65 protein-coding genes and 1 tRNA gene (2 of these 66 cut by a window edge) are annotated in these 54187 nt (G+C 54.6%); 51 read left to right on the top strand and 15 right to left on the bottom strand.

Features of this window, described 5'->3' with window-relative positions:
• Together AURMO_RS08665 and AURMO_RS08660 are read left to right on the top strand one after the other, a co-directional pair.
• Positions 1–450: the 3' portion of a 2Fe-2S iron-sulfur cluster-binding protein gene (locus AURMO_RS08665; RefSeq protein WP_110234778.1), read on the top strand. 1086 nt of this gene lie to the left of the window's left edge; only the last 450 of its 1536 coding nucleotides appear in the window; its start codon lies off the left edge, out of view; its stop codon occupies positions 448–450.
• Between the two features lie 48 nt (positions 451–498).
• A tRNA-Leu gene (locus tag AURMO_RS08660) sits at positions 499–581 on the top strand.
• Positions 582–659: 78 nt separating this feature from the next.
• Here AURMO_RS08660 and AURMO_RS08655 read toward each other — a convergent pair.
• The 3 genes from AURMO_RS08655 to AURMO_RS08645 form a co-directional block, all read right to left on the bottom strand.
• The gene (locus AURMO_RS08655) at positions 660–935 is read right to left on the bottom strand and encodes a hypothetical protein (RefSeq protein ID WP_110234777.1); all 276 of its coding nucleotides are present in this window, start codon (positions 933–935) and stop codon (positions 660–662) included.
• Between the two features lies 1 nt (position 936).
• The gene (locus AURMO_RS08650; protein ID WP_110234776.1) at positions 937–1311 is read right to left on the bottom strand and encodes an EndoU domain-containing protein; all 375 of its coding nucleotides are present in this window, start codon (positions 1309–1311) and stop codon (positions 937–939) included.
• A 122-nt stretch (positions 1312–1433) separates the two neighbouring features.
• The gene (locus tag AURMO_RS08645; RefSeq protein WP_110234775.1) at positions 1434–1727 is read right to left on the bottom strand and encodes a helix-turn-helix domain-containing protein; all 294 of its coding nucleotides are present in this window, start codon (positions 1725–1727) and stop codon (positions 1434–1436) included.
• Between the two features lie 111 nt (positions 1728–1838).
• On the opposite strand from AURMO_RS08645, the gene AURMO_RS08640 reads away from it, so the two are divergent.
• From AURMO_RS08640 to AURMO_RS08620, 5 genes are all read left to right on the top strand, one after another.
• The gene (locus tag AURMO_RS08640; protein WP_110234774.1) at positions 1839–3005 is read left to right on the top strand and encodes an adenine-specific methyltransferase EcoRI family protein; all 1167 of its coding nucleotides are present in this window, start codon (positions 1839–1841) and stop codon (positions 3003–3005) included.
• A complete protein-coding gene (locus tag AURMO_RS08635) occupies positions 3002–4168 on the top strand; it encodes an HNH endonuclease family protein (protein ID WP_110234773.1) in 1167 nt (388 codons plus the stop codon). The genes AURMO_RS08640 and AURMO_RS08635 overlap by 4 nt, the downstream gene beginning before the upstream one ends.
• Positions 4169–4580: 412 nt before the next feature.
• Positions 4581–5096, top strand: coding sequence for a hypothetical protein (locus tag AURMO_RS08630; RefSeq protein WP_162532717.1), 516 nt, complete (start codon positions 4581–4583; stop codon positions 5094–5096).
• A 196-nt stretch (positions 5097–5292) separates the two neighbouring features.
• On the top strand, positions 5293–5697 hold the full coding sequence (locus AURMO_RS08625; protein WP_110234771.1) for a hypothetical protein: 405 nt from the start codon (positions 5293–5295) through the stop codon (positions 5695–5697).
• Positions 5698–5889: 192 nt separating this feature from the next.
• The gene (locus AURMO_RS08620) at positions 5890–6306 is read left to right on the top strand and encodes a hypothetical protein (RefSeq protein ID WP_110234770.1); all 417 of its coding nucleotides are present in this window, start codon (positions 5890–5892) and stop codon (positions 6304–6306) included.
• Positions 6307–6388: 82 nt separating this feature from the next.
• Here AURMO_RS08620 and AURMO_RS08615 read toward each other — a convergent pair whose 3' ends face one another.
• The 4 genes from AURMO_RS08615 to AURMO_RS08600 form a co-directional block, all read right to left on the bottom strand.
• A complete protein-coding gene (locus tag AURMO_RS08615; protein ID WP_110234769.1) occupies positions 6389–7060 on the bottom strand; it encodes an HAD hydrolase-like protein in 672 nt (223 codons plus the stop codon).
• A 68-nt stretch (positions 7061–7128) separates the two neighbouring features.
• Entirely contained in the window at positions 7129–7824 is a 696-nt protein-coding gene (gene nucS, locus AURMO_RS08610) for an endonuclease NucS (protein WP_110234768.1), read from the bottom strand.
• A gap of 5 nt (positions 7825–7829) precedes the next feature.
• Positions 7830–8552 (bottom strand): HAD family hydrolase, encoded by a 723-nt coding sequence (locus tag AURMO_RS08605; RefSeq protein WP_110234767.1) that lies wholly within the window; start codon positions 8550–8552, stop codon positions 7830–7832.
• Positions 8549–9352: an SDR family NAD(P)-dependent oxidoreductase gene (locus AURMO_RS08600; protein WP_110234766.1), complete on the bottom strand. Its 804-nt coding sequence runs from the start codon at positions 9350–9352 to the stop codon at positions 8549–8551. Before AURMO_RS08600 ends, AURMO_RS08605 begins: the two co-directional genes overlap by 4 nt.
• 64 nt (positions 9353–9416) lie before the next feature.
• Between AURMO_RS08600 and AURMO_RS08595 the strand changes: the two genes are divergently transcribed.
• The 7 genes from AURMO_RS08595 (at position 9417) to AURMO_RS08570 (ending at position 15783) form a co-directional block, all read left to right on the top strand.
• Positions 9417–11465 (top strand): M13 family metallopeptidase, encoded by a 2049-nt coding sequence (locus AURMO_RS08595; RefSeq protein ID WP_110234765.1) that lies wholly within the window; start codon positions 9417–9419, stop codon positions 11463–11465.
• Positions 11466–11486: 21 nt separating this feature from the next.
• Positions 11487–12872: a glycine--tRNA ligase gene (locus tag AURMO_RS08590; protein ID WP_110234764.1), complete on the top strand. Its 1386-nt coding sequence runs from the start codon at positions 11487–11489 to the stop codon at positions 12870–12872.
• 16 nt (positions 12873–12888) lie between these two features.
• Positions 12889–13788: a hypothetical protein gene (locus tag AURMO_RS08585; protein ID WP_110234763.1), complete on the top strand. Its 900-nt coding sequence runs from the start codon at positions 12889–12891 to the stop codon at positions 13786–13788.
• 49 nt (positions 13789–13837) lie between these two features.
• Entirely contained in the window at positions 13838–14167 is a 330-nt protein-coding gene (locus AURMO_RS08950) for a YtxH domain-containing protein (RefSeq protein ID WP_162532716.1), read from the top strand.
• A gap of 2 nt (positions 14168–14169) precedes the next feature.
• Positions 14170–14604 (top strand): phage holin family protein, encoded by a 435-nt coding sequence (locus AURMO_RS08580; RefSeq protein WP_110234762.1) that lies wholly within the window; start codon positions 14170–14172, stop codon positions 14602–14604.
• Positions 14594–14908, top strand: coding sequence for a DUF3618 domain-containing protein (locus tag AURMO_RS08575; protein ID WP_162532715.1), 315 nt, complete (start codon positions 14594–14596; stop codon positions 14906–14908). Before AURMO_RS08580 ends, AURMO_RS08575 begins: the two co-directional genes overlap by 11 nt.
• A gap of 86 nt (positions 14909–14994) precedes the next feature.
• Positions 14995–15783: a uroporphyrinogen-III synthase gene (locus AURMO_RS08570; protein WP_110234760.1), complete on the top strand. Its 789-nt coding sequence runs from the start codon at positions 14995–14997 to the stop codon at positions 15781–15783.
• Here AURMO_RS08570 and trhO read toward each other — a convergent pair.
• Complete coding sequence (gene trhO, locus AURMO_RS08565; RefSeq protein ID WP_110234759.1) at positions 15773–16678, bottom strand: oxygen-dependent tRNA uridine(34) hydroxylase TrhO; 906 nt, start codon at positions 16676–16678, stop codon at positions 15773–15775. The two genes, AURMO_RS08570 and trhO, sit on opposite strands and share 11 nt — an antisense overlap.
• 79 nt (positions 16679–16757) lie before the next feature.
• Here trhO and AURMO_RS08560 point away from each other — a divergent pair, with 79 nt between their 5' ends.
• The 11 genes from AURMO_RS08560 to AURMO_RS08510 all read left to right on the top strand — a co-directional run bounded on the left by AURMO_RS08560 (position 16758) and on the right by AURMO_RS08510 (position 25119).
• A complete protein-coding gene (locus AURMO_RS08560) occupies positions 16758–17741 on the top strand; it encodes a metal ABC transporter substrate-binding protein (RefSeq protein ID WP_110234758.1) in 984 nt (327 codons plus the stop codon).
• Entirely contained in the window at positions 17741–18520 is a 780-nt protein-coding gene (locus tag AURMO_RS08555) for a metal ABC transporter ATP-binding protein (RefSeq protein WP_110234757.1), read from the top strand. The genes AURMO_RS08560 and AURMO_RS08555 overlap by 1 nt, the downstream gene beginning before the upstream one ends.
• Positions 18521–18522: 2 nt before the next feature.
• Complete coding sequence (locus AURMO_RS08550) at positions 18523–19377, top strand: metal ABC transporter permease (RefSeq protein WP_110234756.1); 855 nt, start codon at positions 18523–18525, stop codon at positions 19375–19377.
• Positions 19374–20183 carry a metal ABC transporter permease gene (locus tag AURMO_RS08545; RefSeq protein WP_110234755.1) on the top strand — a complete coding sequence of 270 codons (810 nt, stop codon included), beginning with the start codon at positions 19374–19376 and terminating at the stop codon, positions 20181–20183. Before AURMO_RS08550 ends, AURMO_RS08545 begins: the two co-directional genes overlap by 4 nt.
• Positions 20180–20569, top strand: coding sequence for a Fur family transcriptional regulator (locus tag AURMO_RS08540; protein WP_110234754.1), 390 nt, complete (start codon positions 20180–20182; stop codon positions 20567–20569). The genes AURMO_RS08545 and AURMO_RS08540 overlap by 4 nt, the downstream gene beginning before the upstream one ends.
• A gap of 66 nt (positions 20570–20635) precedes the next feature.
• Entirely contained in the window at positions 20636–21619 is a 984-nt protein-coding gene (locus AURMO_RS08535; RefSeq protein WP_110234753.1) for a type II toxin-antitoxin system death-on-curing family toxin, read from the top strand.
• A 198-nt stretch (positions 21620–21817) separates the two neighbouring features.
• Positions 21818–22054, top strand: a complete 237-nt coding sequence (gene rpmB, locus AURMO_RS08530) for a 50S ribosomal protein L28 (protein WP_110234752.1) — start codon at positions 21818–21820, stop codon at positions 22052–22054.
• Positions 22054–22221: a 50S ribosomal protein L33 gene (gene rpmG / locus AURMO_RS08525; protein WP_096382799.1), complete on the top strand. Its 168-nt coding sequence runs from the start codon at positions 22054–22056 to the stop codon at positions 22219–22221. The genes rpmB and rpmG overlap by 1 nt, the downstream gene beginning before the upstream one ends.
• Positions 22222–22527 (top strand): 30S ribosomal protein S14, encoded by a 306-nt coding sequence (rpsN, locus tag AURMO_RS08520; protein ID WP_110234751.1) that lies wholly within the window; start codon positions 22222–22224, stop codon positions 22525–22527.
• A 248-nt stretch (positions 22528–22775) separates the two neighbouring features.
• Positions 22776–23054 (top strand): HU family DNA-binding protein, encoded by a 279-nt coding sequence (locus tag AURMO_RS08515; protein WP_096382795.1) that lies wholly within the window; start codon positions 22776–22778, stop codon positions 23052–23054.
• 91 nt (positions 23055–23145) lie between these two features.
• Complete coding sequence (locus tag AURMO_RS08510; RefSeq protein WP_204163614.1) at positions 23146–25119, top strand: bifunctional copper resistance protein CopD/cytochrome c oxidase assembly protein; 1974 nt, start codon at positions 23146–23148, stop codon at positions 25117–25119.
• 7 nt (positions 25120–25126) lie between these two features.
• Here AURMO_RS08510 and AURMO_RS08505 read toward each other — a convergent pair whose 3' ends face one another.
• Entirely contained in the window at positions 25127–26128 is a 1002-nt protein-coding gene (locus AURMO_RS08505; protein WP_110234750.1) for a hypothetical protein, read from the bottom strand.
• A gap of 66 nt (positions 26129–26194) precedes the next feature.
• Here AURMO_RS08505 and AURMO_RS08500 point away from each other — a divergent pair, with 66 nt between their 5' ends.
• The 5 genes from AURMO_RS08500 to AURMO_RS08480 all read left to right on the top strand — a co-directional run bounded on the left by AURMO_RS08500 (position 26195) and on the right by AURMO_RS08480 (position 29313).
• Positions 26195–27490 (top strand): ATP-dependent DNA helicase, encoded by a 1296-nt coding sequence (locus AURMO_RS08500; RefSeq protein WP_110234749.1) that lies wholly within the window; start codon positions 26195–26197, stop codon positions 27488–27490.
• A 2-nt stretch (positions 27491–27492) separates the two neighbouring features.
• A complete protein-coding gene (locus AURMO_RS08495) occupies positions 27493–27915 on the top strand; it encodes a thiol-disulfide oxidoreductase DCC family protein (protein ID WP_110234748.1) in 423 nt (140 codons plus the stop codon).
• Between the two features lie 41 nt (positions 27916–27956).
• A complete protein-coding gene (gene dcd, locus AURMO_RS08490) occupies positions 27957–28562 on the top strand; it encodes a dCTP deaminase (protein ID WP_110234747.1) in 606 nt (201 codons plus the stop codon).
• 107 nt (positions 28563–28669) lie between these two features.
• The gene (locus tag AURMO_RS08485) at positions 28670–28924 is read left to right on the top strand and encodes a type II toxin-antitoxin system Phd/YefM family antitoxin (protein WP_110234746.1); all 255 of its coding nucleotides are present in this window, start codon (positions 28670–28672) and stop codon (positions 28922–28924) included.
• Positions 28921–29313 carry a type II toxin-antitoxin system VapC family toxin gene (locus AURMO_RS08480; RefSeq protein ID WP_162532714.1) on the top strand — a complete coding sequence of 131 codons (393 nt, stop codon included), beginning with the start codon at positions 28921–28923 and terminating at the stop codon, positions 29311–29313. Before AURMO_RS08485 ends, AURMO_RS08480 begins: the two co-directional genes overlap by 4 nt.
• A 1-nt stretch (position 29314) precedes the next feature.
• On the opposite strand, the gene idi is transcribed toward AURMO_RS08480, so the two are convergent.
• Complete coding sequence (idi, locus tag AURMO_RS08475) at positions 29315–29860, bottom strand: isopentenyl-diphosphate Delta-isomerase (RefSeq protein WP_110234744.1); 546 nt, start codon at positions 29858–29860, stop codon at positions 29315–29317.
• A gap of 34 nt (positions 29861–29894) precedes the next feature.
• Between idi and AURMO_RS08470 the strand changes: the two genes are divergently transcribed.
• From AURMO_RS08470 to AURMO_RS08430, 9 genes are all read left to right on the top strand, one after another.
• Positions 29895–30965 (top strand): polyprenyl synthetase family protein, encoded by a 1071-nt coding sequence (locus tag AURMO_RS08470; RefSeq protein ID WP_239406831.1) that lies wholly within the window; start codon positions 29895–29897, stop codon positions 30963–30965.
• Complete coding sequence (locus AURMO_RS08465; protein WP_110234743.1) at positions 30962–31876, top strand: phytoene/squalene synthase family protein; 915 nt, start codon at positions 30962–30964, stop codon at positions 31874–31876. Before AURMO_RS08470 ends, AURMO_RS08465 begins: the two co-directional genes overlap by 4 nt.
• Positions 31873–33486, top strand: coding sequence for a phytoene desaturase family protein (gene crtI, locus AURMO_RS08460; protein WP_110234742.1), 1614 nt, complete (start codon positions 31873–31875; stop codon positions 33484–33486). The genes AURMO_RS08465 and crtI overlap by 4 nt, the downstream gene beginning before the upstream one ends.
• Before the next feature lie 5 nt (positions 33487–33491).
• Positions 33492–33821: a lycopene cyclase domain-containing protein gene (locus AURMO_RS08455; RefSeq protein WP_110234741.1), complete on the top strand. Its 330-nt coding sequence runs from the start codon at positions 33492–33494 to the stop codon at positions 33819–33821.
• Entirely contained in the window at positions 33818–34141 is a 324-nt protein-coding gene (locus tag AURMO_RS08450; protein ID WP_110234740.1) for a lycopene cyclase domain-containing protein, read from the top strand. The genes AURMO_RS08455 and AURMO_RS08450 overlap by 4 nt, the downstream gene beginning before the upstream one ends.
• A complete protein-coding gene (locus AURMO_RS08445) occupies positions 34138–35019 on the top strand; it encodes a prenyltransferase (protein ID WP_239406830.1) in 882 nt (293 codons plus the stop codon). The genes AURMO_RS08450 and AURMO_RS08445 overlap by 4 nt, the downstream gene beginning before the upstream one ends.
• A gap of 140 nt (positions 35020–35159) precedes the next feature.
• Positions 35160–35519, top strand: coding sequence for a type II toxin-antitoxin system RelE/ParE family toxin (locus AURMO_RS08440; RefSeq protein WP_110234738.1), 360 nt, complete (start codon positions 35160–35162; stop codon positions 35517–35519).
• Positions 35519–35821, top strand: a complete 303-nt coding sequence (locus tag AURMO_RS08435; protein ID WP_110234737.1) for a helix-turn-helix domain-containing protein — start codon at positions 35519–35521, stop codon at positions 35819–35821. Before AURMO_RS08440 ends, AURMO_RS08435 begins: the two co-directional genes overlap by 1 nt.
• 16 nt (positions 35822–35837) lie before the next feature.
• The gene (locus tag AURMO_RS08430; RefSeq protein ID WP_110234736.1) at positions 35838–36932 is read left to right on the top strand and encodes an NADH:flavin oxidoreductase/NADH oxidase; all 1095 of its coding nucleotides are present in this window, start codon (positions 35838–35840) and stop codon (positions 36930–36932) included.
• Here AURMO_RS08430 and AURMO_RS08425 read toward each other — a convergent pair.
• Positions 36929–38305, bottom strand: a complete 1377-nt coding sequence (locus AURMO_RS08425; protein ID WP_110234735.1) for an MFS transporter — start codon at positions 38303–38305, stop codon at positions 36929–36931. The genes AURMO_RS08430 and AURMO_RS08425 overlap by 4 nt on opposite strands.
• A gap of 220 nt (positions 38306–38525) precedes the next feature.
• Here AURMO_RS08425 and dnaK point away from each other — a divergent pair, with 220 nt between their 5' ends.
• The 9 genes from dnaK (at position 38526) to AURMO_RS08375 (ending at position 47907) form a co-directional block, all read left to right on the top strand.
• A complete protein-coding gene (gene dnaK / locus AURMO_RS08420; protein ID WP_110234734.1) occupies positions 38526–40397 on the top strand; it encodes a molecular chaperone DnaK in 1872 nt (623 codons plus the stop codon).
• A gap of 2 nt (positions 40398–40399) precedes the next feature.
• Complete coding sequence (locus AURMO_RS08415) at positions 40400–41020, top strand: nucleotide exchange factor GrpE (protein WP_110234733.1); 621 nt, start codon at positions 40400–40402, stop codon at positions 41018–41020.
• A 35-nt stretch (positions 41021–41055) separates the two neighbouring features.
• Complete coding sequence (locus tag AURMO_RS08410) at positions 41056–42030, top strand: DnaJ C-terminal domain-containing protein (RefSeq protein ID WP_110234732.1); 975 nt, start codon at positions 41056–41058, stop codon at positions 42028–42030.
• A gap of 28 nt (positions 42031–42058) precedes the next feature.
• Entirely contained in the window at positions 42059–42475 is a 417-nt protein-coding gene (locus tag AURMO_RS08405; protein ID WP_110234731.1) for a heat shock protein transcriptional repressor HspR, read from the top strand.
• 12 nt (positions 42476–42487) lie between these two features.
• Entirely contained in the window at positions 42488–42730 is a 243-nt protein-coding gene (locus AURMO_RS08400) for a hypothetical protein (protein ID WP_110234730.1), read from the top strand.
• A 385-nt stretch (positions 42731–43115) separates the two neighbouring features.
• The gene (locus tag AURMO_RS08390) at positions 43116–43487 is read left to right on the top strand and encodes a nuclear transport factor 2 family protein (RefSeq protein WP_110234728.1); all 372 of its coding nucleotides are present in this window, start codon (positions 43116–43118) and stop codon (positions 43485–43487) included.
• Between the two features lie 9 nt (positions 43488–43496).
• Positions 43497–44639: a class I SAM-dependent methyltransferase gene (locus AURMO_RS08385; protein ID WP_110234727.1), complete on the top strand. Its 1143-nt coding sequence runs from the start codon at positions 43497–43499 to the stop codon at positions 44637–44639.
• Between the two features lie 116 nt (positions 44640–44755).
• Entirely contained in the window at positions 44756–46954 is a 2199-nt protein-coding gene (locus AURMO_RS08380) for an ATP-dependent Clp protease ATP-binding subunit (RefSeq protein WP_110234726.1), read from the top strand.
• A 164-nt stretch (positions 46955–47118) separates the two neighbouring features.
• Positions 47119–47907: a DUF3800 domain-containing protein gene (locus tag AURMO_RS08375; RefSeq protein WP_110234725.1), complete on the top strand. Its 789-nt coding sequence runs from the start codon at positions 47119–47121 to the stop codon at positions 47905–47907.
• A gap of 134 nt (positions 47908–48041) precedes the next feature.
• Here the strand turns inward: AURMO_RS08375 and AURMO_RS08370 are convergent, their stop codons facing one another.
• Positions 48042–48335 carry a helix-turn-helix domain-containing protein gene (locus AURMO_RS08370; protein WP_110234724.1) on the bottom strand — a complete coding sequence of 98 codons (294 nt, stop codon included), beginning with the start codon at positions 48333–48335 and terminating at the stop codon, positions 48042–48044.
• Positions 48336–48446: 111 nt separating this feature from the next.
• Here AURMO_RS08370 and AURMO_RS08365 point away from each other — a divergent pair, with 111 nt between their 5' ends.
• From AURMO_RS08365 to AURMO_RS08355, 3 genes are all read left to right on the top strand, one after another.
• On the top strand, positions 48447–49649 hold the full coding sequence (locus tag AURMO_RS08365) for an adenine-specific methyltransferase EcoRI family protein (protein ID WP_110234723.1): 1203 nt from the start codon (positions 48447–48449) through the stop codon (positions 49647–49649).
• On the top strand, positions 49646–50812 hold the full coding sequence (locus AURMO_RS08360; protein WP_110234722.1) for an HNH endonuclease family protein: 1167 nt from the start codon (positions 49646–49648) through the stop codon (positions 50810–50812). The genes AURMO_RS08365 and AURMO_RS08360 overlap by 4 nt, the downstream gene beginning before the upstream one ends.
• A 147-nt stretch (positions 50813–50959) precedes the next feature.
• The gene (locus AURMO_RS08355; RefSeq protein WP_239406829.1) at positions 50960–51541 is read left to right on the top strand and encodes a nitroreductase family protein; all 582 of its coding nucleotides are present in this window, start codon (positions 50960–50962) and stop codon (positions 51539–51541) included.
• Positions 51542–51611: 70 nt separating this feature from the next.
• Here AURMO_RS08355 and AURMO_RS08350 read toward each other — a convergent pair whose 3' ends face one another.
• The 3 genes in view from AURMO_RS08350 to AURMO_RS08340 are tightly spaced (at most 17 nt apart) and all read right to left on the bottom strand, a layout consistent with a single transcriptional unit that may run on beyond the window.
• A complete protein-coding gene (locus AURMO_RS08350) occupies positions 51612–51974 on the bottom strand; it encodes a hypothetical protein (protein WP_110234720.1) in 363 nt (120 codons plus the stop codon).
• The gene (locus tag AURMO_RS08345) at positions 51974–53026 is read right to left on the bottom strand and encodes a threonine aldolase family protein (protein WP_110234719.1); all 1053 of its coding nucleotides are present in this window, start codon (positions 53024–53026) and stop codon (positions 51974–51976) included. Before AURMO_RS08345 ends, AURMO_RS08350 begins: the two co-directional genes overlap by 1 nt.
• 17 nt (positions 53027–53043) lie before the next feature.
• A protein-coding gene (locus AURMO_RS08340; RefSeq protein ID WP_110234718.1) for a DUF6421 family protein crosses the window boundary here: on the bottom strand, positions 53044–54187 show its 3' portion. The gene runs 215 nt beyond the window's last position; the window shows 1144 of its 1359 coding nt (coding positions 216–1359); its start codon lies beyond the right edge, outside the window; its stop codon occupies positions 53044–53046.

Below are 54187 nucleotides of genomic sequence, written 5' to 3'. Positions count from 1 at the left end.
GTTCATGCTTCGGATGAAGCCAAGAAACCACTTGATGTCTTCGCGCTGACAAAGTCGGCCACGTCGCAGGTTTATTGCTGCGGCCCGGAATCCCTGATGGCCACAGTGTCTGAATACGTTCCAGCTGACCGCATGCACCTTGAGCGTTTCGTTGCTCTTGAGCGAGAGAGCGCCTCCCCTGCGCAACCCATCGAGGTGACATGCAGAAAGAGCAAAAAGAGCTTCGTTGTGGATGCAGACGAAACCATCTTGGAAGCATTGGAAGAAAACGGCCTCCCGGTACTGGGCTCCTGCAAGAAGGGGGTCTGTGGAACATGTGAAGTGCGTGTGGTGGAAGGGAAACCTATTCACCTCGACTCAGTTATGGATGATGCCGAAAAGGATCGCCTCAAGGTGATGTATCCCTGTGTCTCGAGAGCAGAGGGCGGCAAGCTCGTTCTTGACCTTTAGGCCTCAAATGGCGCAGGGGCATCACTCCGTGATAGCCTCGACCAGTTCGCGCGAGTGGCGAAATGGCAGACGCGCTGGCTTCAGGTGCCAGTGCCCGCAAGGGCGTGGGGGTTCAAGTCCCCCCTCGCGCACGAACGAAATCCCCGGTATTCATACCGGGGATTTTCTTTTTGTTCGCTTGCTCACTGGTGCAGAGAACAGGGTTGGAGCTATGCGGCGTGCGCCACCTTCATGAGCTGGCTAAGACTGTCTTCTGACCACGAAGTTCTGCTTGTTGAATAAAACTCATTGAGCTCACGCCAGAATTTTTCAGGAATGGAGACATTGTTCGCGATTGCCCAATCAACCGTGAAGTCAGCTGCACAGCCCTCTTCCCCGCACTCAAGAAAGTCAACGACGACCTTCCTCAACGGCTCCTCCATGCGCGCCGACATTGCGTCAAACAAATCCTGTGCGATGGGGGCAAGTGCTCTCATGGTTTTCATGTTACTTCCTCCTGTCTTGTCTCAGTAAGGGCAAAGAAACCCTCACCCCATTGATGTTCTTAAACACTCCATTTCCCCTTAAGGGGTAGGCCGTTTTCACTGCCCTTCCACCATCTCTATCGAGAGCAAAAACTACCCTCAGCAAAACTCCGTCGACAATCCCATCGAAGAACACAGCTTGTTTCTCAATCTCAATGCTCAACGCCTGTTTCTGGATATCCAGAACCGCACATTCGATCCGAGAAAGTGTCCAGTACTCGGGAAATTCAGTCTTTCCCTCAATACCTTGCCCCGCTAAATGACCCCCACCATTGTCGTCACCAAACAAAATGTGCAACCAGGTTTCGGCGGATGGATATTGAGGCTTCGGTCGCATGCCTTCAACCTAAAGAAGCTGATGGTCTCCAAAGCCCCTCAGCAATGAAGATGTTGATAAATCTCGACTGTTGCGCGCTGTGGAGAATCGAAGAGATTATTCAGGGCATCTCGTTGAAGCACTTAGCTTTGTCGCGCCTTGATGAGCTCCGCCGCCGTCAGTTTATGGGGCCTCTTCGTGACCATGTCCCCACTCAGCCCAGCAATGAGTAAACCGGGATCAATCTCAAGAACGCTGGCGATGCGCAGCAGAGTATGCAGGTTCGGATTGGCCCGCCCACGGTCGATCTTGCCGTAGTTGGACACGTGCATTGCAGACATGTGCGCCACATCTTCCTGGCTTAAGCCCAGGCCCTCTCGGCGTTCACGAAGTCGACCCCCAAGAATTTGAGCCGCTGCAGAAGCAATTGAATCCATGCCTCAAGCGTTCCGGCATCACTCTTCATTAACCAGAGTTTAAAAGCCTGAGGTATTAACGCTACTTTTAACCCCTATCCGCGACGCCGGTCGCGGCATCAGGGGGATGCGGTGGCTAACGAGAACCTGGGAAATGCCAAGAAGGCAAAGAACGATGAGTTCTATACGCAGTTCAGCGACATTCAGAAAGAAATGAACGCGTATCTGGATTACAACCCAGATGTGTTCAAGGGAAAGACCGTCCTGCTGCCGTGTGATGACCCGGAGTGGAGCAACTTCACCAAATACTTCGCGCAGAACTTTGAATCGTTAGGGCTCAAGAAGCTGATCAGCACCAGCTATGCACCGGACAGCAAACCTGATGCCATTCCCTACCAGCCAACGCTGTTTGAAATTGAGAGCCCCGGTTATGACCCCGAGAAGACCCAAACAAAGGGCAAGATCTTCACTCTTACTCATGACAAGACGGGTGACAACGTCATCAACGTGGATGACCTTGAATGGTCCTACCTCGAAGGCGGTGGAGATTTCCGTAGCGAAGAGATTACGAAGCTGCGGGATGAGGCAGACATCATCGTCACGAACCCGCCGTTTTCTTTGTTCAGGGAGTTCCTAGCTTGGCTCGTAGAGGCGGACAAAGACTTCGTCATCATCGGCAACATGAATGCGATCACGTATAAAGAAGTCTTCCCGCTCATCAAAGAGAACAAGATGTGGTTAGGTGTCACCGCTAACGGAAACGACCTGGTGTTTCGAGTGCCAGAAGGATATGAAGTCTCTGAAAGCGACAAGCTCAAGGCCGAAAAGCTTGGGTACGTCGGAGATTTCACAAGGCTAGGAAATGCCTGCTGGTTCACCACTCTTGACCATGGTCGCCGCCACCAGCCACTGTCATTGATGACAGAACAGGACAACATCAAGTTCAGCAAGCACAAGGAAGTTCGCGATTTTGGCTATTCGAAATACGACAACTTTGATGCAATAGAAGTGCCTTTCACCGATGCTATTCCTAGCGATTTCCCAGGTCTAATGGGGGTGCCAATCAGCTTTCTCTCCAAGTACAACCCTGATCAATTCGAAATTCTCGGCAACATGGATGATCACGAAGAAATGAAAAAGATCGGAGTGGCCCCTCTGAGCGAAGAATTTATTGCCGGATACCGAGCCGTTGGTGGAACGGGAGCGCAACGTGCTGGCGGTTACTGGGTCGGGCTAACAAACCCTAATCGTTTTCCGTTTAAGCGAATCTTCATCAAACACAAGCAGGTGAACAAATGAAAACCTCCCTCAACACCTACACCGTCAAGGAACTCTCTGAGGGCTTCGTCTATAACGAACTCGAGGGCAGAGGTCTCTTTGGTTTGGCTGGGCGTCTAACTATCCAACCTGAGTATCAGCGCAACTACATCTATGCCGACGGCAAGAGAGACGTTGCTGTGATTGAGTCTCTGCTCAAGGGATACCCCTTGGGTTTGATCTATTTCAACAAAGTTCATGAAGACAACCTGGAAGTCCTTGACGGCCAGCAACGCATCACGAGCTTCGGTCGCTACATCACGGGCAAGTTCGCGATCAAAGACGAACGGGGCATGGAGCAGTACTTTTCTGGTCTCCCTGCAGACAAGCAAGAGATCATCTTGAGCTCCGAGATTCTCGTTTATGAGTGCGAAGGCACTGAGAGCGAAATCAAGGAATGGTTTAAGACCATCAACACCGTGGGCGTTCCTTTGAACGAGCAGGAACTTCTCAATGCCGTTTACTCAGGTCCGTTTGTGACGGCAGGTAAAGCGGAATTCAGCAATAGTCAGAACTCCAACATCATGAAGTGGAGTGCTTACATCAGCGGCTCTGCTCAGCGTCAAGACTTCTGGGAACGTGCTCTGGAGTGGGTGAGCAAGAGCAAGGACAACATCGGTGGCTATATGAGCCAGCACCGTAATGACAAGAACATCACGGAAGTGAAGAACTACTTCACGTCCGTGATTGATTGGGTCTCTTCGGTGTTCACGGACGTGGAGAGCGAGATGCGTGGATTGGAGTGGGGCCGTCTCTATGAAAAGCATCATGCCACTGCCTATAACCCCAGCAAGGTATCCGCTGCTGTGCAGGAACTATATGGTGACCCTTACGTGAAGAGCCGTAAAGGGATTTGGGAGTTTGTACTGGGCGGCTCGGTCGAGACCAAGCTGCTAGAAGTTCGCGTCTTTGATGAAGCTACTAAGAAGTCGACTTACGTGCAGCAGACGAAGACTGCCCAGGAGGCCGGTGCTTCTAATTGTTCACACTGCGCCATGGGACATGACGCCAACAAAGCTAAGGTGTGGAAGCTCGACGAGATGGACGCCGACCATGTTGCCGCCTGGAGCAAGGGCGGTGCCACCTCTGCCAGTAACTGTGAGTTGCTCTGCAAGACGCACAACCGTGCAAAAGGTAATCGCTAAAGATCCACACATCAAGGACTTCTCATCCAGTTCTACACAACTGAGTAAGAGCGGGGCTTTCTCCACTGCTACGTGAATTGAGCCTCAGCGCCATCATCATGAGTGCAACTCTGCACTCATGATGATGGCAGGTCTTCCCCGAGACAAGAACGCTCATCGGTGCATGAAGGTTCTCATCGAGGAGTTTCATTGGGAGTTTGTTCCTAGCTCGGGGAGGGCAGCCCACTCGTCTGGATGGCTTCGTTGCCCGGGAGGTTGTAAGTGCTCGGTTTACTCCACGGCTTCGAATACAGCTTTCTACATATGGCGGGAAGCAAAGAAGTGCGATCACGGTTTTGCACCAATGCGGGAACACTGGTGAATGTTGGCATTTGCCAACATTCCTGATATCATATCTTCGGGAGGTACTCACATGCAGACCTATTTTTTTGACGTAGAAATCGAAGAACTCGATCGCGAAGACGAGACATGGATTGATTTCTTCGCCACCCGAAAATTCGAAGCCTTCTTTTCGTGGCGTGATTTTCAGACGTATCTCAATTGTTATGTTGAAGCAGAAACTCCAGGCGAGGTGCTTGACATGGTTTTCACGGAAATTGCCAAAACTGAACTTTCTGTCCTGCGCATTGTTGTAGATCTCATCGGAGTGCAGGACATCGCAATTGATTACAGTGTTTCTCGCGAAACCGCGAGATTGTGGGCTAATGGTCACCGCCGCAATGGATTCCCCAAGCGCTTCACCCAGGTGGGAAACAAGAGTGCGTGGGCTCGCTCTGACGTTCACGCGTGGGCAGTGAAGAACAATCTTGCTCGTGAGGCCACAGAGCAGCCGCTCCCCATCGATGTCGTCGAAATGTTCAATGGAGATCTGGCCAGATCCCGCATAGGGAATGAGCTGCGGCCCCTCACTGTGTCACTGAGTGAATGACCTGTAGGCGCCCGAACTGTCTCAATATTTGCGATAGTTCGGGTTGAAGAGAAATTTTCAGCACAACTGTTCTCAACAAGGCCGATATTTGTTCACCACATTGTTATCGACTAATAGTCTGTTTTTGCTCAGCTAACTGCCAGAATTGCAGTGCGCACCGTTGCGCACCCACCCTCATACATAAGGAGTCATCTTCATGGCTAAGTTCACCTTGCGCAAGGTTGCTGTTGTTGCAGCAATCGCTTCTGTTGCTACCTTCGGTCTTTCTGCATGTGCAACCCCTGCACCAGAGCCCACTCAGTCCGCAATCGGTGGAGACATTGTTGCTCCTATCGAAATCAACTACCAGGACATCGATGGCCAGACTCTTGAATTGGTTGTCGGCCAGGTTGTCAACATCAACTACGGCGGCATCAACGATGGCGAAATCGAAGTTGCCATCTCAGACAAGAAGGTCGTCGAGTACTCGGCAGCTTCTTACGAGGACGACACTCAGTTCTCTGCTGGTCTGCTCGCTCTCTCCGGTGGCGAGTCAACTGTCACCTTCACCTTCGCTGGCGAAGAGCCCAAGGTTCTCAACATCCAGGTTCTCCTCAAGTAATACTTTTACTTCAGAAAGGGCGTCCCTACGGGGGCGCCCTTTCTGTGTTTCCCTAGGAAATATTGCTTTCAGAAAACTCCCAGACTACACACAGGTAAATCCCAACTTAAACCATTGGTACAGAGATAACGTTGTCTCAAGAGCAACCCGCTCACACAGCACAGACTTCACAACCCAAGGAGAAAAGCAACCATGATGAAGAACAAGAACATCGCAAAAGCAAGTGCATTCGTAGCTCTCGCAGCTGCTACTGCAATCAGCCTTTCGGCATGCTCCACCGCAGCTGACGAGGACAGCTCGGCTAACGACGAGTCCAGCGAGTCCAGCCAGGTGGTGGCACCCACAATCATTGACGTCGCAACCGCAGACGGACAAACCATTGACATTAGCAACGGTGGCTTTGTCGACATCACCACCGGTGACACCGACCCAGCTGACTGGTCTGCAGTGATCTCAGACCCCGCAGTCGCAGCATTCACCGCTGGTGGCAAGTCTGGCGATGCAGTTATGAACCCTGGTCTTCAGGGAACTGCAGCTGGAACCACCAAGGTTGAGCTGACCAATAAGACCACTGGTCAGGTTGTCACCTTCACTGTCAACGTCAAGTAAGTACCCCTAGAAAAACAAGCACGGCCTCCAAAAAAGCAACGGCCCTTCCCGAATACGGGAGGGGCCGTTAGCCGTTTAACTTCTAGTTGCCTAGGAGAAGCTCACGCAAGCGATCAGCGGAGTACACCGTGGCAATAGCACCGGTAGCTTCAGTAGGTGAGCCGTATCCCCACTCCACGATGATGGTGGGAACGTTGTGGGCGGCAGCGCCCTCGACGTCATAAATGCGGTCACCAATGAGAACGGCTTGGCTGGTATCTGCGCCTGCTTTTCCGAGCTCAGAAAGGGCATGACCCACCACATGAGCCTTCGAGGTGCGAGCATCATTCTCTGACGCACCAGCAATGACGGTGAAGTATTCGGTGAGACCAAAGTGATCCAAGATGGGTCGTGCCTGGGTCTCGGGCTTGCTCGTGGCAATAGCCAGGGGAACTCCTGCATCGCGAAGCGAATCCAGCAGACCAACGACACCGGGGAAGATCGCGGAGTCAAAAGCACCGTCTCGACGGAAGTCATTGCGGTAAATCGCCAGTGCCTCACGGGCCTTCGCTTCTGAGAGACCAGCGCGCTCTTGCAGTGAGGCTAGAAGTGGCGGACCGATGTAGGCCATGAAGTCTTCACGGGAAGGAACAGGAAGTCCTAAGTGCTGAAAAGTTTCTGTCAGAGCATCAATGATGCCGGGGGCGGAATCCAGGATGGTGCCATCCAGATCAAAGAGGACAGAGGACCACGTGCGCGTAACGACAGAATTCATAACTTGGCAAGCTTAGGCGTCAAAGCCCTGAACAGCGGGAAGCCACCAAGGCTTTTCTCCCTGAAATGTTAGAACAGGCGACCGTGCTTGTCTTCGATGCCCCGCATCTCGTCGTAATCCAAGATGAGGGTTCGAATGCCACGATCTTCAGCCAAAGTCTTCGCCTGTGGCTTGATTTCTTGAGCAGCGAAGACACCGGTGACTGGTGCGAGGTGGGGGTCACGGTTCATCAACTCGAGGTATCGGGTGAGTTGTTCCACGCCATCAATTTCTCCGCGGCGCTTGATCTCCACGGCAACAGAGTTGCCATTCTCATCGCGGGCAAGAATGTCTACCGGCCCAATCGCGGTGAAGTATTCACGACGAACAAGGGTGTAACCCTCGCCGAGGAGTTCTATCTGGGCTGCGAGGAGTTCTTGCAGCTCTGCTTCAACACCGTTCTTGATGAGCCCGGGGTCTTCACCGAGCTCATGCTCCACGTCGTTGTAAATCTCATAGATGCTCACCACGAGCATGTCTGCTGTCTTGGCATGTGTCACACGCCAGATCTCGGTCACACCGACATCGGCCTGATCTTTCTCTGGCTCTTCTGTGGCGAGGGTGCAGGGCGGGCTCATCCAGTTGAGGGGCTTATAGGAGCCACCATCTGAATGGATAAGAAGTGAGCCATCTTGCTTGAGCATGAGCACACGGGTTGCCAAGGGGAGGTGGGCACTGAGCCTTCCGGCATAGTCCACCGAACATTTAGCAACAACGAGACGCATGAGAATTAGGCTACTTCGCCTGAACCCAACAGAAGTTCCAACAACTCGGTTTCATTAGAGACCGTGGCCATCGCGCCAGCAAACTCTTTCTCGTGGGCATAGCCCCAGCGCACCAACACCGTGGGGATGCCGTTGAGTGCAGCTCCATCGGTGTCATAGAAACGGTCACCAATCATCAGGGCGTTGTCGTTGCCCAACTGCCGCAACACTTCAGCAATGACGGAGGCCTTGTCCTTGCGTTCTTCATTCCCGCCCACGATTGCGGTGAAGTAGGGCGTCATGCCATAGGCATCGCAGAGACGCTCTGCTTCGTGTTGAGGCTTGCTTGTGGCCACACCCATCGGGATGCCCGCTTCATGCAGTGTCTTGAGCGTGGAAAGAATCCACGGGAAGAGTTGTTGATCCTTGAGACCATCACGTTCAGACAGAGAGCGGTAGTAGGCACGTGATTCATCAATGCGTGCTGTGCCAATGAATCGAAGTAACGAAGTTCCGGTCGGGGGACCAATCAAGAACTTGAGCTGGTCATCGCTCGGTGGTGTCACACCGAAGTGCAACAGCGTTTCACGCAATCGACGAACAATGGCCACAGCTGAATCCAGCAGGGTGCCATCCATATCCCACAGCAGAGGAGTCCACGGACCTTCAGTCTTCAACACGGGTCCTGGGGTGTAATCAACCTCAACCGTGGTGGGTGGGTTGTGTACGACGTCGGGATGTTCACTCATGCCAGGGGCACGCGTTCTTCACCGATGGTGTTACCCCCGTCAACGGTGACAACCTGGCCGGTGATGTAGCTGGCGCCAGGAGAAGCCAGCCACGCAACGGCGGAGGCAATCTCGTCAGGGTTTCCACTGCGCCCAGCAGGAACCAGCCTGCCCTCGGCAGCCTCAGATTCCAGCTGGCTACCGGTGGCAATCCAACCGGGAGCAACGGCATTAGACGTAATACCGTGGTGGGCTTCGTCAACGGCAAGGCCACGAGTGAGGCCGACCATGCCTGCCTTTGCGGCGGCATAGCCAAGGTCTCCCCGTGTGGCCATAGATGATCCAGACACGCTTGTGATGTTGATGATGCGACCCCACTTGGCAGATCGCATGAAATGCACCACGGTCTGGGTGGCATGGAAAGCCGTGGTGAGGTTCATCCCCAATGAGTCGTTCCACTCAGTAGTGGTCATGTCGATGCTGCCTTGAGCGATGGTTTCGTCAGAAACGGTGACCATGCCTGCATTGTTAACCAGGATGGTGGGCTGGGCAGAAACATTAGCTAAAGAAGTGACCAAACCAGCAGCGCCTTCTTCCGAGTCGAGGCGGCACACAATGCCCACGACATCGATGTCGAGGGCTTCGAGTTCACGTGCACGATCGTGAATGCGATCGGTTGTCCCGGTGATGATGACTCGGGCACCAAGCTCACCTAAGGCCTTGGCAGAGGCGAAGCCAATGCCGGTGGCACTGCCCGCACCGGTGATGAGTGCAGTCTTGCCCTCGAGTGTGAGCGAAGGGGGAAGCTGGGGAAATGCCATAACTTCAGGCTACCTAACAGCGAACATGCACGAAGTGCGCCCGGCCAACTTCTAGGCTGGAGGAATGAGTGATAACACTGCCCTCTCTGGAATCGACATCACTGAGCTTGATGAGAAGGTTCGTCCCCAGGATGACCTCTATCGCCATGTGAACGGCAAGTGGGAAGAGCGCACGCCTATCCCCGCAGACAAGGCTCGCTATGGCTCATTCCACATCCTCGCTGAGGAAGCAGAGAAGGCCGTCCGCGACATCATCATTGAGGGACAGAACGCACCTGAAGGTTCTCAGCAGCGCACCGTGGGTGATCTGTACACCAGCTTCATGGACACCGAACTGATCGAATCTCTCGGAGTTGCCCCCATCGAATCTCAGCTGGCATTCGCTGGCAACGTGGCCACCATCTCCCAGCTGCTCGACACTGTCGCTCGTCTCGAGCGCCACGGTGTGGGTGGCTTTATGGAGCTCTTCGTGGACAACGATCCAGGGAACCCTGAGCGTTACCTCGTTTTCACCGAGCAGGGTGGTCTCAACCTTCCTGATGAGAGCTACTACCGCGAGGAGAAGTTCGCGTCAGCTCGTGAGGCCTACCTTGGCCACATCCAGCGCATGTTTGAACTGACCGCAGAGCACCTGCCCTCCACGGCGGGCCTCGACAACGCCGCTGTTCGTGCCCAGCGCGTGTTTGATCTCGAGACTGCGCTCGCCGCAGCGCACTGGGACAACGTGAAAACCCGCGACTCTGTTGCCACCTATAACCCCATGAGCTGGGCAGAGGTGAAAGAACTCGTAGCAAAGGGTGCACGCAGCGCCATTGAGCTCGAAGCAACTGTGGGCTCGGATGTGGACCAGCACGTGGCAGATCTGGATATCTGGATCACCGCTTTGGAAGCACCTGCAGGTGCTTTGGACATTGTCGTTGTGCGCGAACCCAGCTTCCTCGAAGGCCTCGGCGCTCTGCTGACCCAAGAGCACCTCGAGGCCTGGCGCGATTGGCTCAGCTGGAACATCATCCACTCGGCAGCCCCATTCCTTCCAGCTGTCTTTGTGTCTGAAAACTTCGACTTCTATGGCCGCACCCTCACTGGAACCCCTGAACAGCGCGAGCGCTGGAAGCGCGGTGTCTCTCTGGTTGAAGGATCCATGGGTGAAGCAGTGGGCCGCGTTTATGTGGAGCGTCACTTCCCTGAGCGCGCCAAGGCTGAGATGGATGTTCTCGTTGCGAACCTCATCGAGGCATACCGCGAATCCATCACCAACCTGGATTGGATGAGCGAAGAGACTCGAGCTCGTGCACTGGAAAAGCTCGACAAGTTCACTCCCAAGGTCGGCTACCCCGTCAAGTGGCGTGACTACTCGGCTCTCGTGGTGAGCCCCACTGACCTGGTGGGCAATATGCGCCGCGTTGCTGAGTTCGAGTTTGCGCGCGAGCTGGGCAAGATCGGCAAGCCCATTGACCGTGATGAGTGGTTCATGACTCCCCAGACCGTCAATGCTTATTACAACCCGGGCTTCAATGAGATTGTGTTCCCTGCTGCAATCCTGCAGCCCCCCTTCTTCCACCCAGATTGGGATGACGCAGCCAACTACGGCTCCATCGGTGCCGTCATTGGCCACGAAATCGGTCACGGCTTTGATGACCAGGGCTCACGCTTTGACGGGGATGGCCTGCTCACCGATTGGTGGACGGACGCTGACCGCGAAGCATTCGAGAAGCGCACCACGTCACTCATTGATCAATACAACGAGCTGTCCCCGAAGCAGGTCCCTGGCCACTTTGTGAACGGCGAGCTCACCATCGGTGAAAACATCGGTGACCTTGGTGGTCTGGCTATTGCCTGGAAGGCCTACCTCATTTCCCTCAAGGGTGAAGAGCCTCCTGTGATTGACGGTCTCACCGGTGCACAACGCTTCTTCCTGAGCTGGGCACAGTCCTGGCAGCAGAAGGGTCGCGATGAAGAAGTGATCCGCCTGTTGGCCATTGATCCCCACTCACCCAACGAATTCCGTTGCAACCAAATCATCCGCAACATCGATGCGTTCTATGACGCTTTCGATCTCCAACCCACTGATGACCATTGGCTCGACGCCGACAAGCGCGTCAGCATCTGGTAGTCCTCGGTAAGATTGCTCGTTATGGCCCCCAGCACTCGTCTTGACTCAGTAATTGCCCTCGCTCAGCACCGCGGCTTCGTTTTCCAAGCCGGTGAGATCTATGGTGGATCCCGTTCTGCCTGGGACTACGGCCCCTTGGGTGTTGCCCTCAAGGAGAACATCAAGAAGCAGTGGTGGAACTTCATGGTTCAGCGCCGCGACGATGTTGTCGGCCTGGACTCGTCTGTCATTCTTCCCCGCAAGGTGTGGGAAGCATCCGGTCACGTAGAGGTTTTCTCTGACCCACTCGTGGAGTGCACCAGCTGCCACAAGCGTCACCGCGAAGACCACCTGATCGAGGCATTCGAAGAGCGCAAGGGCCGCGCTCCAGAAGGCGGACTCGCAGAAGTTCCCTGCCCTGACTGTGGTACTCGCGGCGCATGGACCGAACCCAAGCCTTTCTCTGGTCTGCTCAAGACCTACCTCGGCCCCGTGGCTGAAGAAGCAGGTATGCACTACCTGCGTCCCGAGACTGCCCAGGGCATCTTTGTGAACTTCGCCAACGTGTTGCAGGCAGCACGCATGAAGCCTCCCTTCGGCATCGGCCAGATTGGAAAGAGCTTCCGTAACGAGATCACTCCCGGAAACTTCATCTTCCGCACCCGTGAGTTCGAACAGATGGAGATGGAATTCTTCGTCGAGCCTGGCACGGACGAAGAGTGGCACCAGTACTGGATTGACCAGCGCTTCAACTGGTATGTCGACCTGGGTATTGATCCTGAAAACCTGCGTCTCTACGAGCACGCCAAGGAAAAGCTCTCTCACTATTCCAAGCGCACCGTGGACATTGAGTACCGCTTCGGTTTCCAAAGCGGTGAGTTCGGTGAGCTTGAAGGTATTGCGAACCGCACAGACTTCGACCTCAAGACTCACTCGGAGCACTCCGGCAAGGACCTCTCCTACTTCGACCAGAACAAGAACGAGCGTTGGACCCCCTACGTCATCGAACCTGCGGCTGGTCTGACTCGTTCTCTCATGGCTTTCCTCGTGGACGCCTATGTTGAAGAAGAGGTCGAGACCGCCAAGGGAGGAACCGACAAGCGCACGGTCTTGAAGCTTGACCCACGTCTGGCCCCCATCAAGGCAGCTGTTCTTCCTCTGTCTCGTAATGAGCAGCTCTCGCCCATGGCTAAGGAGCTGGCAGCGGAATTGCGCATGTCCTGGAACATCGACTTCGATGACTCCGGAGCTATCGGCCGCCGCTACCGCCGCCAGGATGAGATCGGCACTCCGTTCTGCATCACCGTCGACTTTGAATCCCTCGAGGACAAGGCAGTGACTGTGCGTCACCGCGACACCATGGCTCAGGAACGTATCCTCATCGAGGACCTGCACATGTATCTCGCACTTGCTCTCAAGGGCGCATAAGTAAGAGGTAGAAACTATGGCCGCAGCAAAGGCAGCAAACCGCTGTGACGTGCTGGCCATCGGCAGCGACCTTGCCGTCTTTGCCGCCGCATTGGATTGCGCACGCATCGGACTCAAGGTTGATGTGTGGATACCCAAGGCAGATGAGAATCAAGGTCCGGCTAACTTTTCTCACCGCGGCGGGGTCGTGGCCGAGCTCTTGGATCAACTGGGTGTCTCCTACGACATCGTCATCCCCGCACCAGGGGAAGAAGAAATCTGTGGCATCCCCGGAAACCCTTTCTCGCTTCGTGTGAGAAAGGCTCTGGGCTGGGGCGGTGCCTGGCGGGTTTATCTTGATCGCATCAAACCGGTGCTCACCATCGGCACCGAGCCCAACCTCGGCAAACTGGTTCGCACGCGGATGGGTGAGGCAGCCCTGGAGAAGTTGGTCAACCCCGTTGTGCTCGAGCGCTACGGTCTTCCTGCGGATGAACTGAATGTGGACGCCGTCGCGCAGGGACTTTCTCAAGCAATGACCCGGGGCGGGTCATTGAGTAATGGCGTTCTCGAACTTCTGGCCGAAGACCCCCGCGTTGCACAACGTGTTGTTGTTCCCGGTGGAACAGAAGCAATCACCGCGGCTGCGACGAGCAAGCTTGAATACTTCGCTGCCACCGTCACCAGAGTTGCTGACCCCACCAAGAAGTTGGCATCGGGGTATAAGAAAGCCGGGGTCGTGCTCGCAGACTTCGGAGATGTTGAACTTCCTGAGGGCATCGACACCGAGCGGGTTGCTGAAGTGGGTATTTCCTCCGAGAACCCAGGTTTAGAGCGGGCAATTCCCGCTTCTCAACATGCCGCATTGAGCATGCGCAGAGTCCTTTTGAGTGACCCTGAAAAACCTCCCGTTGGGACTCTCAGCTTCGAGGGCTAGGCTATAACCGCAACATATGCGATTTTTGACATATTGAACGGAAGAAATCATGAGAGGCAAGTTCCTTTTCATTGTGGGTCTAGCTATTGGCTACGTCTTTGGTACTCGTGCTGGACGTAAGCGCTACGAGCAGATCAAGTCCGCAGCTCAGAACATCTGGGAATCAGAACCCGTTCAGTGGTCGGTCAAGCAAGCACAGGACGCCGTCGGCGATGTTGCTGAAGAAGCCATCACCGCCGCCAAGCGCGTGATCCACCAGGTCACGGGCGACAAGCCTGCTGCCAAGAAGGCACCAGCAGCAAAGCCCGCAGCTAAGCCTGCTGCGAAGGCAGCGACCGAACCCGCTGCCAAGGTAGCCCCTAAGCCTGCTGCGAAGTAATCATGGCAACCGCATCATCTTCTCCTGACAAGGAGAGCACTCAGAAAGAAGAGCGTTCGCTCTTCACTTTGCTGCGCGATCTGCCTGGCATTCTGATGGACCTCGTTCGCGCAGAGTTTGAACAGCTCAAGCGCGAGATGGCTCGTAAGCTCAAGAGCCTAGGCATTGGCGCAATCCTTGTTGTGATCGCGCTTGTCCTGTTGAGTTTCCTCACCTTCACTCTGCTGCTGGCTGGCATCTTCGCGCTTGCGCTCGTGATGCCACCCTGGGCAGCAGCGCTCACTGTCTCCGGAATTCTCTTGCTGGTGATTCTTGGTCTGATCGGCGCTGCCGCTGTTCAGTTCAAGAAGGGCAGCCCACCTCTTCCCACCGAGACGTTCGACAGTGTTGTGAAGGACTCTCACGCATTCAAGGGAGATGGCGACTATGGCATCTAACTCCAAGCTTTCTAAGGTTTCAGAAGACGAGTTCTTTACAGAGCCTTCATTTGTTTCCACACTCAGCAACGCTGAACTGCAAGAACACCTTGCTGCCACCCGCGACAAGCTCTCCTCCACATTGGATGAGCTGGAAGACAAGGCCAACGTTCCCAAGAAATTGGGTAAGGCAAAGGATCGGTTGCAGGAACGCTTCACAGTGATGAAGCAGGAGCAGCCTCTGGTTCTTCTCGGCATTGGCGTGGGAGCTGTGGCCCTTGCAGGTGCAATTATTGTGGGCGTATTCCGCTCGGGTCGTCGATAACCTTTTGGTTACAGTCCCGCCATTAAAGGCGGAAACTGGTTTTCTCAGTTTGTTGTCTTGCGCAACAGTCGGTGACAATAGAGGCGATGTCTTTTACCTCTCCTATTGAGACGCGTCCCCTTTATGGGCATCGCGTACTTGTGCCTCGCGGTGGACCTTGGGGCGACTCTGTCGCATCCGCTCTCCGCGCTAAAGGCGCATCTGCGGTAATTGCACCAATGGTGAACTTTGCTCCAACCGATGATGCACCCGCACTCGAGGCTGCTCTCAAAGAACTCGCTGCTGGTGAGTTCGACTGGATCACCCTGACCAGTGCAACCACAGTGGATGTGCTGATGGCACACCAGGCTGTCATTCCTCCCACCACCAAGGTGGCATGCGTGGGTGAAACCACGGCTACCGCGTTGGCTGCAGCTGGATACAAAGCAGACCTCGCTCCCAGCGAAGAGAACACGGCGCACGGTCTGCTCGAAGAATGGACCACAGCAACTGGTGGTGTCGTTCCGCTTCGTGTTCTCACCCTGCGTTCACAGATTGCTGTTCCCGTGTTGACTGAAGGTCTCATCCGCATCGGCCACAGCGTGAAGTCGGTTGTTGCCTACCGCTCGGTCGGTGTTGATGTTGCCGAAGGCGTCATCAACGATGTGCGTGCCGGCAAGATCACCGACATCTTGGTGACCTCAGGTTCGGTTGCTGAACAGATCTCCATTCAGATCGGTGACATCCCAACGAAGACCCTGGTCTCCGCTATTGGTCCTCGCACCGCAAAGGACGCTGAAGCATTTGGGCTCCGCGTTGATGCCGTTGCTGAAGAGATCAACATCGAATCTATGGTCGACCTGTTGGTCGAACGTGCTCTGAGCGTTAAGCCGTAACTTTCGCGTGTTCTTCGCAGAACACATCCACCGCTGCACACTCTTCGCAGACGACCATCTGTTCGCGGCACATCTTGTCCGCGCAGTTAATCATGTGGTTTGACTTCGTGCCGCAGCACTTACACGTTCCGATCAGGGCAACATCGGGTGCAAAGTTCATGGAGATGCGCTTGTCGAAGACATAGAGCGAGCCCTCCCACAGACCCTGGTTTCCGCGCGCTTCGCCATAGCGAACTATGCCACCATCAATTTGGTAAATCTCCTTGAAGCCACGTGCTTTCATGATGGGGGTCAAGATTTCGCAGCGAATACCGCCGGTGCAGTAAGTGACAATGGGCTTGTCCTTGATGTGGTCATACTTGCCACTTTCGAGTTCACGCACGAAGTCATGAGTCGTCTTCACATCAGGAATGATGGCGTTCTTGAAACGGCCAATCTCTGCTTCCCACGCATTGCGACCGTCGAAGAAGACAACTTCGTCCCCGCGCTCTTCAACGAGTGCGTCGAGTTCGTGGGGCTTGAGCTTGGTTCCGCCACCCACGATGCCCTTGTTGTTGACTTCGATCTCGTCAGGAACACCGAAAGCCACGATCTCTGGACGTGCCTTGACGCTCAGGCGAGGGAAGTCGAGGCTCAGGCCGTTCTCGTCAAGACCGGTGCCGTCACTCCACTTGGCATCCATCTTCTTGAAACCGGGGTATTCCTTGGTCTTCCTCAAATACATCTTGACGTCGTCGATGTCTCCACCGACGGTTCCGTTGATGCCGTGCTTGGAGATGAGGATGCGTCCACGCAGGTTCAAGCCTTCGCAGAGGTCGCGCTGCCAGAGGCGAACAGCCTCGGGGTCAGCTACGGGTGCGAATGCGTAATACAGAAGAACTTTGGGGACTGCCATGTATATAAGGGTACGCGCCCGAAGCGAACATCGCACTATTCATATTGACAATCATTCTCAATAAGAATACTTTCGAGTTATGAAAGTTCTTGGAATCCTTGCCGCCAGTGTGCTCATTGTCGGCAGCCTGAGTGCCTGCTCATCTCCGTCGGCACAAAGTGAAGAATTCCAGGTAGTTGCAACCACCACTCAGGTCACCGAGTTCACGCGTGCCGTTGTCGGGGACACGGGCACAGTGACAGGACTCATTCAACCCAATCAAAGTGCACACTCCTTTGACCCTTCTGCAAAGCAACTGCTTGCCCTTTCCCAGGCGGATGCAGTCGTCATCAACGGCGCTGACCTTGAGCCATGGATTTCAGATGCTCTCTCTGCCTCAAACTTCTCGGGAGAGATCATCGATGCGTCAACCGGAATAGAGCTCTTGGCAGCCGGCGAGGCAGAAGAAGACCACGCAGCACACGCAGCAGGAGATGAACATGCACATGGAGAAGGTGATCCCCACATCTGGACTTCTCCTCTCAAAGCCCAAGTGATGGTGAAAAACATTGCGACGGGACTTGAGGCAGTGAACCCTGCAGACGCCACTGTGATGGAAGACAATGCTGCTTCCTACTCAGCACAACTTGCCAGCCTCAATGAGTGGGTGATGGCAAACTTTGACCAGGTTCCTGTTGACCAGCGATTACTGGTGACTAACCACGATGCATTTACCTACTTCGTCTCGGAATATGGCATTACCTTTGTCGGCTCTATCATCCCCAGTTTTGATGACAACGCAGAACCCAGCGCAGCTGAGATTGATGCTCTGATTGCGTTGATCAAGCAGTCTGGCGCCAAAGCTGTTTTCTCTGAGGCGTCCATTTCACCCAAACTGGCTAAGACCATCGCCAGCGAAGCGGGCGTGAAGGTGTATTCGGGTGACAATGCCCTCTATTCCGATTCCCTTGGAGTCACCGGCTCCGATGGTGAAACCTACATCAAGGCAACCATTCACAACGTCACCATGTTGATGAACGCGTGGGGCTATCCCGTCCTGCCACTACCTGCGGAGCTGAGCTGATGAGTCCACGCACCAGACCGATTCCCATCATTACTGATGATGCTCTGACCATCACTGGCGGTGCATTTAGCTATGGCAACACCCCTGCACTCACCGAGGTCAACATCTCAGTGAAGCCGGGTGACGCGATGGCACTTATCGGTCCAAATGGCTCGGGGAAGTCGACCCTGCTCAAGGGAGTGCTGGGACTCATTCCTCTCGTTGAAGGCTCGATGGGTTTTGGAAAGACCGCGGACTCCGTCGGCTATCTACCTCAGACCGAACATATTGATCCCGAGTTCCCGGTCACCCTCAAGCAGGTCGTGATGATGGGTCGCTACCGCAAGTTGGGTCTCCTGAGATTCCCCGGCAAGGCAGACCGCGCAGCTGTTCGCTCCGCGATCGCTGCAGTCGGTCTGACCAATGTTGCCCACAAGCGCTTTGGCTCTCTTTCTGGCGGTCAACAGCAACGCGGCTTCTTGGCCCGTGCCCTGGCATCCGAGCCAGGACTGCTGCTCTTGGATGAGCCCTTCAACGGCCTGGACCAGCCCAACCGTGATGCACTTCTCCAGACCATTCGCGAGCTCAAGAAGGCAGGCGTGGCCATCATCGTGACCACACACGACCTCGACCTCGCTCGCGAGGTCTGTGACACCGTTCTGTTCGTGAACGGTCAACAGATCGCCTTCGGCCCCAAGGACGAGGTTCTCACTTTGGCCAACCTGCAAGAGGTATTCCACGAATACCAGGTTGAAATCGATGAGCACACGGTAGTCGTGCCAGGTCACGAAGGCCACTAGTCGTGAATCTGCTCGACTCACTCACCACTGCATTCGCGCTGCCCTTTATGGGTCGCGCGCTGTTGGTGTTGATTGTGTTGAGTGTGGCTGCCGGAGTGATTGGTGTCTTTATTAACCTTCGGGGGCTTGAGTTCCTCAGTGATGGCCTCACCCACGCGGTGTTCCCTGGTTTGGCAGCGGGCTTCGTCTTTGGCGGGCAGGGCGGTGTTCTCATTGGCGCCCTTGTCGCTGCCGCTGCAGCAACAATCGTGCTTACCCTGATGAGCAATAACCGGGTCACCTCCGATGCGACGACAGCCATTGTTCTCACGGCCATGTTCAGCATTGGTGTGATTATTGTCTCAGCTTCCCCGGGTCGAGCCGGCGGCCTCGAGCAATTGCTTTTTGGTCACCTGCTCACCGTGACAGACAGTGAAGCCATCACCACTGCGGTTGTTGCTGGTGTTGCGCTGATGCTGGTGCTCCTCACGTTCCGCCGCCAGGTCTTCCGCGCTTTCGACCCTGAAGGCAGTGCTGCTGCCGGCTATCGCCGGGTCAGCACAGAGCTTGTCTTGAACGTTTCAATCGCCTTGGTCATTGTTGCTGCTTCGAATGCGGTGGGTAATCTTTTGGTTCTCGCGGTACTGATTGTTCCGGGGGCACTCTCTCGTTTGGTGACCACCAAGCTGGGTGGCCTCTTTGCTGTTGCTGTGGGAGCAGCCCTTCTGGCGTCCTGGATTGGGCTGGCTCTGGGATTCAACATCTCGGTCGTCGGCGGTGTTGATGTTCCGGCGGGTGCAACCGTTGCGCTCAGTTTTGTGGCGTTCTATGCAATCGCTTTGATTGTGCGCGTGCTCCGCAAGGGGGTCAACGCATGAGTTACTTCGAACGTGCCCTGATTGTCATCATGCTGGTGGGAGCACTCGCTGGCCTGGCTGGTGTCCTGGTTGTGCTGCGCAAAAGAGTGCTCTTTGCCCAGGCGCTGACTCACGCAACTTTTCCCGGTGCAGTCATTGCCACCATCCTGGGAGCTAGCCTCCAGATTGGGGCACTCATTGCCTGCATGAGCTTGGCCATCATCTTGAGCTTCCTCAGCAGGATCCGCGGACAAGGAACACAGGCCGCCTCGGGCGTGATGCTCACAGCAGGCTTTGCTGCCGGAGTTCTGCTGCAGGCAATGAACCCGAGCATCCCCATTCAGATAGACAGTTTCTTGTTTGGTTCCATCCTCTCGGCAACATGGGTTGATGGACTGGTTGCCGGTGTTGCTCTTCTCGCGGTGATTGCAACGATGCTCATCTGGGGCAAGCAGATCCTGTTCTTCCTCTTTGACCCCGAAGCCTTCGCAGCAACCGGCGCCAAGCCATGGATGCTGGATGCGGTGCTTCTCCTGATCACCACTGTTGCTGTGGTGGCTGCTCTGCCGGCGGCAGGAGCAATCCTGGCCATTGCTTTGATTGCTGCACCTGCTGCCGCTGCTCGCTATTTCACCGACAAGATCAATGTCATGTTCTGGCTGGCGCCAAGCCTCGGAGCGCTTGCCGGTGTAGCAGGCTTGCTCATTTCTCGCTGGCTGGGTGTCAGTGCAGGAGCCAGCATTTCACTCGTGGCAGCGACCATCTTCTTTATTGCATGGGGAACCTTCACCATGCGCCGTCCCGCTGTGAGGGGAGTAGCTGCATGAAGCGCAACACGTGGCAACGCGAAGCAGTCAGAACTGCATTGAATGAGCGCGGAGATTTCATCTCTGCCCAGAAGCTGCACTCTGAGCTCAAGGCCAAAGGCTCCACGATTGGCCTGGCCACGGTTTATCGTGCCCTGACCGATCTTGTCACTGCAGATGAAGCAGATGCACTGCAATCACCAGATGGAGAAAACCTCTACCGCGCTTGTTCGAGTGATGGTCACCACCACCACCTGATTTGTCGCCAGTGTGGACACACTGAAGAAATTGAAGCCGAAGCGGTGGAGTCGTGGGCAGCCAAGGTCGCAGCAGAGCATGGATTTACCCAACCCCGTCACGTGGTGGACGTATTCGGCTTCTGCGGGAAGTGCAACTCAACTAGCTGACTCCAATGTCAGTAGTTCCGACTAGTTTTTCTCTGAGACGGAGGGGATTCACTAGAGAGGAACACAGTGGACCCCAAATCCGAAAATGAAAATTCGGTCGGGCTTTACAGGAGCAAAGACGGCTTAGTTGAATTACAAGTTCGAACCGATGGTCAGTCAGTCTGGCTCAATCGCCAGCAACTTTCAGTTCTCTTCAATCGAGATGTGAAAACCATTGGTAAACACATCACGAATGCAGTAACTGAAGAACTAGCTGGCCTTAGAACTGTCGCAAAATTTGCGACAGTTCAACTCGAAGGTTCCAGGCGGGTTGAAAGAGAGATAGAACACTACAGTCTTGATGTTGTCATTTCGGTTGGATATCGGGTCAAGTCCGTTGAGGGAGTTCATTTTCGCCGCTGGGCGGCTGAAGTACTCAGGCGATATTTGCTTGACGGGGTAGTTACGAATGATCGTCGACTACAGGAAATCGGTTCTCTCGTCAGAATTTTGAGCCGTGCTTCGAATGAACTCGTGTCAGGGATAGCAGATGTGCTTCAAGATTATTTGCCTGGTCTACGACTTCTTAAGGAGTATGACCAGGGAGTAATAATTTCTCCTTCAGGGATTACGCCTAGTTGGAAACTCACAATCGAGGAAGCCAGAAAAATAATTAGTTTGGTAGCTGACTCGTTTCCAGAAGACAGTCTGTTTGGAATCGAAAGAGGCGGCAGCCTGGAGGCAGTTGTTGAGGGGATCTATCAAGAATTTGCAGGATTTCCTCTGTATCCAAGCGTTGAGAAAAAGGCAGCAAATCTTTTGTACCTTGTCGTCAAGGACCATCCGCTTTCAGACGGTAATAAACGAAGCGCCGCAGTTCTTTTCGTTACATTTTTGGCAAAAAATGAAATCTTAAAGAACGAACAAGGCGAAGAGCGAATTTCAAATAATGCACTTGCAGCTCTAACTCTCATGGTTGCAATTAGCGAGCCGAAAGAAAAAGAGCTCATGATTTCATTACTGATCCGCATGTTGTCCCCGGCAGAAACGGTTACTCGTTTAGCTGCGTAATCATTGATTTCATGCCGAAGTTGAGCTGCCCGAGTTTGCTTTAAGAATCACACTCAACGTAGACTTGACCCTTGGCTGCGCGGAATTCCTCGCGTAAGCAGTACACGTTCTCTCTCACTTCGTGAGTTGTGGGTGTTCGTGTGCAGACAAGGAATCTTGGGCAAGACAATCCCGTCTTGCGGTATTAGGAGGATAGACATGGCTGCGACCTGTCAGGTGACCGGAGCCGTACCCGGCTTTGGGCACGCAATTTCACACTCGCACCGACGCACCAAGCGTCGTTTCGACCCCAACATTCAGAAGAAGACGTACTACGTACCTTCTCTTCGTCGTAATGTAACGCTGACTCTGTCGGCAAAGGGAATCAAGGTTATCGACGCACGCGGCATTGAGTCCGTCGTCAAGGACCTTCTCGCACGTGGGGAGAAAATCTAATGGCTAAGGCACAGGACGTACGTCCCATCATCAAGTTGCGCTCGACTGCAGGCACCGGTTACACCTACGTGACTCGCAAGAACCGTCGTAACACCCCTGACCGTCTTGTACTCAAGAAGTACGACCCCGTAGTGCGTCAGCACGTTGAATTCCGTGAGGAGCGCTAAATGGCTAAGAAAAGCAAGATTGCTCGTAACGAGCAGCGCAAGGTAATTGTTGAGCGTTACGCAGCTAAGCGTCTCGAGATCAAGAAGGCACTCGTTGACCCCAACGGTACCGACGCATCTCGCGAAGAAGCACGTATCGCACTGCAGAAGCTTCCTCGTAACGCTTCTCCCATCCGTGTTCGCAGCCGCGACGCGATCGATGGCCGTCCCCGTGGTGTTCTCACTAAGTTCGGTATTTCTCGTGTGCGTTTCCGCGAAATGGCACACCGTGGCGAACTGCCCGGTATCACCAAGTCGAGCTGGTAGTCCCAGTCAGATTTAAGCGTGAAAGCCATGGACCTCACAGTCCATGGCTTTCACTGTTTTAACCCTGTTTTAAACCCTCAACCTTGGGTCGAGGTCTTCTCGTGCCACGCCGACACGAATTGCCTGTAAATACGCGGATGTGCTGATACTTTTTCGATTGGTCATACAGACCAAACGAGACGGCCCTTGTGGCTCAACCGTTCCAAACAAAGTGCTACCTCGGTAGCTCAACGTCCAGGAGGACACAAATGGCTCTCAACAAGTCTGAGGTTGTCGCAGCAGTTGCCGCTCACACCAACCTTTCGCAGGCAAACGTAAACGGCGTCATCGACGCTCTCTTCGCAGTTGTATCTGCTGAAGTTGCTAAGGGTGGAAAGGTAACCATCCCCGGCTTCATCTCCTTCGAGCGCACCAACCGTGCAGCTCGCACCGGTCGTAACCCTCAGACCGGCGCAACCATCCAGATTGCCGCATCCAAGTCGGTAAAGGTCTCGGCTGGTAGCAAGCTCAAGGCTGCTGTCAAGTAGTCACGAGTTTCACTCGCTTTGGTGGGTGTGGGCCTTCGGGTCCACACCCACTATGCACTTAAGCTTCAGCAATAATCTCTAGGCTTGAGTTGTGCCCCGTTTATTCAAGATAACTATCCCCGCAGTGACCGTGCTGGTTGCGCTTGTCGTCTTGCTCGGGGCCCTTGCTTTTGGCGGTGGTTCACGCACTCCCGCCTTGGGGGATCCAGGCGTTGTTGTTCGCGTCGGCTTGCCCATTGCCAAGCTGTTGGTCGATCTCTCGGCAGCAACAATGATTGGTTCGCTGGCACTTGCGTTGTGGGCTTTCGCCTCGCGGGAACGTGCCTATGTTCGCAGCATTGATATTGCTGCAGCTGCAGCCCTCGTCATGACTTTGGCTTCAGCGGCAACTGGTTTCCTCACGTTCATGAACGTGAGCTTGACGCCCTTCTCCCTGGACTCCACCTTCGGCAATCAATTGGGTTTCTTCTTTACGGGCATTGAACTGGGTCAGGCGTGGCTGATTACTACGTTGCTTGCTGCCCTAGTTGCGGTGCTGTGTATTGCAGTGACAAACCAGACCGCGCTCTTCTTTGTCGGCTTGGCAGCGGTGGGCACATTGGTGCCCATGGCGCTGCAAGGACACTCAGCTAGTGTCTCGGGTCACGCCATGGCGATTACCTCGATGGGCCTGCACTTAGTCTTTGTCTCTGTCTGGCTGGGCGGCGTGCTCACGCTGATTCTCCTACGCGGCATCATCGACGCTGACCGCTTGCCAGTGATTGTCTCCCGTTTCTCCACTCTGGCCATCATCGCCTTCATTGTTGTTGCAGTTTCGGGAGTAGCCAACGCGATGGTGCGCATTGGGAGCATTGACACCCTTGTCGGCACACCTTATGGCCAGCTAGTGCTGGCCAAGGTTGCCGCCATGGTTGTCCTCGGTGCCTTCGGGTTCTGGCAGCGTGGCTACCTGGTGAAGCGCATGACAGGCGCGGCCACCCAGAAGATGTTCTGGTGGTTCATATCGCTAGAGCTCATCATCATGGGAGTGACAGCAGGCTTGGCTGCTGGACTTGCGCGCACGCCCACTCCGGTTAGTGAGACGCTCAACCAGAACCCCACCCCTGCGGAGATTCTCACTGGCAGCCCGCTTCCACCAGAGTTCACGTTGGACCGCTACTTCACGGTCTGGAACTTTGACCTGATCTGGTTGCTGTTCTGTGCTTTCGCTGTCTTCTTCTATCTGGTGGGCGTCTATCGACTTCACAAGCGTGGGGATAAGTGGCCTTGGTATCGCACTGTGCTGTGGGTTGCCGGTATGGCTCTGCTGTTCTACATCACCAACGGCGGCATCAACTCGTACGAGATGTATCTCTTCTCCGCTCACATGGGCGCTCATATGACCCTGGGCATGATGGTTCCGATATTTCTGGTACCGGGTGCTCCGGTGACCTTGGCCATGCGTGCGGTGAACAAGCGCCAAGACGACAGCCGTGGTGGACGCGAGTGGATACTCAAGGCAGTCCACTCAGGCTACGCCAATGTGATTTCTCACCCACTCTTTGCCACCATCAACTTTGTTGGCTCCCTGTGGCTGTTCTATTACACGCCCATCTTCCGATGGGCGACGAGTGACCACATCGGTCACGAGTGGATGATTGTCCACTTCCTGCTTGCTGGGTATTTGTTTGTGCAATCCTTGATTGGCATTGACCCGGTCAAGACTCGTTACCCCTACCCCTTCCGCCTCATTCAACTTCTGGCTGCGATGACGGTGCACGCCTTCTTTGGTCTGGGCATTATGTCGAGCGAGAACTTGCTCCTTGCTGATTGGTATGGAGCCATGGGTCGCACGTGGGGTTCCACTCCGCTGGAAGACCAGCAAGCCGGTGGGGCGATCGCGTGGAGTGTGGGAGAACTTCCCAACCTTGTCCTTGCGCTCATCATTGGCTATCAGTGGAACCGTTCAGACGCGAAAGAAGCAAAGCGCAAAGACCGCCAAGCAGATCGTGACGAAGATGCCGAGCTCAAGGCATATAACGCCATGCTTGCTCAGCAGGCAGCTGCTGATTTGAAGCAGAACTAGTCAGCGATTACTGCGAGAGCACGATGGCAAGGTTGCCATCGGCTCGAATGGAAATGTTGATGTTGAACACTGCATCAACAATTTCATCCAGCGGCGAGATGGTGCCGTCATAGAGGGACTGCACTTCGCCGGTGATGCGGAGCTTTCCTACCGCGTTCCTGACCGCCCACGTGGTGTCCCCGGGGACGACAGTGATGACAGGATATTCCGCTACTTCCCAGGTGGGTTCTCCCACAATACGATTACCGGTTTGGTAGCCAAAGGGGCAGCCGGCGGGCTGGAGCACATGTTGCTTCACGCAGCTGTCGAGGTAGTCGTCGACTTCTTTTTGCACACGCTTGGTGAAAGCCTTGTTGGCCTGCACGTCCACGACGACCTCGGCGGTTTCACCAGGTGTTGCAATATCGAGCACAACCTTCTTTGCCGTGAGCCAGGTGGAGGTGTGGTCGAAGACATAGTTGCCGGGGGCAAAGAGGAGATACGTTCCAGTTCCACCCCAGACCGTGGCGTCCTTGGCTGAGTCGGTCGAGCGCAGATCAATCAGCCCTGAGTTCCCCACATCAAATGCAGCGTCGTGCCACACGGTGACCTTTGCCTTCGCCACGGGCAGTTCTGCGAAAGCCCAGGATTCAAAGAAGCCCATGGTGCTGCCAATGCGCGTGACCACGAAGGTGCCCGTGGCTTTTTCGCCACCGAGCAGGTAGCTCGCCGTGACCTTGGTCTTGGCGTCGTTGCCGGAAACCTTGGTGATGGTGATGTCACTGAGCTCACCCATGGCGGATCCGCGCAACAATGTGCGGTCGGCATCAGCTGGAAGTTTGTCGCCCACGCCCGGCATCGACAAAGCTGATGCGGCATCATGGCGCGAGAGCGCAGAGAGATATTGGCTCACAAAACCAGAGGCGCTATAGAGCGACTGGTTGATCCCCACGCCTACAAAGATGGTGACCAGGAGTAGCACAGCTGCGGCCAACCCCAGATAGGTTCCTTGGCGTCTGGTCAGTTTCACTTCTTCATCCTACAAAGCGCCTGTGGGCAACAAGCTGTGCAAGCACAGCGCCGGTAAACTTCGGGAGTGAACAAAGTCTCCTTATCTGCGCAGCAGCAGGAGGTCTTTAACCTCATTGAGGAAACTCGAGAGCATGTGTTCATCACAGGTCGTGCCGGTACGGGTAAATCGACCCTGCTGAACCACCTGGCCTTCACCACCGAGAAGACCATTGCGGTGTGTGCCCCAACGGGTGTGGCCGCGCTCAATGTCGGTGGCCAGACGATTCACTCCCTGTTTCGTTTGCCTACAGGCTTGATTGGTTCGCTGGACCTCAACCACGGCCCCGATCAGCGCAAGATCTTGAACGCCATCGACACTCTCGTGATCGATGAAGTCTCCATGGTCAACGCCGACATCATGGACGCCATCGATCGCGCCCTCCGCGAGGCCCGCCACCGCAAAAAGGAAAGCTTCGGCGGCGTGCAGGTCATCATGTTCGGTGACCCCTACCAACTCTCTCCGGTTCCTCCCCGCACTCCAGAGGAGAAGGAATACCTGCAAGCTCGGTATGCCTCAAACTGGTTCTTTGACGCAGCGGTCTGGCAAGACACTCCTTTGCGCATTATTGAACTCACCGAAATTCACCGTCAGCGTGACGATGCGTTTAAAGAAATGTTGAATGCTGTTCGTCACGGAACGGTGACCCCGACTCTGGGTGCAGCTCTCAATTCTGCAGGCAACCGCCCTGTTCCTGAGGGCGAAGACATCATTATCTTGGCCACCACCAATGCGCGCGTGAACGCCATTAATGCAGAGCAGCTAGCCAAGCTTCCAGGTAAGAAGAAGGTCGCTGCGGCTGATGTGAGCGGGGACTTCGCCGCGAATGCATTCCCTGCTGATGAGGACCTCGAGCTCAAGCTCGGAGCTCAGGTGATGTTCCTGCAGAACGACAGCGAAGGCCGCTGGGTCAACGGCACCGTGGGAACCGTGACCAAGATCACGGACACCGTCTTTGTCACCGTGGCAGGTTCTGAATACGAAGTGCACCCGGTCACCTGGGAGCGTTACAAATACTCCTATAAGCAGAGCACGGATGAGCTCAGCCGAGACGTGGTTGCCGAGTTCACCCAGTTCCCTTTGCGCCTGGCCTGGGCAGTCACCATTCACAAGGCACAGGGTCAGACCTATGACCGTGCGCTGATCGACATGGGTTCACGCGCCTTCGCTCCAGGACAGACTTATGTGGCACTGAGCAGAATTACTTCGCTTGAAGGCCTGTATCTCTCGCGCCCACTCCGACCCTCCGATGTCATTGTGGATCCTGACGTGGAGCGCTTCATGGGCCGGGTTGAATCACTCGGCCAACTCCTCGAAGGCTAGGCATGATTGTCCTCATCGATGGCAACTGCGCACTGTGTGTGGGACTGGTCGAATGGTTGGGCAAGCGCATTACTGCAGAGAAGCTCAACCCAGAACACATCATGTTTGTGCCCGGAGAGTCTGACTGGGGAACTGAGCTCCTCCGAGAAGCCCATGTCACGGGTTTTGATTCCGTCGTCGTTCTCAACAAGGGGGAAGTCCTGCAAGAAGGAGATGCAGTGCTCGCGCTCGCCGAGGTGCTACCCAGACGCTGGAAGGTCGTTGCGGCACTGGGAAAGATTGTTCCTAGGCTCTGGAGAAACGCTGTTTATCGCCAGGTGGCGAGGAACAGAATCTCCTGGTTTGGTCGCAAGGAGGTCTGTGCGATTGACTCCCGCGTGGCTGGTGTGACCTATGGTCCTCGTGGACTTCTTAAACGCCCGTAACCTGCCTAAACACCGCCCTTTTCCTTAGATAGGCTTAGAACATGCTTCTTTCTGATCGCGATATTCGTGCTGAACTCGAGTCGGGCCGTATAGGTCTTGACCCTTCGGCTGATGACATGATTCAGCCCTCGAGCGTTGACGTTCGCATCGACCGGTACTTCCGTCTTTTCGACAACCACAAGTACCCCTACATCGACCCTGCTGAAGACCAGCCAGACCTCACCCGTCTGATCGAGGTTGACCCCAACGAGCCTTTTATTCTGCACCCTGGAGAATTTGTTCTCGGCGCGACCTACGAGCAGGTTTCCCTGCCCGACGACATCGCTGCCCGCCTGGAAGGTAAGAGCTCACTGGGTCGTCTGGGTCTGGTTACCCACTCCACCGCAGGTTTCATTGACCCTGGCTTCTCCGGCCACATCACTCTAGAACTGTCCAACATGGCAACTTTGCCCATCAAGCTCTGGCCAGGTATGAAGATCGGTCAGCTCTGCTTCTTCAAGCTGACCTCACCTGCAGAGAAGCCCTATGGTTCTGCTGAATACAAGTCCCGCTACCACGGTCAGCGTGGACCCACAGCTTCTCGCTCATTCCTCAACTTCCACCGCACCGATGTCAGTGCAACGGATGCCGGAGCAATCGGCGGCTAAGAAAAAACTTGAAAAGGGGGCCTTCGTGGCCCCCTTTTTTGTTGGCTCTGGTCTTTGTCTGTGGTGAGTGATAATCTGGCTAAGTAATCTAGCCAGAAAGTAGCATCATGCAGCAAGTCAATATCCTCGAAGCGAGAAACTCATTGTCTCGTTTGGTGAGTTTCGCTGTTCAGGGTGAAGAGATTGTTATCGCAAATCGCGGTAAAGCTGTTGTTCGCCTGGTTCCCACCGAGCCTGCTCCCGTGAAATCGGGGAAAGCAGCGGCAATGTGGCTTCTGAAGAACCCACCGCCAACTCCCACGTCACGCACAAAGCAAGAACTCGAGACACAAATTCAAGAAAACCGTGAGGCGTGGGATTGATCTACCTAGATTCTTGTGTCGTCATTTTTGCGGTTGAAGATGAATCCTCTGAGGGAGAGTTCATTAGACAGAAACTCGCAGATCTCGGTGATGAAGAAGTCATGATTACACCGCTTGTCACGATGGAATGCGTCACAGGTCCTCTGAGGGATGACAACCTCGTCCTCCATGATCACTACATTCGCGCCCTCTCCCAATTTGAAAAGCGGGAGCTGGGCGAAGAGCAATTCCTCAGAGCTGCTTCGCTCAGGGTGAAACACGGTTTGAAAACTCCTGACGCTCTTCACCTTGCTGCTGCCCAGCTGCACGGATGTCGAGAACTATGGACTAGAGATTCTAAATTGGTTTCTGCAGCCCCTGGGTTTGCCATTGATCTGCAAAGTCAGTGACCTACCCGGCTGGAGATAAATACCCGGCAACAGCTAACCGGGGCAACTGCAGTGTGAGCCAGGGGCTAAACGCGAAGGCGGACTTTTCCACCGAGGCAAGCAGAGCCTCGGGCTCGGCCCAGGCGTATTCCGCAACCTCAGCTGGATTGGGAACAGGCTCGTCATCCACGATGGCGATGAAGACAGGGCAGATTTCGTTTTCTACGATGCCGGAAGCATCCACGGCGCGGTAACGGAAGTCAGGAAGAGCACTTTTCACCGAAGCAAGTTTGAGTCCCAGCTCTTGCTCAGCACGACGGTGAATGGCTTCGACGAAGTCTTCCTCTGGTGCAGGGTGGCCACAGAACGAGTTCGTCCATACACCAGGCCAGGTCTTCTTTTCCAGCGCGCGGCGGGTGACCAGGATCTGACCTTCGCGATTGAACACGTGGCACGAGAAGGCAAGGTGAAGGTGAGTGTCTTCAGTATGAACAGTGGCCTTCTCGGCGGTGCCGATGGCGGCACCGTCCTCAGACAGAAGCACAACAAGTTCTGGGGATTCACCCATGTTTTGCTCCCGTCTGGTCAGTTAGTCTGGAGAGGTGAGCATTCCCAGCCAAGAAGCCGAAATGACGCGCCATCTCGCGCTCGTCGAAGAGGTACTTGAGCGCTTCTTTAGCCTATCCACTCAACGGGCTGCCACACTCGCTCCAGCGTATGAAGCGCTCTGGAAAACCCTCCGCTCCAACACGGCCGGCGGCAAGCGTTTCCGCCCACAAATGGTGATGACCGCCTACACAGCACTGGGTGGTTCGGATCTTCGCTCTGCTGCCCATGTGGGTGCCTCCTTTGAGCTTCTTCACACCGCCCTGATTGTTCACGACGATGTCGTGGACCGTGACTTTGTTCGCCGCGGTATTCCCAACGTATCCGGCAGCTATCGAGACGTGGCACAAACCGCAGGTCTGTCTCTTCCGACAGCTGAACATCGAGGTATGTCTGTAGCGGTGATTGCCGGCGACTTGGCGTTGACAGGTTCTTTCCGACTGATGGAGCGCGCGAGTGCAAACCCTGAGGTTCGTGACGCTCTTGTTGAGCTGCTGGACCGCGCGGTCTTTGACTCTGCTGCCGGTGAGCTCATTGACGTGGACTTCTCGTTGTATTCAGGAATGCCCAGCATCGAAGAGATTGTTCACATGGAACGACTCAAAACGGCGGTGTATTCGTTCGAAGCACCGCTGCAAGCAGGTGCACTGCTGGCTGGTGCAACCCACGACGTCATCGCTGCACTGGGCGAGTTTGGTCGCAACATTGGTATTGCGTATCAAATAGTGGATGACTTACTCGGTGTCTTTGGCAACGAAGCATCCACCGGTAAGACCACTCTGGGTGATCTTCGTGAAGGTAAGCGCACGGCTTTGATTGCCTTCGCCTCACAGACCTCTGAGTGGAGCTCCATTTCACAGCTCGTGGGAGATAGTGAACTTTCTGCCGAAGACGCTGCAACCGTGCGTGAGGTTCTCGAACGCACCGGTGCCAAGAAGTTCACGCAGCGTCTTGCCTCGGACTACGCCGATGAGGCTGTCGCTGCGTTGCACGGGGCGGGCATTCCTCAGCAACTCATCGAACAACTCACCCCACTCGTCACTGCGGTCGTGGAGCGCGTGCGATGAGTAACGACAAGCTCGTTCAAGATGCCTCTGTGCCCGTGAGCGAACAGCCCACGAGACAAAGTGCGCTCTATGACCGCGTTGCGGAGCAAACCGCGAGCATGATCATTCGCGAGTACTCGACCTCCTTCGGCATGGCAGCACGCCTGCTGGGTGCTGGCGTTCGTCAGGACGTGGAGAACATCTATGGTCTGGTTCGTCTCGCCGATGAAATCGTCGATGGCGTTGCCGCTTATGCCGGTGTGAGCGAAAAAGAAATCCGACGTCTCCTCGATGAACTCGAAGAAGAAACCGTAGCCGCGATGAATCGCGGCTACAGCACCAATCTGGTGGTGCATGCTTTTGCCTTGACCGCGCGCAGGACAGGAATTGAACCCGATCTGACTCGTCCGTTCTTTAAATCCATGCGCACTGACATCACTCGTGTGACCCACACACCTCAGAGTTTCGACGAGTACGTCTATGGCTCTGCTGAGGTTGTCGGTCTGATGTGCCTGAAGGCATTCCTGGTTGGCATGGATCTCACTCCAGAACAGAACGACACTTTTGTCACCGGAGCTCGCAAGCTTGGTGCCGCATTCCAGAAGGTGAACTTCCTACGCGACCTCAGCGCTGATGTGGACGCCTTGGGCCGCAGTTACTTCCCCGGCATCAATATCGCCACCTTCACCGAAGCTGACAAGCAACGCCTTGTTGAGGACATCGACGCTGACCTAGCTGTCTCGGGTGTCATTGTTCCTTTGCTTCCTGCCAGTAGCCGAAAGGCAGTGGCGCTGGCTCAAAATCTTTTTGCTGAACTCAACCGCAGGATTGCGCGCACTCCTGCAGCTGAACTCAAACACACCCGCGTGAGCGTCCCGACACTCGTCAAGGTCCGCCTCGCACTTGCAGCATTGATGGGAAGAGTCTCATGACCAAGTCCGTAGTCATTATTGGTGGCGGTATCGCCGGCCTCGCTTCAGCAGCACTGCTTGCTCGCGATGGATATCAGGTCACCCTGCTGGAAAAGCACAAAGAGGTGGGCGGTCGTGCAGGCAGCTGGGAGAAGGACGGCTTCCGTTTCGACACTGGCCCTTCTTGGTATCTCATGCCTGAAGTCTTTGACCACTTCTATAAGCTCATGGGCACCTCAAGTGATGAGCAGCTCAAGCTAGCCAAGCTCAACCCCGGTTACCGCGTTCTGTTCGAAGAAGATGGTGTCTACCCAGCAACTCCTGTTGATGTTCTAGACAACCGTGAAGACAACCTCGAGCTCTTTGAAAAGTTGGAGCCTGGCTCACGCCCCGCGATGGAGCGTTACCTGGACTCCGCCAAAGACACGTACGAGATGGCGAAGAAGCGCTTCCTCTACACCAGCTTTGAAAAGTATGGCCCGCTCATGCGCGCCGACGTTCTGCGTCGCACACCCAAGCTGGCCAAGCTTCTCCAAGAGTCACTGCACAAGTTCGCCTCACGCCACGTGAGTGATCCCCGTCTGCAACAGATCCTGGGATACCCCGCCGTATTCCTAGGTTCTAGCCCCTTCATCACGCCGTCGATGTATCACTTGATGAGCTATCTCGACCTGGAAGATGGTGTGCTTTATGCCCAGGGTGGCTTCAATCGCGTGATTGAAAGCATCCGAGACATTGCCGTTGCAGAGGGAGTAAACCTCATTCCTGAGGCCAACGTCTCCAAGATCCTCACCGTGGTGAACCCTGCTGGGCACAAGACCAAAGCGAAAGCAGCCGGTGTTGAATACACCAAGGGCAAGTCCAAGACAGGAACCACTCTGGCTGCAGACATCGTGGTCTCTGCAGCGGACCTTCACTTCACCGAGACCGAGCTTCTTCCCGAATCATTACAGACCTATGGCGAAAGCTACTGGGAGAAGAAGGTCTCAGGCCCCAGTGCTGTCCTGGTCTACTTGGGCGTCAAGGGAGAAGTTCCTGAGCTTGAGCACCACACTTTGTTCTTCACGAACGATTGGGACGAAGACTTCAAGAAGATTTTTGGTGAAGAGACTTCGGTTCCCTCTCCAGCCAACATTTATGTGTGCAAGCCGAGTGCAACGGATGCTTCTGTTGCGCCCAAGGGTGACACCAACTTGTTCATCTTGGTCCCCATTCCTGCCGATGTGACAATCGGTCAGGGTGGCATTGATGGCAAGGGAAGCAAGCAAGTTGAAGCAATCGCTAACAACGCCATTGACCAGATTGCTGTCTGGACTGGAGTTCCTGACTTGGCCAAGCGCATCACTGTTCGTCGCACGGTCGGCCCTGCAGACTTCGCCAACGACCTCAACTCTTGGAAAGGTGGAGCCCTCGGCCCCAGCCACATCCTTTCGCAGAGTGCATTTTTCCGCTCGGGCAACATCTCCAAGAAGGTGGAAGACCTGTACTACACCGGCGGCACCACCATCCCCGGCATCGGTCTGCCCATGTGTTTGATCTCTGCCGAGATCTTGGTCAAGCGCCTTCGTGGTGACACCACCACCGAGCCACTGCCCGAGCCTCTCTTTCCCACGGTCGACAAGACCGCTTAAGTCAGATGAACTTTCTCTATCTCGCAGCACTGCTGGTGTCTCTCACCGGCATGGTGATGTTGGATAGACGTTTCACGCTGTTCTTTTGGCAGGATGCCCGCAGGGCAACCCTGGTGTTGACCACGGGAATCGTGTTCTTCCTGATCTGGGATCTCACCGGTATTGATGCCGGTGTTTTTTTCCGCGGTGAGGGTCAGTGGATGACGGGGATCCTGCTTGCCCCTGAGCTTCCCGTGGAAGAAGTGTTCTTCCTCACCCTGCTGTGTTACATGACCATGAACGTGTTTGTCGCGGTCAGTCGAGGCGTCAGTAAGAGCAAGGCTGTGACGAAGTGACCTACTCTGTCCTGAACTCTGTCTTCCTCGGCCTCGCCGTGTGGTTTGCTGTGATTGCCATCGTGGTGAGCAGCAGGCGAGGAGTGAAGTTCACTGCCCCTGTGTGGTGGACGTTTGGCATAACGCTGGTCATCATGATGATTACCACCGCCATCTTTGACAACGTCATTATTGGAGTGGGTCTGGTGGCATATGACCCCAGCACACTTCTGGGTAGCTACATTGGGCTCGCACCTCTGGAAGACTTTGGTTACACCCTCGCCGCCGTCATCATCTTGCCGGTGTTGTGGATTCTGTTGGGAACATGGAAGAAGAGATGAACACACTGAAGCAACTCTTCGTTTCCTCCAGGCCCCTGTCCTGGATCAACACCGCATTTCCGTTCGCGGCTGCCTACTTGATGACCACACGCCAGGTTGATCTCACCTTCATTCTGGGCACCATCTTCTTCCTCATCCCTTACAACCTGGCGATGTATGGCATCAATGATGTCTTCGACTACGAGTCAGATATGCGTAACCCCCGCAAGGGCGGTGTTGAGGGTGCTGTGCTGGACCGCAGTCTCCACAAGGTCACGCTGTGGGCTGTGGTCATTACCAACGTCCCGTTCCTGATCTATCTCATTGCGGTAGGTAACCTGGATGCGAATATCGTTCTGGCCGTGAGCATGTTCGCAGTTGTGGCTTACTCGATGAAGGGCCTGCGCTTTAAAGAGATTCCCTTCCTGGACTCCTTCACCAGCAGCACCCACTTCGTGAGCCCTGCCGTTTATGGTGTGATCTTGGCTGGCGCTACCTTCACCCCTGACCTGTGGCTGATCCTGAACGCGTTCTTCCTCTGGGGAATGGCCTCACATGCCTTCGGCGCGGTTCAGGACATTCAGGCAGACAGGGAGGGAGAACTTTCCTCTATTGCCACCGTCATTGGCGCTGCGAACACTTCTCGCTTTGCTCTTGCTTGCTACGCGCTCGCCGGATTGCTGATTCTTTCCGGGGCATTCTTTACAGAACCCACCTGGCCCTACTGGGTTGCTGCAGCGACCGCCGTTCCTTACATCCTGATGGTGTGGCCATTTAGGAACCTCAGCGACGCGGAATGTGAGCAAGCCAACCGCGGCTGGAAGAAGTTCTTAGGGATTAACTTCTTTGCTGGCTTTATCGTGACGATGTTGCTGATCTTTACCTGGCTTCACGGGTAACAAGTTCTGCACAGTTCGGTGCAATTCGAGATGTCAACAGATCCCCAACTCTTCGAGTTGGGGATCTGTTTGTTCTGCCAGAGTTCATTTCCGAGGTGAACATATACACCTCTTGAGTTATATAACTTGAAGGTTGTATTATGGTGACGTGGGAAGTTGACGTTGAGTTGATCAAGATCTGGTTCTCCAGGCTGGATATCAACTCAAGGGCACAGGTTCAGGCAGCAATTGAGCTACTTGAGTCCGAAGGTCCACAGCTAGGCCGCCCGCTTGTTGATTCTGTCAACGGATCAGCACATAAGAACATGAAAGAACTTCGACCAGGGTCATCTGGCCGGAGTGAACTTAGAATCTTGTTTGTTTTTGATCCAGACCGAAAAGCAATCATGTTGGTCGCAGGTGACAAGTCGGGAACATGGTCAAAGTGGTACCGAACCAGCATTCGGAAAGCTGACCAGCTATATACGGAACATGTAGAGAAAAGAAAGCAGGCACAGTGATGTTGAGTCCAGAGCAACTATTTGCTGAGTACCCCTCTGACCCTGCTCAGGTTGAAGCGCATAAGAAGCGCATGATGGCGGAAGCGCGTGCATACCGTCTCAAGGAACTCCGCAAAGAACTTCAGATAACTCAGGTTGAACTTGCACAACAGTTACACGTTAGCCAGAACCGCATCTCTCGAATTGAACACGGTGACATAGAGAAGTCTCAGGTTGATACGTTGCGCAAATATGTGGAGGCCATGGGTGGAACCCTTCGCATCGACGTTGAAGTGGATGGCAAGAAGTTTCAACTGGCTTAGAGAGTAGCGTGGAGTTATGACCCAACCTGCGCTCTTCACACCCTTCACCGTTCGTAACCTCACCATCCGTAACCGGGTGTGGGTGCCACCGATGTGTATGTATAGCGCCCTGGGCAAAGACGGTATCCCTACCTCCTTCCACACCGCGCACTATGGTGCCATGGCACTCGGTGGAGCAGGACTCATCATTGTGGAAGCAACTGCAGTGAACCCTGAAGGGCGCATCTCTTTCCACGACTTAGGCATCTGGAACGACGAACAGGTTGCTGCTTTCAAGCCCATCACCGCATTCATGTCAGCACAGGGTGTTGCCCCCGGCATTCAGCTCGCGCACGCAGGACGCAAAGCTTCGACCTACCCAGGCTGGGGCTATGACGGAATCGATGGAACCGTGCCTGTCGAGGAAGGTGGTTGGCAGACGCTGGGACCTTCAGCAAACGCGTTCACGGGCTATGCCCAAGCGCACGCCATGAGTGAAGAACAGATTGGTCAAGTTGTGGCGGACTTTGCTGCTTCAGCTCGACGGGCTGTGGAAGCAGGGTTCAAGGTTCTGGAGATTCACGCAGCCCATGGCTACCTGATCCACGAATTCCTTTCACCTCTGACAAACGAGCGCAGCGATGACTTCGGCGGACCCCTCAAGAACCGTGCACGTCTGCTGCTCGACATTGTTCGAGCAGTGCGTGCAGAGATTGGCGAAGAACCCGTGTTGTTTGTTCGCTTCTCGGCAACCGACTGGGTTGAGGGTGGCTGGAACGAAGAAGAAACCAGCATTGTCACAGACTGGGTCAAAGACCTCGGTGTGGATGCTGTAGACATTTCAACCGGCGGCCTGATCGCCGAGGCGAAAATTTCAACGGGACCTGGCTACCAAGTTCCGATGGCTCACTACGTGAAAGAACATGCACACCTGCCCGTGGCAGCTGTGGGCATGATCACCACAGCTCAGCAGGCGAATGAAATTGTGGAGTCAGGACGTGCTGATGCCGTGTTGATCGGTAAAGAGACTCTGCGCGACCCACACTTCGCTCTGCGCGCGGCGACAGAACTGGGCGCAGAAATCGACTACGGCATTCCTCAATACCAGTGGGCGCCGTTTCCTCGTTCTTAGCGAATGAACTTTGCGCGCAGGGGAATCATCAACAGCAAACCTGCCAGCAGGACAATCACGATTCCAAGGATGCCGAAGTAGGTAGCTCCGAAGGCGCTGACGAAAATCGCAAAGAGTGTGGGTGCGAGGAAGCTCACGGCTCGACCAGTAGTGGCATAGAGACCAAAGATCTCACCCTCTTCACCTTCGGGAGCAAGGTGTCCAAGAAAAGCTCGAGCAGATGCTTGAGCGGGGCCGACGAAGAAGGTGAGCATGAGGCCGCCTATCCAGAAGGCAGTTGCGCCACCATCGTGGAAAATAAACAGGCCGATACCGGTGAGGACCAATCCGATAAGCGCGATGACAATAACGCGCTTGGAGCCGATCTTGTCATCGATCCAGCCCGAGAACAGCACACCAATACCGGCAACGAGGTTGCCGCCAATGGCGAAGAGAATGACCTCGGTGAAACTGAGCCCAAACACTGTTCCAGCCAAGATGCCACCGAAGGCAAAGACTGCTGCGAGACCGTCACGGAAGACGGCACTAGCCAGGAGGAAGTAGAAGGTGGGGCGAGAGTTCTTGTACAGGTCTGCAATTTTGCGGAACAAGATTTTGTAAGACTCGATGATGCCAGCCTTTTTACCTGGGTGGGTGGCAATGTTCTCGGGAACATTGAGTAGGACGGGCAAAGAGAACGCCAGAGCCCAGAGGGCGCCAAAGACGGCCACCACACGGATATTCATTCCGCCGTCGGTCGTCACACCAAACCAGTAGGGGGGATCGCCCAGGATGAATCCGACAAGTGCAATCAAGAGCACAACGATGCCACCAAAGTAACCCATGCCCCACCCAAAGCCTGAGATGCGTCCCATGTTCTTGGGTGTGGAGACCTGAAGCAGCATGGCGTTGTAATTCACATTCGCCATTTCGTAGAACACATTGCCTATGGTGAGCAGCACAATTCCAAGGGCAAAGAACTGGGGCGTTCCTTCAACAAAGAACATGGCAGCTGTAGCAGCAATCACGATGCCGGTGTTGATCCCCAGCCACAACTTACGCTTACCGCCAGCGTCGGTGCGCTGACCGACGACGGGTGCAATCACGGCAACCGCCACGCCACCAATAGCCAGGGCCCAACCAACCCAACTGGTGAGGTTGGCCTCGGCAGCTTGGAAGTTGGTCAGAGCAGTGCCGGTGGCTTGCCCCTCTCCACCGGCAGCTTCGTAAGCAGCAACAATCTTGGGATCGATGAAGTAGCTCGAGACGATGTAGCGAGCAAAGACAAATGTCGTGATGAGCACACTGAAGGCGGAAGTTCCCCAGTCCCAGAGAGCCCATGAGATGACTTGTTTGCGTGGGACTTTTACTTCAACAGCGCCGGTGCTTGACATGTGTTCAGGGTATCTTGCCCGCGCTGTTACAGGGAAGAACTAGGGATAAACATCCCGTGAATCCAAAGTTGAGTCGAGAAAGCTCAAGATTTGCTGTGAACGCTTGACTCCATGTTGTTCCAGTGGCAAACTTGATACATCGAGACTCAAGTCTTGAACAGACTTCATATAAACACTGGACTTCCGGCCACAAGCCGGGGAGAAACAAGGAGAAAAACACATGTCACGTGCAGTAGGCATTGACCTCGGAACGACCAACTCGGTCGTTGCCGTACTCGAAGGTGGCGAGCCCACCGTTATCGCCAACGCTGAAGGTTTCCGCACTACCCCCTCGGTAGTTGCCTTCACCAAGGATGGCGAAGTACTCGTTGGAGAGCCTGCAAAGCGTCAGGCTGTGACCAACGTTGACCGCACCATTGCGTCGGTCAAGCGTCACATCGGTACCGACTGGACCGTTGCGATTGACGACAAGAAGTACACCCCTCAGGAAGTTTCCGCTCGTATTCTAGGCAAGCTCAAGCGCGACGCTGAGACCTACCTCGGTGACACCGTCACCGACGCCGTCATCACCGTTCCTGCTTACTTCAACGACGCTGAGCGTCAGGCAACCAAGGATGCCGGTGAGATCGCAGGTCTGAACGTTCTGCGTATTATCAACGAGCCCACCGCAGCTGCTCTGGCTTACGGTCTCGACAAGGGTAAGGAAGACGAGCTCATCCTCGTATTCGACCTCGGCGGTGGAACGTTCGACGTTTCCCTGCTCGAAGTGGGCAAGGATGACGACTTCTCAACCATCCAGGTTCGTGCAACCTCCGGTGACAACCGCCTCGGTGGTGACGACTGGGATCAGCGCATCGTGGAGCACTTGATCAAGAAGTTCAAGGAGACCACCGGTGTTGACGTGTCCAAGGACAAGATCGCTCTGCAGCGTCTGAAGGAAGCTGCAGAGCAGGCAAAGAAGGAGCTCAGCTCCTCCATGAGCACCAGCATTCAGCTGCCTTACCTCTCTCTGACCGAGAACGGCCCAGCCAACCTCGATGAGACCCTCACCCGTGCACAGTTCGAGTCGATGACAGAAGACCTCATTGCTCGCACCAAGAAGCCATTCGAGGATGTCATCAAGGAAGCCGGCGTCAAGGTCAGCGACATTGCTCACGTTGTCCTCGTTGGTGGATCGACCCGTATGCCTGCTGTGGCAGAACTGGTCAAGAAGCTCACCGGTGGCAAGGAACCCAACAAGACAGTAAACCCTGATGAAGTAGTTGCCGTTGGTGCTGCACTTCAGGCTGGTGTTCTTCGTGGCGAGCGTAAGGATGTTCTGCTCATCGACGTCACCCCATTGAGCCTCGGTATCGAGACCAAGGGTGGCATGATGACCAAGCTCATCGAGCGCAACACTGCGATCCCCACCAAGCGTTCGGAGACCTTCACCACTGCTGATGACAACCAGCCCTCGGTATCTATCCAGGTATTCCAGGGAGAGCGTGAATTCACTCGTGACAACAAGTCACTGGGTAACTTCGAGCTCAGCGGTATCGCACCAGCACCTCGCGGTGTTCCTCAGGTTGAGGTCACCTTCGACATCGACGCCAACGGTATCGTGCACGTGTCCGCTAAGGACAAGGGCACCGGTAAGGAGCAGTCGATGACGATCACCGGTGGCTCTTCTCTTCCCAAGGAAGACATCGAGCGCATGGTTCGTGAAGCTGAAGAGCACGCAGCAGAAGACAAGGCACGTCGCGAGTCTGCAGAGACCCGCAACGGTGCTGAGCAGCTTGCTTACTCCATCGAGAAGCTCATCAAGGAGAACGAAGACAAGCTCCCCGAGGACGTCAAGAACGAGGTACAGGGCGATGTTGACGAACTCAAGACTGCTCTCGCAGGTGAGGATGACGCAGCAGTAAAGACTGCTTATGACAAGCTCATGGAAAGCCAGGGCAAGCTCGGCGAAGCAATCTATTCAGCTGGCCAGGCTGAGGGTGGCGCTGAAAGCGCTGCCGAAGGCGAAGCCGCTTCGGATGATGACGTTGTTGATGCTGAAGTTGTCGAAGACGACGAGGCTGACGGATCGTCTGAGAAAGACGCTAAGTAAGAATGTCTGACCAGAATTCGAACCCAGTAGAGGAGCCCCTGAACGGGGGCTCCTCCGCAGGGGATTCCAACGCAGCTGGCGAGAACGCCGGTTTTGTTGAAGATCCTGGATACGACAACGCTGAAGGCATCTCTTTAGAAGATGCTGATGTTGAGACCTCTCTGACAGATGCCGACCTTTCTTTCCTCGAAGAGGCAGAAAGTGATCTGGCAGCAGAGCGTCTTGCTGACTTGCAGCGCGTCACCGCTGAATACGCCAACTACCGCAAGCGCACTGAAGCTAACCGTGAAATCGAACGCGAACGCATCATCAGTGACACGGTGAAGATTCTTCTTCCCGTTCTTGATGACATCGATCGCGCCGAGAAGCACGGCGATCTGACTGAGGGCTCCGCCCTGGCAGCCATCGCTGGCAAGCTTCGCGGTGTGACCGAGCGACTCGGTCTTGTTGCCTATGGTGCAGCAGGCGATGTCTTTGACCCCAACCAGCACGAAGCAATTCTGCAGCAGCCCACACCCGGTGCAACTGCAGAGACAGTGCTGGATGTTGTTGAGACCGGCTACATGCTCGGCCTCACACAGGTTCGCGCGGCTAAGGTTGTCGTCGCTGTTCCTGCAGACTAAATTTTCCGAAACAACACATAAGAAAGGAGGCGCATATGGCCAGTCAAGATTGGTTCGATAAAGACTTTTATAAAGTCCTCGGCGTCTCCAAGGACGCTTCGGAAGCAGAACTGAAGAAGGTCTATCGCAAGCTTGCTCGCGAATTCCACCCGGACTCCAACCAGGGCAATGCCAAGGCGGAAGCCAAGTTCAAGGAAATCTCTGAGGCTTACTCCGTGCTCTCCGACAAGGAGCAGCGGGCAGAGTATGACCAGATCCGCGCCATGGGTTCCGGGGCACGCTTCAGTGCGGGCGGACCCCAGGGTGGTTTCGATGACGCCTTCAGCGGGTTCGGTCGTGGTGGTGGACAGCAATTCAACTTCCAAGGTGGCGGGTTCGAGGACATTCTCGGGGGCATGTTTGGAGGAGGTGGCCGATTTGGTCAGTCCTCCGGCGGCTTCCGTGGCTACGGCGGACCTCAAAAGGGACAAGACCTTGTCTCTTCCGTCACCATTGACTTCTTCGAAGCGTTCCATGGCGACACCATGAGTCTGACCACCAGCGAGGGGCGCACCGTCAAGGTGAAGATTCCAGCTGGTGTTGCAGACGCTCAGAAGATTCGTCTGCGTGGCAAGGGTTACCCCAGCCCCGATGGTGGCGAAGCGGGAGACATCGTGCTCACCGTGAAGGTGAAGAAGCACCCTGTCTTTGATCGTGATGGTTTGAACATCAAGGTCAACGTTCCCGTGACCTTCGTTGAAGCAGCACTCGGTGCCACTATCGAAGTTCCCACCCCTGACGGCGAGACCGTGAAGCTTAAGGTTGCCCCCGGCACTCCGAGTGGACGTTCTCTGCGCGTGAAGGGTCGCGGAATCAAGACAGCAAAGGGAACCGGTGACTTGCTTGCCGTCATCCAGATTGCTGTCCCTTCCCACCTCGACGACGCAGCTCGTGAAGCACTCGAGCAGTTCTCAGCAGTTGCACCAACCGAGAACCCTCGCGCAGACTTGCTGTCAGAAGCTAAGCGCTAACAACTGGCCATAAAGAGAGGAATAAAGAATGGACGAGAACCAGCCCATCTTTACTATCTCTATGGCTGCAGAGCTTGCTGGAATGCACCCGCAAACTCTGCGACAGTATGACCGCATCGGCCTGGTTCAACCAGGCCGAACTGCGGGTCAATCTCGCCGCTATTCCATGCGCAACGTCGCTCAGCTTCGTGAAGTAGCCAGGCTGAGCGCGGAGGGCCTGTCCCTTGAAGGCATTCGCCGCGTTCTTGATTTAGAGAACCAAAACGACGCACTGCGTGCTCGGGTTCGTGAGCTCGAAGCTGCCTTGGCAGACGCACTTCTGAACCAACCTGGCCGACGCGTCTTCGCCGCAGGAACTGCGGGAGACGTGGAGAGCCTCCGAGCAGGAACCCGTGCTCGCCGCCGCACCGATGTTGTGGTCTGGCGCCCCTTTGGGCGTGACTAATAAGCTGAGTTCATGGACACTGAAACGGCATACTGGATCGCAATCGTAGTTTTCGCTGCAGTAGTTTTTTCGATTGTTGCCTTTACGGTGGGGAAACTCAGCGCTGACTCAAAGTCACTCTTTGTAGCTAAGCCTGCAGAATCAGAAATTAGATCTGAACTCGTTGCGCTTCGCTGCCAGGTCGAGGAATTACGTTTCGAGCTGCGCCGTTCAAACTATAGGAACTTTGGTTCACCTGAACATCCAGTGAACTAGTCCCCCTTAGTCTCTTCAAAATCTAGTTTTCCCACATCTTTTTACTTGATGTGAGTGCTCAAACTTGGTTGTGACAAAGTCGCCTCAATACGAAGCTGATTGAAAGGTGATCATATTGAACGAGTCCCAAACATGGGCAGTAATTGGAATATTTGCCAGTACCTTGCTGGGGATGGCAGGTTTTCTAGTTAGCTCATTGAATAGAACTATTCGAGCTTCAATAAGTGTCCTTGACGGGAAAATTGATTCTCTGCGCCAGGAAATGGGAGTCCGCTTCGAATCGCTATCAGGCACAATTGATCATCTTGATCGTGACGTTCAGTTCCTCATGAAACGTGAACTTGAGGATCGCGCCTAGTTTCACATTGCACGTAGGCTGGGAAGCATGACTGACGCTGGTATCCAAACCCTGCTTGATGACTACTTCGAGCTCATGCACACCCAAGACATGTCCCTGTTCGACAAGGTCTTCCACAAAGACAGCAACCTTTACTCGTCCGAAAACGACGAGATTGTGATTCGCCCTCGCGATTTTTATCGAGAACAAATGGAAGCTCGTACTTCTCCTCAGGACTCAGGCAATGCTCGTCGTGATGAGGTCCTTCTGATTGACCAGATTTCAGCGGAAATTGCTCTCGCAAAAGTTCAGCTCGAAATGTTCGGTGGCGTCATGCAGGACTATTTGAGCCTGCTCCACGTGGACGGTTCCTGGTTCGTGATTTCTAAGTTGTACAAGCAGGTAGGTAAGTCCGCCTAGTCTCAAAGGATGAGCACTTTTCCTTTTGAGTCCCTCAGGCGTTGGCCTGATCTTGAGTCACCTGAGCTTCTTGCAAGTGACGCAGCAGATCGTCTGCTTTTATCTGAGCTCGAACACGAGGTCAAGGCAGACCCCACCTTGCTGCAGGCCGGACTCGTTGTGATCGGCGACAACTATGGAGCCATCACGTTGGCTGCTCTCAAGGAGTTGGGATTTAGCTCTGTCCGCGTGCACCAAGATGCACGTTCGGGTGAACTTGCATTGGAAAACAACGCCAAAGAACTCTCCATCACTGGATTCACCCATCACGCCTTTGATGCTGAACTGGTCCGCGATGCGCGCATCGTGGCCATGCGTTTGCCCAGGTCTTTGGACCAGCTCGATCAGTGGGCTGCACTCGTTGCTGCCTATGCAGCACCGAACGTGCAGGTGTTTGCCGGTGGTCGACTCAAGCACATGACTCTCGGCATGAACGATGTCCTCAAGAAGTACTTCGGCATGGTTGTGGCCAGCCTGGCTGTTCAAAAGAGCCGAGTACTGCGCGTCAAAGAACCCAACAGCGAAGTTGCTCTTGAGTCACTTAGTGGGTGGCCCAAGTCCAAGCGCTATGACGTGATTGACACCACTGTGTGTGCCTATGGTGGTGTCTTTGCCGGCATCAACTTGGACATTGGTACCCGTGAACTGCTGGCCGTTCTCGATCAGACCTCAGCAGATGCCAAGAAAATCATCGACTTCGGTTGTGGTTCTGGTTTGCTCGCGGTTGCTATTGCCAGGCTTCGCCCCAACGCAACCGTTGTTGCAACCGACCAGTCTTCTGTTGCCGTCGCGTCCGCTACAGCAACGCTGGAGGCAAACGGTCTGGGCGGCAGGGTTGATGTTGTGCGGGACGACGGACTCTCTTCGCAGGCAGATGCTTCTGCTGATCTCATTCTCTTCAACCCTCCCTTCCACTCGGGTGCTGCGGTTCACTCCGACACCAGCGTGAGATTGTTTGCTGAGGCTGGCCGTGTGCTCAAGCCAGGTGGCGAACTCTGGGTTGTTGCGAACAGTCACCTCGGATACAAGCCTGTTTTGAAGGATCTCGTGGGGGAAACGCGTGAGGTGAAGCGCACGCCGAAGTTCACCGTCACCTGCTCCACGAAGGGCTAGTTCTCAGGCTTCTTTCAGCTTCAGCCCTAGAGATTTACTGGGCAAAAGAGTAAACTTGAGCCATCACCACTCAACTTTGTTGAGCGGTGAAATCCACACTAGGAGTTAGAAAGAACATGCAACAAGAGCCGCAAGAAGAAAACAAGAGCGCGCTCGAGCTTTACGGTGTCAACCTCACCGAAATTGCAAAGAGCGGCAAGCTCGACCCCGTCATCGGTCGCGATGCGGAGATCCGTCGAGTCAGCCAAGTGCTTACTCGTCGTACCAAGAACAACCCCGTGCTGATCGGTGAACCAGGCGTGGGAAAGACTGCTGTCGTGGAAGGACTCGCCCAGCGCATTGTCGCCGGTGACGTCGCCGACAGCCTCAAGAACAAGCAGCTTGTCTCCCTCGACATCTCAGCCCTCATTGCAGGTGCAAAGTATCGAGGCGAATTTGAAGAACGCCTCAAGGCGGTTCTCAAAGAAATCAATGACTCAGACGGTCAGATCATTACCTTCATCGACGAACTCCACACCCTGATGGGTGCTGGTGGAGGCGAAGGCTCCGTGGCAGCAGCCAACATGCTCAAGCCCATGCTTGCTCGTGGTGAACTGCGCCTGATCGGTGCCACCACTCTGGATGAGTACCGCGAGTTCATTGAGAAGGATGCCGCGCTCGAGCGTCGCTTCCAGCAAGTGTTCGTCGGAGAGCCCAGTGTCGAAGACACTGTGGCTATTCTTCGTGGACTCAAGGAACGTTACGAAGCCCATCATAAGGTGGCCATCGCAGACAACGCACTCGTTGCTGCCGCAGCACTCTCCAACCGTTACATCACCAGCCGTCAGCTTCCTGATAAGGCCATTGACCTCATCGACGAAGCTGCCAGCCGTTTGCGTATGGAGATCGACTCGGCCCCGGTCGAGATTGATGAACTGCGCCGCAGCGTTGATCGCCTCAAGTTGGAAGAGCTCGCTCTGAAGAAAGAAAAGGACGACGCCTCGAAGGAACGTCTGGCCAAGCTGCGTGAAGACATGGCAGAGCGCCAGGGTCGTCTTGACGACCTCGAGAAGCGTTGGGAACTCGAGCGCAATGCGCTCAACCGCGTTGGTGAACTCAAGACCAAGCTGGATGCTGCCCGCATTCAGGCTGAGCGTGCTCAGCGTGAAGGTCAGCTGGAGCAGGCAAGCCGTTTGCTCTATGCAGAGATTCCTGAGCTCGAGCGTCAGCTTGCTGCTGCAGAATCAGCTGAGCAGACAGATTCTGAGCGCATGGTCAATGAGCAGGTCACCAGTGACGACATCGCCTCGGTCATTGCGGCATGGACAGGTATTCCTGTTGACCGCTTGACCAAGGGTGAAACAGAAAAGCTTCTCACCCTCGAGAACGAAATTGGCAAGCGCCTGATTGGCCAGAAAAAGGCTGTGCAGGCAGTGTCGGAGTCTGTTCGTCGCTCACGTGCAGGCATCTCTGACCCAGACCGCCCAACGGGATCCTTCTTGTTCCTCGGCCCCACGGGTGTGGGAAAGACGGAGCTCGCCAAGGCGTTGGCGGAGTATCTCTTCGACGACGAGAAGGCCATGATTCGTATCGACATGAGCGAATACGGGGAGAAGTTCTCCGTCTCGCGTCTGGTGGGCGCTCCTCCCGGATATGTCGGATATGAAGCTGGTGGTCAGCTCACCGAAGCTGTTCGTCGACGCCCCTACTCGGTTGTCCTCCTCGACGAAGTCGAGAAGGCACACCCAGAGGTGTTTGATGTTCTGCTGCAGGTCTTGGACGACGGTCGCCTGACCGATGGCCAGGGTCGCACCGTCGACTTCCGCAACGTAATCCTGATTCTCACCTCGAACCTCGGTTCACAGTTCTTGGTTGATCCAGAACTCAGCTGGGAAGAGAAAGAACGTGCTGTCAACGAGACGGTGCGTCAGGCATTCAAGCCTGAGTTCGTCAACCGTCTAGATGACATCGTGGTCTTCTCGGCACTGAGCCAAGAAGATCTCGGTCAGATTGTGGAGCTCTACATCGACCGCTTGCAGAAGCGTCTTGGTGAGCGTCGTCTTGAACTGGCCGTCACACCCAGTGCTCGCACGTGGCTGGCAGAACGTGGTTATGACCCCATTTATGGAGCACGCCCACTTCGCCGCCTGATGCAGCACGAGATTGATGACCGTTTAGCAACGGCCATCCTGGGTGGTGCTATCCGTGACGGCGACACTGTTCTGGTGGATCTCTCAGGCGACAGCTTGACCGTGTCTGCCGACCGGGCTCACCCCGTCTTTGATGCAGGGGATGAAGATCCCTTTATTGAAGCCGAGCTCATGGAAGACGAGTAACTTAGCGCGCGCAACCGAGAGCATTCTCGTGTGAGAAGCACTAGGACGAAACCCCCAGCAAAAGCTGGGGGTTTCGTCCTAGAAATGATGGTGGGGGGTAGGTAGAACCTTCTCTCTAGTGTGAAGCTCGGGGAAATGTCACTAGCTGGACCTATATTCACATCATGAGAAACCTAGATCCGGGCCACCTACTTTCATATGTCGATGAATCTGGGGATACCGGTTATGGTCAACAGAAATCTTCGACTACGTACACGTTGGGTTGTGTCGTTATAAATAGCGCTCACTGGGGTGGAGTTCTAGATGAATATGTTGAATTTAGAAGAAGGCTAAAGGCCAAATTTAGAATTCCAATGAGGGCGGAACTGAAGGCAAATTTTGTGCTTCGTGGAACGGGTTCACTCAAAGAATTGAATCTTTCCCCTGCAGAACGACACCTTATCTTCAGGAGTCATGTGAAATTTGTTGCTGATAATCCTTACCTACACGTGTTCGCAGTTGTTGCAACAAAAAACGGAGGTCTCACAGGAAGCAAACTGTTTGATGAAACCTGGATCCGGCTTTTTCAGCGCCTTGAACGCACAAGTGATGCTTTGGGCGCTTCGACAGTTCAGCTCATCCATGATCAAGGAGAAGATGAGTCAATCCGGAAACTCGCGCGTTGGTCCAGAAGACGGCTAACTGCTGGGTCGCAAACAGGTTCAGGTCTAATTGCGCGACCTTTCAAAAATTTGGTTGAGGATCCAGTCGCCAGAGATTCTCGTGCGAGTTATTTCATCCAGATGGCTGATTTTGCCGCCTATGCGGCATACAGACGGATTCATCCTGGTACAGAGAAAGTCCAACAGATAGTTCCACAGAATTCATGGGACCTGTATGAGGAAGCGCTGTTGGCAAGGGTCACTAGTGCTCGATTTGGAGAGCCGAAGGCAATCGTTTCACTCCAGGCATAAAAAGGCCCCCGGTTTGACCCGGGGGCGGCTAGGGCCTCCCTCACCCATAAGGGGTGGCTTGGTCCTGGTAACAATATAACCCCAGCCACGGTCATTTAGCGAAACTTCAGAAAAGCAGGGTGTTGAGAAGGACGTTAACCTTGCCGCGCTTTGATGAGCTCAGCAGCTGTCAACTTGTGTGGTCTCTTTGTCACCATGTCACCGCTGAGGCCAGCAATCAAGACACCTGGATCAATCTCTAGAACACTGGCAATTCTCAGCAAGGTGTGAAGATTCGGATTGGCTTTCCCGCGCTCAATTTTGCCGTAGTTCGACACGTGCATTGCGGACATGTGCGCCACATCCTCTTGGCTCAAATCCAAGCTCTCACGGCGTTCACGCAGACGTGATCCCAGTATTTGTGCTGCCGCTGACGCAAGTGAATCCATGCCTCAAGCGTTCCGGCATCACGCACCATTAACCAGAGTTTAAAAGCCTGAGGTTTTAACGCTACTTTTAACCCCTAGCCGCGACGCCGATCGCGGCATCAGGGGGATGCGGTGGCCAACGAGAACCTGGGCAATGCCAAGAAGGCAAAGAACGATGAGTTCTATACGCAGTTCAGTGACATCCAGAAAGAGATGAACGCCTATCTGGAATACAACCCAGATGTGTTCAGGGACAAGACAGTTCTCTTGCCCTGCGATGACCCCGAGTGGAGTAACTTCACCAAGTACTTTGCTCAGAACTTTGAGGCACTAGGTCTCAAGAAGCTCATCAGCACGAGCTATGCACCAGACAGCAAGCCAGACGCAATTCCTTACCAGCCCACACTGTTTGAAATGGAAAGCCCCGGCTACGACCCAGAGAAGACTCAGACCAAGGGAAAGATCTTCACCCTCACCCACGACAAGACCGGCGACAATGTCATCAACGTGGATGACCTCGAGTGGTCCTATCTCGAAGGAGGCGGAGATTTCCGCAGCGAAGAGATTACGAAGCTGCGTGATGAAGCCGACATCATTGTGACAAACCCACCGTTCTCGCTCTTCCGGGAGTTCCTCGTTTGGCTTGTAGAGGCAGATAAAGACTTTGTGATTATCGGCAATATGAATGCCATCACATACAAAGAAGTCTTCCCTCTGATTATGAGCAACAAGATGTGGTTAGGAGTAACTGCAAACGGAAGTGACTTGGTGTTCCGGGTCCCTGAGGGATATGAAGTATCCGACAGTGACAAGTTGAAAGCGGAAAAGCTCGGTTACATAGGGGAATACACAAGGCTAGGGAATGCATGTTGGTTCACGACGCTCGACCATGGGCGTCGTCACGAACCACTTTCACTAATGACTGAACAAGACAACATCAAATACAACAACGCCATAGGTTCAGATGGCTACTCAAGGTACGACAATTACGACGCGATAGAAGTTCCGCGAACTGACGCCATCCCCAGTAATTATTCGGGAGTCATGGGCGTCCCCATCAGTTTCTTGAGTAAGTACAACCCAGACCAGTTTGAGATTTTGGGCGCTACTCAAAGGGGCTGCCACGAATTAGTTCCAGACACCAAAAAGTACGACTCTTACTGGGAAATGCGACAGGACGGTAAGCCAACTGGTTCTTCTGGAGGGAAGACGAACGAAAACGCAAATCTTGTTGGAAACGACGGCAAAAAGAATTACTTTGTCAACTCTGAAGGCCATGTAATTCAATCTGCTTATCAACGAATCTTCATCAAACACAAGCAGGTGACCAAGTGAAAACCGCTCTCAACCACTACACCGTTAAAGAACTCTCAGAAGGCTTCGTCTATAACGAGCTAGAAGGCAAAGGACTCTTTGGTCTCGCTGGACGTTTGACTATTCAGCCTGAGTATCAGCGCAACTACATCTATGCCGATGGGAAGAGAGATGTTGCCGTTATTGAGTCACTCCTCAAGGGTTACCCTCTGGGTCTCATTTACTTCAACAAGGTCCACGAGGACAACCTCGAGGTGCTTGACGGCCAGCAGCGCATCACCAGCTTCGGTCGTTTCATCACGGGCAAGTTTGCGATCAAAGATGAACGTGGCATGGAGCAGTACTTCTCCGGCCTACCCCAGGACAAGCAAGAGATCATTCTGAAGTCAGAGATTCTTGTCTATGAGTGTGAAGGCACCGAGAGTGAAATCAAAGAATGGTTCAAGACCATTAACACGGTTGGTGTTCCTCTCAACGATCAAGAGCTTCTCAACGCTGTCTATTCAGGACCTTTTGTGACCGCCGGAAAGGCAGAGTTCAGTAACAGTCAGAACTCCAACATCATGAAGTGGAGTGCATATGTCTCTGGCTCTGCCATTCGTCAGGACTTCTGGGAACGTGCTCTGGAGTGGGTGAGCAAGGGCAAAGCCAACATTGGCGGCTATATGAGTCAGCACCGTAATGACAAGGACATTACGGAAGTGAAGGCCTACTTCACTTCCGTCATTGACTGGGTCTCGTCGGTGTTCAGTGATGTTGAATCTGAAATGCGTGGCCTGGAGTGGGGTCGCCTTTATGAGCAGTATCACGCCACTGCCTATAACCCAGCGAAGGTGTCAGAACAGGTGCGCTCGCTCTATGGGGACTCATATGTGAAGAACCGTAAGGGAATCTGGGAATTTGTGCTCGGCGGTTCAACTGAGACGAAACTGCTCGAGGTTCGTGTCTTTGATGATGCGACAAAGAAGTCGACCTATGCGGTGCAAACCAAAGAAGCTCAAGCAGCAGAGCGATCTAATTGCTCCCACTGCGCTCTTGGCCACGATGCCAACAAGGCCAAGATCTGGAAGCTCGAAGAAATGGATGCCGACCATGTTTCGGCATGGAGCAAGGGCGGGGCAACGTCAGCGGAGAATTGTGAGTTGTTGTGTAAGACACATAACAGGGCTAAAGGTAACCGATAATTTCCAAGTTCATTTGTGTACCTGAAATAGGTCAATAAATGTTGCAGAATTGGGGAATAACTCCACGGGCATCCGGTTATCTCTAACGGATGCCCGTGCTCTTGTATGGAACACCACAGTTTTACCTCACCAAACACAAGGATGAACATGTCACGTAACGCTCACACCAGCACTCCTATCAACCCTGTTCTGGCTGCTCGCTGGAGCCCACGCTCGTTCGACACCACCGCAACCCTGACTCCTGCAGACCTCACCCCTGCATTTGAGGCAGCTCGCTGGTCGCCTTCGGCAAACAACAGCCAGCCTTGGCGCTTCATCGTGGGTTTCCGCGGCGACGAGACCTTCAACAAGATTGTTCCCACCCTTGCTGGCTGGAACACTGCGTGGATGCCTAACGCTTCTGCGATTGTTATCGCAACTGCTCAGACCGCAGGTGCTGATGGCACTCCCAACCACTACGCACTGTATGACCTCGGTCAGTCTGTAGCTCACTTCTCCGTTCAGGCACAGACCGATGGACTCTATGTTCACCAGGTTGCAGGAACCGACGTCAACGCACTCAAGGAAGCATTCAACCTTCCTGCTGGCTTCGAAGCTTTCGTTGCTATCGCAGTGGGCAAACTTGCTCCAGCAGATGAGCTCCCCGAGCCTCTTGCTGAGCGCGAGAAGGCACCTCGTGTTCGTCACGAGCTTGCTGAGATCGTTCGCTACGACGCTTTCGAGGACTAAACCTCTATTGCACATCCCAACAGGAAAGCCCCGAGAGGATTCTCGGGGCTTTCTGCATGGATAGGTGTTACTAGCCAGCTAGTCCAGCTACTGCAGTGTTGATCTGGGTGGCAAGAGCCTGGGCATCGGGGCAGCCAATGGCCAGCTTGTCCCACTTCTGACCCTGCAGGTCAATGACAACAACCTGTTCTCCGCGGCGCCAGTTCGCAAAGATGCGGTTACCGTTCTTGCGGAAGTGTCCTTCTGCCACAAAACCAGGCATGCCTGTTCCACCGGTTCTCAAACCCAAACCGTGACGAATAAACGTGGGGTCATCGGTTGCGTGAACCACTGCGGTCAAAGGAACCGAGATGTTGGACGAGAGCGAACCTACGCGCTCCCAAAACGACATCTCAACGTTCAGAGATGATCCAGCAAGAGTGATGCTGGGCATTACTTGCCTTCCAGAACCTTCTTCACTGCCTCAGCGAAGTAGTCAATGTCATCTTCGGTGGTGTCCCACGCACACATCCAGCGCACTTCACCGGTGGCAGCGTTCCAGTCATAGAAACGGAACTCTTTGCGCAGCTCGTCAGCAACGCCAGCTGGCAGGGTCACAAAGACTCCGTTGGCCTGGGTTAGCTGAGTGAAGTGGAGTCCCTGTGTTCCCTCGAGTGCCTTGCGCAGACGCTGGGCCATGTGGTTGGCGTGGTTAGCCAGGTGGTGCCAGAGGTCACCCTCGAGCAAAGCAATGAGCTGAGCAGAGGTGAAACGCATCTTCGAAGCAAGCTGCATGTTCATCTTGCGCAGGTAGATCAGACCTTCAACGGCGTCGGGGTTGAGCACAACAATGGCCTCAGCACCCATCAGACCGTTCTTGGTGCCACCAAAGCTGAGCACGTCCACGCCGGCATCACGGGTGAATGCACGGAAGGGAACGCCCAGTGAGGCAGCTGCGTTGGAGATGCGCGCACCATCCATGTGCAGGAGCATGCCGAGGGAGTGAGCGTGATCTGCGATCGCCTTCACTTCTTCGGGGGTGTACACAGTGCCGAGCTCAGTGGACTGAGTAATCGTCACAGCCAAAGGCTGCGCACGGTGCTCGTCACCACGGCCGTGGGCCTGCTGGTCAATGAGTGCAGGAGTGAGCTTGCCGTCAGGAGTCTCCACCGTGAGCAGCTTGATGCCACCGACAGCTTCAGGGGCAACTGACTCATCATTGTTCACGTGTGCGGTTTGAGCACAGATCACACCACCCCAGCGAGGAAGCATGGACTGCAAGCTGAGCACGTTCGCACCGGTTCCGTTGAACACGGGGAACACCTCAATACCCATACCGAAGTGAGTAGTCATCACTTGGTGCAGGTGCTCGGTGTAGACATCCTCGCCATAGGCGACCTGATGTCCACCGTTCACCGCGGCAAGTGCCTCAAGAACTCGTGGGTGAACGCCGGCATAGTTATCTGAGGCAAAGCCGCGCCAGGCGGCATCATGTACTCGTTGCATGAATCCGAGCCTACGCGTTATGCGCGAATTCCCTTAGTGGATTCAATAACAGGAGCCATCTTGCGCTGCAGGGCCTCATAGAACATCGACAGGGGGAACTCGTCGTCCAAGAGCTGGTCGGTGAGTTCACCGGGTTCACCAGCAACAGGAAGAGCGTCAGCACCCTTGGCCCAGGTGGAAGCGGGGTGAGGAGTGAGGGTTCCTGCAACCAGTTCGTAGGCAGCAAGCCAGTGCGCAATCTTGGGACGGTCGATCGAGCGCCAGTAGAGCTCGTCGATCGCGTCACCGAGTTCAACAACGACGTCGGGCAATGCAGCCCAGTCAATGGAGAGCTTGTTGTTGGTCCAGTGCAGCACTCCGTGCTGGTGCATCCACGCAAACATAAGCTGACCGGCAACAGCGTCGTAGTTACGCTTGCGGGTTCCGGTCATGGCGAAGCGGAAGATGCGGTCGAAGACCACAGCGTATTGAACAAGACGTGCGTGGTGACGGGTCTCGGGGTCAGCCGAACCACCGCGTTCGATTTTGACGCACTCACGGAATGCGGTGAGGTCACAACGCAGCTCTTCCAGGCCATAGAGGAAGAAGGGCATGCGCTGCTTGATCATGAAGGGGTCAAAGGGAAGGTCGCCGCTCATGTGGGTGCGGTCGTGGATCAGGTCCCACATGATGAAGGTTTCTTCAGAGAGTTTCTGGTTGGTCAGCAGTTCTGCTGCATCAGCAGGAAGTTCCAGACCGGTGATCTCAGCAGCAGCTTCGGTGACCACAGCGAAGCGGGCAGCTTCGCGGTCCTGGAAGATAGCGCCCCAGGTGAACGCAGGAACTTCACGCATGGCGACAGTCTCGGGGAAGAGCACTGCTGAGTTAGTGTCGTAGCCAGGAGTGAAGTCAATGAAGCGAACAGGAACGAACAGCTTGTTGTTGTAGTCGCCTGCTTCGAGTTCAGCGATGAAGTCTGGCCACATTACTTCGATGAGCACAGCCTCAACAAAGCGGTTGGTGCTTCCGTTCTGCGTGTACATCGGGAAGACAACGAGGTGACGCACGCCGTTCACACGGTTGGCGGCAGGTGCGAACTCGAGGATGGACGCGAGGAAGTCTGGTTCGCCAAAGCCGCCCTCAACCCAGCGACCCAGGTCAGCAATGACGGCATCGAGGTAG

The sequence above is a fragment of the Aurantimicrobium photophilum genome (assembly GCF_003194085.1).
Classification (GTDB): Bacteria; Actinomycetota; Actinomycetes; order Actinomycetales; family Microbacteriaceae; genus Aurantimicrobium; species Aurantimicrobium photophilum.
The sequence above is the reverse complement of the archived record's forward strand: the minus strand, read 5'-3'. Positions and strand labels throughout refer to the sequence as shown.

What these genes read in the sequence shown, in the direction of transcription:
- AURMO_RS08655 (WP_110234777.1), bottom strand. Translation starts at nt 935, where the DNA reads ATGAAAACCATGAGAGCACTTGCCCCCATCGCACAGGATTTGTTTGAC.
- AURMO_RS08650 (WP_110234776.1), bottom strand. Translation starts at nt 1,311, where the DNA reads ATGCGACCGAAGCCTCAATATCCATCCGCCGAAACCTGGTTGCACATT.
- AURMO_RS08645 (WP_110234775.1), bottom strand. Translation starts at nt 1,727, where the DNA reads ATGGATTCAATTGCTTCTGCAGCGGCTCAAATTCTTGGGGGTCGACTT.
- AURMO_RS08635 (WP_110234773.1), top strand. Translation starts at nt 3,002, where the DNA reads ATGAAAACCTCCCTCAACACCTACACCGTCAAGGAACTCTCTGAGGGC.
- AURMO_RS08630 (WP_162532717.1), top strand. Translation starts at nt 4,581, where the DNA reads ATGCAGACCTATTTTTTTGACGTAGAAATCGAAGAACTCGATCGCGAA.
- AURMO_RS08625 (WP_110234771.1), top strand. Translation starts at nt 5,293, where the DNA reads ATGGCTAAGTTCACCTTGCGCAAGGTTGCTGTTGTTGCAGCAATCGCT.
- AURMO_RS08620 (WP_110234770.1), top strand. Translation starts at nt 5,890, where the DNA reads ATGATGAAGAACAAGAACATCGCAAAAGCAAGTGCATTCGTAGCTCTC.
- AURMO_RS08615 (WP_110234769.1), bottom strand. Translation starts at nt 7,060, where the DNA reads ATGAATTCTGTCGTTACGCGCACGTGGTCCTCTGTCCTCTTTGATCTG.
- nucS (WP_110234768.1), bottom strand. Translation starts at nt 7,824, where the DNA reads ATGCGTCTCGTTGTTGCTAAATGTTCGGTGGACTATGCCGGAAGGCTC.
- AURMO_RS08605 (WP_110234767.1), bottom strand. Translation starts at nt 8,552, where the DNA reads ATGAGTGAACATCCCGACGTCGTACACAACCCACCCACCACGGTTGAG.
- AURMO_RS08600 (WP_110234766.1), bottom strand. Translation starts at nt 9,352, where the DNA reads ATGGCATTTCCCCAGCTTCCCCCTTCGCTCACACTCGAGGGCAAGACT.
- AURMO_RS08595 (WP_110234765.1), top strand. Translation starts at nt 9,417, where the DNA reads ATGAGTGATAACACTGCCCTCTCTGGAATCGACATCACTGAGCTTGAT.
- AURMO_RS08590 (WP_110234764.1), top strand. Translation starts at nt 11,487, where the DNA reads ATGGCCCCCAGCACTCGTCTTGACTCAGTAATTGCCCTCGCTCAGCAC.
- AURMO_RS08585 (WP_110234763.1), top strand. Translation starts at nt 12,889, where the DNA reads ATGGCCGCAGCAAAGGCAGCAAACCGCTGTGACGTGCTGGCCATCGGC.
- AURMO_RS08950 (WP_162532716.1), top strand. Translation starts at nt 13,838, where the DNA reads ATGAGAGGCAAGTTCCTTTTCATTGTGGGTCTAGCTATTGGCTACGTC.
- AURMO_RS08580 (WP_110234762.1), top strand. Translation starts at nt 14,170, where the DNA reads ATGGCAACCGCATCATCTTCTCCTGACAAGGAGAGCACTCAGAAAGAA.
- AURMO_RS08575 (WP_162532715.1), top strand. Translation starts at nt 14,594, where the DNA reads ATGGCATCTAACTCCAAGCTTTCTAAGGTTTCAGAAGACGAGTTCTTT.
- AURMO_RS08570 (WP_110234760.1), top strand. Translation starts at nt 14,995, where the DNA reads ATGTCTTTTACCTCTCCTATTGAGACGCGTCCCCTTTATGGGCATCGC.
- trhO (WP_110234759.1), bottom strand. Translation starts at nt 16,678, where the DNA reads ATGGCAGTCCCCAAAGTTCTTCTGTATTACGCATTCGCACCCGTAGCT.
- AURMO_RS08560 (WP_110234758.1), top strand. Translation starts at nt 16,758, where the DNA reads ATGAAAGTTCTTGGAATCCTTGCCGCCAGTGTGCTCATTGTCGGCAGC.
- AURMO_RS08555 (WP_110234757.1), top strand. Translation starts at nt 17,741, where the DNA reads ATGAGTCCACGCACCAGACCGATTCCCATCATTACTGATGATGCTCTG.
- AURMO_RS08545 (WP_110234755.1), top strand. Translation starts at nt 19,374, where the DNA reads ATGAGTTACTTCGAACGTGCCCTGATTGTCATCATGCTGGTGGGAGCA.
- AURMO_RS08540 (WP_110234754.1), top strand. Translation starts at nt 20,180, where the DNA reads ATGAAGCGCAACACGTGGCAACGCGAAGCAGTCAGAACTGCATTGAAT.
- rpmB (WP_110234752.1), top strand. Translation starts at nt 21,818, where the DNA reads ATGGCTGCGACCTGTCAGGTGACCGGAGCCGTACCCGGCTTTGGGCAC.
- rpmG (WP_096382799.1), top strand. Translation starts at nt 22,054, where the DNA reads ATGGCTAAGGCACAGGACGTACGTCCCATCATCAAGTTGCGCTCGACT.
- rpsN (WP_110234751.1), top strand. Translation starts at nt 22,222, where the DNA reads ATGGCTAAGAAAAGCAAGATTGCTCGTAACGAGCAGCGCAAGGTAATT.
- AURMO_RS08515 (WP_096382795.1), top strand. Translation starts at nt 22,776, where the DNA reads ATGGCTCTCAACAAGTCTGAGGTTGTCGCAGCAGTTGCCGCTCACACC.
- AURMO_RS08495 (WP_110234748.1), top strand. Translation starts at nt 27,493, where the DNA reads ATGATTGTCCTCATCGATGGCAACTGCGCACTGTGTGTGGGACTGGTC.
- dcd (WP_110234747.1), top strand. Translation starts at nt 27,957, where the DNA reads ATGCTTCTTTCTGATCGCGATATTCGTGCTGAACTCGAGTCGGGCCGT.
- AURMO_RS08485 (WP_110234746.1), top strand. Translation starts at nt 28,670, where the DNA reads ATGCAGCAAGTCAATATCCTCGAAGCGAGAAACTCATTGTCTCGTTTG.
- idi (WP_110234744.1), bottom strand. Translation starts at nt 29,860, where the DNA reads ATGGGTGAATCCCCAGAACTTGTTGTGCTTCTGTCTGAGGACGGTGCC.
- AURMO_RS08465 (WP_110234743.1), top strand. Translation starts at nt 30,962, where the DNA reads ATGAGTAACGACAAGCTCGTTCAAGATGCCTCTGTGCCCGTGAGCGAA.
- crtI (WP_110234742.1), top strand. Translation starts at nt 31,873, where the DNA reads ATGACCAAGTCCGTAGTCATTATTGGTGGCGGTATCGCCGGCCTCGCT.
- AURMO_RS08455 (WP_110234741.1), top strand. Translation starts at nt 33,492, where the DNA reads ATGAACTTTCTCTATCTCGCAGCACTGCTGGTGTCTCTCACCGGCATG.
- AURMO_RS08445 (WP_239406830.1), top strand. Translation starts at nt 34,138, where the DNA reads ATGAACACACTGAAGCAACTCTTCGTTTCCTCCAGGCCCCTGTCCTGG.
- AURMO_RS08440 (WP_110234738.1), top strand. Translation starts at nt 35,160, where the DNA reads ATGGTGACGTGGGAAGTTGACGTTGAGTTGATCAAGATCTGGTTCTCC.
- AURMO_RS08435 (WP_110234737.1), top strand. Translation starts at nt 35,519, where the DNA reads ATGTTGAGTCCAGAGCAACTATTTGCTGAGTACCCCTCTGACCCTGCT.
- AURMO_RS08430 (WP_110234736.1), top strand. Translation starts at nt 35,838, where the DNA reads ATGACCCAACCTGCGCTCTTCACACCCTTCACCGTTCGTAACCTCACC.
- AURMO_RS08425 (WP_110234735.1), bottom strand. Translation starts at nt 38,305, where the DNA reads ATGTCAAGCACCGGCGCTGTTGAAGTAAAAGTCCCACGCAAACAAGTC.
- dnaK (WP_110234734.1), top strand. Translation starts at nt 38,526, where the DNA reads ATGTCACGTGCAGTAGGCATTGACCTCGGAACGACCAACTCGGTCGTT.
- AURMO_RS08415 (WP_110234733.1), top strand. Translation starts at nt 40,400, where the DNA reads ATGTCTGACCAGAATTCGAACCCAGTAGAGGAGCCCCTGAACGGGGGC.
- AURMO_RS08410 (WP_110234732.1), top strand. Translation starts at nt 41,056, where the DNA reads ATGGCCAGTCAAGATTGGTTCGATAAAGACTTTTATAAAGTCCTCGGC.
- AURMO_RS08405 (WP_110234731.1), top strand. Translation starts at nt 42,059, where the DNA reads ATGGACGAGAACCAGCCCATCTTTACTATCTCTATGGCTGCAGAGCTT.
- AURMO_RS08400 (WP_110234730.1), top strand. Translation starts at nt 42,488, where the DNA reads ATGGACACTGAAACGGCATACTGGATCGCAATCGTAGTTTTCGCTGCA.
- AURMO_RS08390 (WP_110234728.1), top strand. Translation starts at nt 43,116, where the DNA reads ATGACTGACGCTGGTATCCAAACCCTGCTTGATGACTACTTCGAGCTC.
- AURMO_RS08385 (WP_110234727.1), top strand. Translation starts at nt 43,497, where the DNA reads ATGAGCACTTTTCCTTTTGAGTCCCTCAGGCGTTGGCCTGATCTTGAG.
- AURMO_RS08380 (WP_110234726.1), top strand. Translation starts at nt 44,756, where the DNA reads ATGCAACAAGAGCCGCAAGAAGAAAACAAGAGCGCGCTCGAGCTTTAC.
- AURMO_RS08375 (WP_110234725.1), top strand. Translation starts at nt 47,119, where the DNA reads ATGAGAAACCTAGATCCGGGCCACCTACTTTCATATGTCGATGAATCT.
- AURMO_RS08370 (WP_110234724.1), bottom strand. Translation starts at nt 48,335, where the DNA reads ATGGATTCACTTGCGTCAGCGGCAGCACAAATACTGGGATCACGTCTG.
- AURMO_RS08355 (WP_239406829.1), top strand. Translation starts at nt 50,960, where the DNA reads ATGTCACGTAACGCTCACACCAGCACTCCTATCAACCCTGTTCTGGCT.
- AURMO_RS08350 (WP_110234720.1), bottom strand. Translation starts at nt 51,974, where the DNA reads ATGCCCAGCATCACTCTTGCTGGATCATCTCTGAACGTTGAGATGTCG.
- AURMO_RS08345 (WP_110234719.1), bottom strand. Translation starts at nt 53,026, where the DNA reads ATGCAACGAGTACATGATGCCGCCTGGCGCGGCTTTGCCTCAGATAAC.